This window comes from Cellulosimicrobium sp. TH-20, from assembly GCF_002105775.1.
GTDB classification, from domain to species: Bacteria; Actinomycetota; Actinomycetes; order Actinomycetales; family Cellulomonadaceae; genus Cellulosimicrobium; species Cellulosimicrobium funkei.
This window is the reverse complement of the sequence record NZ_CP020857.1, coordinates 628,352-683,702: the sequence shown is the minus strand read 5'-3', so window position 1 is coordinate 683,702 and position 55,351 is coordinate 628,352. Positions and strand designations below refer to the sequence as shown.

At 75.4% G+C, this 55,351-nt stretch carries 58 protein-coding genes (2 of these 58 cut by a window edge); 23 read left to right on the top strand and 35 right to left on the bottom strand.

Going from position 1 to position 55,351, the window contains the following annotated elements:
* On the top strand, window positions 1-372 hold the end of the coding sequence (locus B8281_RS03050) for a DNA sulfur modification protein DndB (RefSeq protein WP_085386869.1). Its footprint begins 750 nt before the window's first position; 372 of the gene's 1,122 nt are visible here — the last part of the coding sequence; its start codon lies off the left edge, out of view; the stop codon is at window positions 370-372.
* A gap of 501 nt (window positions 373-873) precedes the next feature.
* Here B8281_RS03050 and B8281_RS03045 read toward each other — a convergent pair.
* Window positions 874-1,629, bottom strand: coding sequence for a trans-aconitate 2-methyltransferase (locus B8281_RS03045; RefSeq protein WP_085386868.1), 756 nt, complete (start codon window positions 1,627-1,629; stop codon window positions 874-876).
* 67 nt (window positions 1,630-1,696) lie between these two features.
* Complete coding sequence (locus B8281_RS03040; protein ID WP_085386867.1) at window positions 1,697-2,212, bottom strand: DUF664 domain-containing protein; 516 nt, start codon at window positions 2,210-2,212, stop codon at window positions 1,697-1,699.
* Between the two features lie 232 nt (window positions 2,213-2,444).
* Between B8281_RS03040 and B8281_RS03035 the strand changes: the two genes are divergently transcribed.
* Genes B8281_RS03035 through B8281_RS03010 form a run of 6 tightly spaced genes read left to right on the top strand, consistent with a single transcriptional unit; the run spans window position 2,445 to window position 9,272 of the window.
* Window positions 2,445-3,683, top strand: coding sequence for a PP2C family protein-serine/threonine phosphatase (locus tag B8281_RS03035; RefSeq protein WP_157446534.1), 1,239 nt, complete (start codon window positions 2,445-2,447; stop codon window positions 3,681-3,683).
* Window positions 3,680-5,695, top strand: a complete 2,016-nt coding sequence (locus tag B8281_RS03030; protein WP_085386865.1) for a glycosyltransferase family 2 protein — start codon at window positions 3,680-3,682, stop codon at window positions 5,693-5,695. Before B8281_RS03035 ends, B8281_RS03030 begins: the two co-directional genes overlap by 4 nt.
* Complete coding sequence (locus B8281_RS03025) at window positions 5,692-6,027, top strand: STAS domain-containing protein (RefSeq protein ID WP_051028350.1); 336 nt, start codon at window positions 5,692-5,694, stop codon at window positions 6,025-6,027. Before B8281_RS03030 ends, B8281_RS03025 begins: the two co-directional genes overlap by 4 nt.
* Window positions 6,028-6,034: 7 nt before the next feature.
* Complete coding sequence (locus B8281_RS03020; RefSeq protein WP_085386864.1) at window positions 6,035-6,559, top strand: ATP-binding protein; 525 nt, start codon at window positions 6,035-6,037, stop codon at window positions 6,557-6,559.
* Window positions 6,538-8,409, top strand: a complete 1,872-nt coding sequence (locus tag B8281_RS03015) for a sodium:proton antiporter (protein WP_085386863.1) — start codon at window positions 6,538-6,540, stop codon at window positions 8,407-8,409. Before B8281_RS03020 ends, B8281_RS03015 begins: the two co-directional genes overlap by 22 nt.
* A 47-nt stretch (window positions 8,410-8,456) precedes the next feature.
* Window positions 8,457-9,272 (top strand): MerR family transcriptional regulator, encoded by an 816-nt coding sequence (locus B8281_RS03010; RefSeq protein WP_061268408.1) that lies wholly within the window; start codon window positions 8,457-8,459, stop codon window positions 9,270-9,272.
* A 2-nt stretch (window positions 9,273-9,274) separates the two neighbouring features.
* Here the strand turns inward: B8281_RS03010 and B8281_RS19080 are convergent, their stop codons facing one another.
* From B8281_RS19080 to B8281_RS19665, 5 genes are all read right to left on the bottom strand, one after another.
* On the bottom strand, window positions 9,275-9,445 hold the full coding sequence (locus B8281_RS19080) for a hypothetical protein (RefSeq protein ID WP_156186415.1): 171 nt from the start codon (window positions 9,443-9,445) through the stop codon (window positions 9,275-9,277).
* Between the two features lie 91 nt (window positions 9,446-9,536).
* Window positions 9,537-10,655: a glycosyltransferase gene (locus B8281_RS03005; protein WP_051028347.1), complete on the bottom strand. Its 1,119-nt coding sequence runs from the start codon at window positions 10,653-10,655 to the stop codon at window positions 9,537-9,539.
* 173 nt (window positions 10,656-10,828) lie between these two features.
* Window positions 10,829-11,548, bottom strand: coding sequence for an anti-sigma factor (locus B8281_RS03000; RefSeq protein WP_085386862.1), 720 nt, complete (start codon window positions 11,546-11,548; stop codon window positions 10,829-10,831).
* Window positions 11,545-12,051 (bottom strand): sigma-70 family RNA polymerase sigma factor, encoded by a 507-nt coding sequence (locus tag B8281_RS19670; RefSeq protein WP_269467723.1) that lies wholly within the window; start codon window positions 12,049-12,051, stop codon window positions 11,545-11,547. Before B8281_RS19670 ends, B8281_RS03000 begins: the two co-directional genes overlap by 4 nt.
* Before the next feature lie 20 nt (window positions 12,052-12,071).
* Window positions 12,072-12,758 carry a YceI family protein gene (locus B8281_RS19665; protein WP_232322654.1) on the bottom strand — a complete coding sequence of 229 codons (687 nt, stop codon included), beginning with the start codon at window positions 12,756-12,758 and terminating at the stop codon, window positions 12,072-12,074.
* A gap of 326 nt (window positions 12,759-13,084) precedes the next feature.
* Here B8281_RS19665 and B8281_RS02990 point away from each other — a divergent pair, with 326 nt between their 5' ends.
* Window positions 13,085-13,555 (top strand): hypothetical protein, encoded by a 471-nt coding sequence (locus tag B8281_RS02990; protein WP_232322653.1) that lies wholly within the window; start codon window positions 13,085-13,087, stop codon window positions 13,553-13,555.
* A gap of 76 nt (window positions 13,556-13,631) precedes the next feature.
* Here the strand turns inward: B8281_RS02990 and B8281_RS02985 are convergent, their stop codons facing one another.
* The 5 genes from B8281_RS02985 to B8281_RS02965 form a co-directional block, all read right to left on the bottom strand.
* Entirely contained in the window at window positions 13,632-14,045 is a 414-nt protein-coding gene (locus B8281_RS02985) for a VOC family protein (protein ID WP_198163132.1), read from the bottom strand.
* Between the two features lie 3 nt (window positions 14,046-14,048).
* Window positions 14,049-14,831, bottom strand: a complete 783-nt coding sequence (locus B8281_RS02980; protein ID WP_043658576.1) for a deoxyribonuclease IV — start codon at window positions 14,829-14,831, stop codon at window positions 14,049-14,051.
* A 43-nt stretch (window positions 14,832-14,874) separates the two neighbouring features.
* Entirely contained in the window at window positions 14,875-15,123 is a 249-nt protein-coding gene (locus B8281_RS02975; protein WP_034650959.1) for a hypothetical protein, read from the bottom strand.
* 229 nt (window positions 15,124-15,352) lie between these two features.
* Complete coding sequence (locus tag B8281_RS02970; RefSeq protein ID WP_198163131.1) at window positions 15,353-16,492, bottom strand: RDD family protein; 1,140 nt, start codon at window positions 16,490-16,492, stop codon at window positions 15,353-15,355.
* A 132-nt stretch (window positions 16,493-16,624) separates the two neighbouring features.
* The gene (locus B8281_RS02965; protein ID WP_085386860.1) at window positions 16,625-17,875 is read right to left on the bottom strand and encodes an MFS transporter; all 1,251 of its coding nucleotides are present in this window, start codon (window positions 17,873-17,875) and stop codon (window positions 16,625-16,627) included.
* Window positions 17,876-17,941: 66 nt separating this feature from the next.
* Here B8281_RS02965 and B8281_RS02960 point away from each other — a divergent pair, with 66 nt between their 5' ends.
* Window positions 17,942-18,373, top strand: a complete 432-nt coding sequence (locus B8281_RS02960) for a MerR family transcriptional regulator (protein ID WP_021483088.1) — start codon at window positions 17,942-17,944, stop codon at window positions 18,371-18,373.
* A 44-nt stretch (window positions 18,374-18,417) separates the two neighbouring features.
* On the opposite strand, the gene B8281_RS02955 is transcribed toward B8281_RS02960, so the two are convergent.
* The 4 genes from B8281_RS02955 to B8281_RS02935 all read right to left on the bottom strand — a co-directional run bounded on the left by B8281_RS02955 (window position 18,418) and on the right by B8281_RS02935 (window position 22,212).
* Window positions 18,418-18,753 (bottom strand): YnfA family protein, encoded by a 336-nt coding sequence (locus tag B8281_RS02955; protein WP_085386859.1) that lies wholly within the window; start codon window positions 18,751-18,753, stop codon window positions 18,418-18,420.
* Between the two features lie 386 nt (window positions 18,754-19,139).
* Window positions 19,140-19,775 (bottom strand): sugar O-acetyltransferase, encoded by a 636-nt coding sequence (locus B8281_RS02945; RefSeq protein WP_085386857.1) that lies wholly within the window; start codon window positions 19,773-19,775, stop codon window positions 19,140-19,142.
* A 134-nt stretch (window positions 19,776-19,909) separates the two neighbouring features.
* A complete protein-coding gene (locus tag B8281_RS02940; RefSeq protein ID WP_085388578.1) occupies window positions 19,910-20,635 on the bottom strand; it encodes a HEAT repeat domain-containing protein in 726 nt (241 codons plus the stop codon).
* Between the two features lie 140 nt (window positions 20,636-20,775).
* Window positions 20,776-22,212 carry an FAD-binding oxidoreductase gene (locus B8281_RS02935; protein ID WP_051876444.1) on the bottom strand — a complete coding sequence of 479 codons (1,437 nt, stop codon included), beginning with the start codon at window positions 22,210-22,212 and terminating at the stop codon, window positions 20,776-20,778.
* A gap of 191 nt (window positions 22,213-22,403) precedes the next feature.
* On the opposite strand from B8281_RS02935, the gene B8281_RS02930 reads away from it, so the two are divergent.
* The gene (locus B8281_RS02930; protein ID WP_232322652.1) at window positions 22,404-22,865 is read left to right on the top strand and encodes an Lrp/AsnC family transcriptional regulator; all 462 of its coding nucleotides are present in this window, start codon (window positions 22,404-22,406) and stop codon (window positions 22,863-22,865) included.
* Between the two features lie 12 nt (window positions 22,866-22,877).
* Here the strand turns inward: B8281_RS02930 and B8281_RS02925 are convergent, their stop codons facing one another.
* Window positions 22,878-24,443 carry a class I adenylate-forming enzyme family protein gene (locus tag B8281_RS02925; RefSeq protein ID WP_085386855.1) on the bottom strand — a complete coding sequence of 522 codons (1,566 nt, stop codon included), beginning with the start codon at window positions 24,441-24,443 and terminating at the stop codon, window positions 22,878-22,880.
* A 139-nt stretch (window positions 24,444-24,582) separates the two neighbouring features.
* On the opposite strand from B8281_RS02925, the gene B8281_RS02920 reads away from it, so the two are divergent.
* A complete protein-coding gene (locus B8281_RS02920; RefSeq protein ID WP_085386854.1) occupies window positions 24,583-25,263 on the top strand; it encodes a TetR/AcrR family transcriptional regulator in 681 nt (226 codons plus the stop codon).
* A gap of 232 nt (window positions 25,264-25,495) precedes the next feature.
* The gene (locus B8281_RS02915; protein WP_198163202.1) at window positions 25,496-27,133 is read left to right on the top strand and encodes an acyl-CoA dehydrogenase family protein; all 1,638 of its coding nucleotides are present in this window, start codon (window positions 25,496-25,498) and stop codon (window positions 27,131-27,133) included.
* Between the two features lie 11 nt (window positions 27,134-27,144).
* Here the strand turns inward: B8281_RS02915 and B8281_RS02910 are convergent, their stop codons facing one another.
* The gene (locus tag B8281_RS02910; protein ID WP_157446533.1) at window positions 27,145-27,708 is read right to left on the bottom strand and encodes a hypothetical protein; all 564 of its coding nucleotides are present in this window, start codon (window positions 27,706-27,708) and stop codon (window positions 27,145-27,147) included.
* Between the two features lie 62 nt (window positions 27,709-27,770).
* Here B8281_RS02910 and B8281_RS02905 point away from each other — a divergent pair, with 62 nt between their 5' ends.
* On the top strand, window positions 27,771-28,346 hold the full coding sequence (locus tag B8281_RS02905) for a DUF4240 domain-containing protein (RefSeq protein WP_085386852.1): 576 nt from the start codon (window positions 27,771-27,773) through the stop codon (window positions 28,344-28,346).
* A gap of 37 nt (window positions 28,347-28,383) precedes the next feature.
* On the opposite strand, the gene B8281_RS02900 is transcribed toward B8281_RS02905, so the two are convergent.
* The 3 genes from B8281_RS02900 to B8281_RS02890 all read right to left on the bottom strand — a co-directional run bounded on the left by B8281_RS02900 (window position 28,384) and on the right by B8281_RS02890 (window position 31,783).
* Window positions 28,384-29,769 carry an FAD-binding oxidoreductase gene (locus tag B8281_RS02900; RefSeq protein ID WP_085386851.1) on the bottom strand — a complete coding sequence of 462 codons (1,386 nt, stop codon included), beginning with the start codon at window positions 29,767-29,769 and terminating at the stop codon, window positions 28,384-28,386.
* Between the two features lie 118 nt (window positions 29,770-29,887).
* Window positions 29,888-30,685, bottom strand: a complete 798-nt coding sequence (locus tag B8281_RS02895; RefSeq protein WP_021482104.1) for an alpha/beta hydrolase family protein — start codon at window positions 30,683-30,685, stop codon at window positions 29,888-29,890.
* 84 nt (window positions 30,686-30,769) lie between these two features.
* On the bottom strand, window positions 30,770-31,783 hold the full coding sequence (locus B8281_RS02890; RefSeq protein ID WP_085386850.1) for a 5'-3' exonuclease: 1,014 nt from the start codon (window positions 31,781-31,783) through the stop codon (window positions 30,770-30,772).
* Window positions 31,784-31,901: 118 nt separating this feature from the next.
* Here B8281_RS02890 and B8281_RS02885 point away from each other — a divergent pair, with 118 nt between their 5' ends.
* Complete coding sequence (locus tag B8281_RS02885; protein ID WP_034656008.1) at window positions 31,902-32,195, top strand: hypothetical protein; 294 nt, start codon at window positions 31,902-31,904, stop codon at window positions 32,193-32,195.
* 97 nt (window positions 32,196-32,292) lie between these two features.
* Here B8281_RS02885 and B8281_RS02880 read toward each other — a convergent pair whose 3' ends face one another.
* A complete protein-coding gene (locus B8281_RS02880) occupies window positions 32,293-32,658 on the bottom strand; it encodes a metalloregulator ArsR/SmtB family transcription factor (RefSeq protein WP_085386849.1) in 366 nt (121 codons plus the stop codon).
* 83 nt (window positions 32,659-32,741) lie between these two features.
* Between B8281_RS02880 and B8281_RS02875 the strand changes: the two genes are divergently transcribed.
* On the top strand, window positions 32,742-34,160 hold the full coding sequence (locus B8281_RS02875; protein WP_085388576.1) for an FAD-dependent oxidoreductase: 1,419 nt from the start codon (window positions 32,742-32,744) through the stop codon (window positions 34,158-34,160).
* Between the two features lie 50 nt (window positions 34,161-34,210).
* Here B8281_RS02875 and B8281_RS02870 read toward each other — a convergent pair whose 3' ends face one another.
* Genes B8281_RS02870 through arsB form a run of 3 tightly spaced genes read right to left on the bottom strand, consistent with a single transcriptional unit; the run spans window position 34,211 to window position 36,781 of the window.
* Window positions 34,211-34,645, bottom strand: coding sequence for an arsenate reductase ArsC (locus tag B8281_RS02870; RefSeq protein WP_043656420.1), 435 nt, complete (start codon window positions 34,643-34,645; stop codon window positions 34,211-34,213).
* Between the two features lie 16 nt (window positions 34,646-34,661).
* Window positions 34,662-35,678 (bottom strand): metalloregulator ArsR/SmtB family transcription factor, encoded by a 1,017-nt coding sequence (locus B8281_RS02865; protein WP_043656424.1) that lies wholly within the window; start codon window positions 35,676-35,678, stop codon window positions 34,662-34,664.
* Window positions 35,675-36,781 (bottom strand): ACR3 family arsenite efflux transporter, encoded by a 1,107-nt coding sequence (gene arsB / locus B8281_RS02860; protein WP_085386848.1) that lies wholly within the window; start codon window positions 36,779-36,781, stop codon window positions 35,675-35,677. Before arsB ends, B8281_RS02865 begins: the two co-directional genes overlap by 4 nt.
* Window positions 36,782-36,946: 165 nt before the next feature.
* Between arsB and B8281_RS02855 the strand changes: the two genes are divergently transcribed.
* On the top strand, window positions 36,947-37,390 hold the full coding sequence (locus B8281_RS02855) for an acetyltransferase (protein WP_232322651.1): 444 nt from the start codon (window positions 36,947-36,949) through the stop codon (window positions 37,388-37,390).
* Between the two features lie 88 nt (window positions 37,391-37,478).
* Complete coding sequence (locus B8281_RS02850) at window positions 37,479-37,856, top strand: VOC family protein (protein ID WP_085386846.1); 378 nt, start codon at window positions 37,479-37,481, stop codon at window positions 37,854-37,856.
* A gap of 8 nt (window positions 37,857-37,864) precedes the next feature.
* Here B8281_RS02850 and B8281_RS02845 read toward each other — a convergent pair whose 3' ends face one another.
* The 3 genes from B8281_RS02845 to B8281_RS02835 all read right to left on the bottom strand — a co-directional run bounded on the left by B8281_RS02845 (window position 37,865) and on the right by B8281_RS02835 (window position 41,402).
* A complete protein-coding gene (locus B8281_RS02845; protein ID WP_085386845.1) occupies window positions 37,865-38,533 on the bottom strand; it encodes a response regulator transcription factor in 669 nt (222 codons plus the stop codon).
* Window positions 38,530-40,536 (bottom strand): histidine kinase, encoded by a 2,007-nt coding sequence (locus B8281_RS02840; RefSeq protein WP_232322650.1) that lies wholly within the window; start codon window positions 40,534-40,536, stop codon window positions 38,530-38,532. The genes B8281_RS02845 and B8281_RS02840 overlap by 4 nt, the downstream gene beginning before the upstream one ends.
* Before the next feature lie 170 nt (window positions 40,537-40,706).
* Window positions 40,707-41,402, bottom strand: a complete 696-nt coding sequence (locus B8281_RS02835; protein WP_085386844.1) for a hypothetical protein — start codon at window positions 41,400-41,402, stop codon at window positions 40,707-40,709.
* 196 nt (window positions 41,403-41,598) lie between these two features.
* Here B8281_RS02835 and B8281_RS02830 point away from each other — a divergent pair, with 196 nt between their 5' ends.
* Entirely contained in the window at window positions 41,599-42,018 is a 420-nt protein-coding gene (locus B8281_RS02830) for a phage holin family protein (RefSeq protein ID WP_085386843.1), read from the top strand.
* A 15-nt stretch (window positions 42,019-42,033) separates the two neighbouring features.
* On the opposite strand, the gene B8281_RS02825 is transcribed toward B8281_RS02830, so the two are convergent.
* A complete protein-coding gene (locus tag B8281_RS02825; protein ID WP_198163130.1) occupies window positions 42,034-43,365 on the bottom strand; it encodes an ion channel protein in 1,332 nt (443 codons plus the stop codon).
* Between the two features lie 177 nt (window positions 43,366-43,542).
* On the opposite strand from B8281_RS02825, the gene B8281_RS02820 reads away from it, so the two are divergent.
* Entirely contained in the window at window positions 43,543-44,040 is a 498-nt protein-coding gene (locus tag B8281_RS02820) for a DUF1269 domain-containing protein (protein WP_043656289.1), read from the top strand.
* Window positions 44,041-44,094: 54 nt separating this feature from the next.
* On the opposite strand, the gene B8281_RS02815 is transcribed toward B8281_RS02820, so the two are convergent.
* Complete coding sequence (locus tag B8281_RS02815; RefSeq protein WP_232322649.1) at window positions 44,095-45,384, bottom strand: AI-2E family transporter; 1,290 nt, start codon at window positions 45,382-45,384, stop codon at window positions 44,095-44,097.
* 136 nt (window positions 45,385-45,520) lie between these two features.
* Here B8281_RS02815 and B8281_RS02810 point away from each other — a divergent pair, with 136 nt between their 5' ends.
* Both B8281_RS02810 and B8281_RS02805 read left to right on the top strand, forming a co-directional pair.
* On the top strand, window positions 45,521-45,928 hold the full coding sequence (locus B8281_RS02810) for a hypothetical protein (protein ID WP_051028277.1): 408 nt from the start codon (window positions 45,521-45,523) through the stop codon (window positions 45,926-45,928).
* A 51-nt stretch (window positions 45,929-45,979) separates the two neighbouring features.
* Window positions 45,980-46,462, top strand: coding sequence for a DUF1269 domain-containing protein (locus tag B8281_RS02805; RefSeq protein ID WP_021479816.1), 483 nt, complete (start codon window positions 45,980-45,982; stop codon window positions 46,460-46,462).
* An 11-nt stretch (window positions 46,463-46,473) separates the two neighbouring features.
* On the opposite strand, the gene B8281_RS02800 is transcribed toward B8281_RS02805, so the two are convergent.
* Window positions 46,474-47,571 (bottom strand): sigma-70 family RNA polymerase sigma factor, encoded by a 1,098-nt coding sequence (locus B8281_RS02800; RefSeq protein WP_085386842.1) that lies wholly within the window; start codon window positions 47,569-47,571, stop codon window positions 46,474-46,476.
* Window positions 47,572-47,713: 142 nt separating this feature from the next.
* Entirely contained in the window at window positions 47,714-49,888 is a 2,175-nt protein-coding gene (locus B8281_RS02795) for a SpoIIE family protein phosphatase (protein WP_085386841.1), read from the bottom strand.
* A gap of 165 nt (window positions 49,889-50,053) precedes the next feature.
* On the opposite strand from B8281_RS02795, the gene B8281_RS02790 reads away from it, so the two are divergent.
* Together B8281_RS02790 and B8281_RS02785 are read left to right on the top strand one after the other, a co-directional pair.
* Window positions 50,054-50,737 (top strand): SigE family RNA polymerase sigma factor, encoded by a 684-nt coding sequence (locus B8281_RS02790; protein ID WP_232322648.1) that lies wholly within the window; start codon window positions 50,054-50,056, stop codon window positions 50,735-50,737.
* Window positions 50,734-51,930, top strand: coding sequence for a hypothetical protein (locus B8281_RS02785; RefSeq protein ID WP_034655959.1), 1,197 nt, complete (start codon window positions 50,734-50,736; stop codon window positions 51,928-51,930). Before B8281_RS02790 ends, B8281_RS02785 begins: the two co-directional genes overlap by 4 nt.
* Window positions 51,931-51,987: 57 nt before the next feature.
* Here B8281_RS02785 and B8281_RS02780 read toward each other — a convergent pair whose 3' ends face one another.
* The 3 genes in view from B8281_RS02780 to B8281_RS19660 are tightly spaced (at most 3 nt apart) and all read right to left on the bottom strand, a layout consistent with a single transcriptional unit that may run on beyond the window.
* Window positions 51,988-52,779 carry a 2,3-bisphosphoglycerate-dependent phosphoglycerate mutase gene (locus B8281_RS02780; RefSeq protein WP_043656292.1) on the bottom strand — a complete coding sequence of 264 codons (792 nt, stop codon included), beginning with the start codon at window positions 52,777-52,779 and terminating at the stop codon, window positions 51,988-51,990.
* A 3-nt stretch (window positions 52,780-52,782) separates the two neighbouring features.
* Window positions 52,783-52,929, bottom strand: a complete 147-nt coding sequence (locus tag B8281_RS19075) for a LuxR C-terminal-related transcriptional regulator (protein WP_304441671.1) — start codon at window positions 52,927-52,929, stop codon at window positions 52,783-52,785.
* Window positions 52,926-55,351, bottom strand: partial view of an AAA family ATPase gene (locus tag B8281_RS19660; protein ID WP_232322647.1) — the 3' portion only. It continues 376 nt past the right edge of the window; only the last 2,426 of its 2,802 coding nucleotides appear in the window; its start codon lies off the right edge, out of view — the gene reads right to left on this strand; the stop codon is at window positions 52,926-52,928. Before B8281_RS19660 ends, B8281_RS19075 begins: the two co-directional genes overlap by 4 nt.

Here is a 55,351-nt window from a genome sequence, read left to right as displayed (position 1 = left end):
GGGAACACCCTGTTCGACACCATCGACGCGGCGTTCCCGGAGTTTGAGGAGATCAAGCAGAAGCTCGCTGCCACGGAGGACGCCAAGGAGAAGGCCGACATCATGAAGGGCGCTCGTCGGCGCACGATCCTGTTCTCCACCACCACGCTGCGCGTCATCGCAGGAGCGCTGCACGAGGCCATGAAGGCCGACGAGGAGTCTGACGTCAGCAAGTACGTCACCCCTCTGTCGAAGATCGACTTCGCGCCCACGTCCAAGCTCTTCACCCACGAGGACGTCGGCTTCGTCAGCGGCACCGGCACGCCGTCCGCCCGCAACCAGGAGGTCTTCGCGGCCACCCGCGCGCTGAAGGACGCCATCCGCCTGCACTGACAGAACGACTGGTGCGGCCCTCGGGAGATATCCCGGGGGTCGCACCGGCGTTGGAGAGCTCTCCCTTCATCGAAGGCCTAGGGCGTGTCTTCCAAGACGCGCCGCCACGACGTTGCAGAGTTTGTGGTCGTGGAGCGTGGTCGGGAGTTGTCAGACGAGCAGTGGGCAGCGCCCTAATCCAAGCCAGCGAAGACCGGTAAGGGTACGGACTTCCTCAGTGATGGTCGTGAGCCCATGCCCAATATCTCCGTTACATCGCGGTTGCGGTATCCAGGTCTTCGTCTCCGACCTCGAGGCCCTTATCGAGGACGAACTCGACCATCGGGCAGAGGGCTGAGAACCCCTTCTGACCAGCACAAACGCGGCGCCGATAAGGTACCTTATGTCATGCGCCGCTGTTCAACGGCTCTCCGAGAATCTCTTCGCACCCCTCACTCGATCAGCCGTAGCAGCTCTCGAACACCACGGCGGGTCGGGCCAGGCTCTCGACGGCATGCCGAGCTACTGGCGACTGGCTCCGGGGACCGGTGCACAGACGATCAACCAGGACGTGTAGTGCTCGACGACGCGCCCTCCGAGGTCCGCGACGGCCGCCGCGACCTCGTCGACCTCGTCCCGGCTCCAGTCGCTGAACGTGCTGAAGAGCCCGTGAATCTGGTCGGCGTCGAGCTCGATGCTCCAGCGGTACTCACCGATGTCCTCGACGGCGAACAGCCCGGAGGCAGTCAGCCGTGCTGCGGTCGACCTGACGTCCTCGGGGCTCCCGGCGCGCGGCGGCCTGCTCCGCCGCGCGACGATCCGCGCGACCCGGTCACGGAACGCGGTCGGTTCCGCCGCGGGGTCACCGAAGACGTGCCGCCAGACGAGGAACCGCCCGGCTGGCACCAGGGCGCGATGGAGCCGGGGCAGGAGCGCGTCGAGGTCCATCCAGTGGATCGAGGTCGCGGCGACCGCCAGGTCGAACGCGGCTCGTCCGAGCTCGGCGTCCTCGGCCCGTGCGACGACCACCTCCGCCGTCGGGTGACGGGCCGCGAGCACGGCGGCCAGCTGCGTGCCCGGTTCGACGGCGACCACGTCGACTCCCTCAGCGAGCAGCGGTCCGGTCGCCTCACCGGTGCCCGCGCCGAGGTCGACCGCTCGCCGGCCCGGCGCGACCAGGCCCGTGCGACGCACCCGCTCCCACAGCTCGGCCGGGTACGGCGGACGAGCGGACCCGTAGGAGTCCGCGAGCGCGTCGAAGTGCGTCGGATTCCCCATCGTCCGACCCTACGACCGCAGATCCTTGCGCTCGGCGGTCGCGCCCCGCTCGTCGATCCGGCCTGCGTCAGGCGCGGCCGGTGCGCTCGAGCACGCCTCGCAGGTAGGCGGCCTGGCCCGCGTGCTCGAGGGCGTCCACCGCGACGCTCACGAGCCGGACGCCCAGCGTCACGGGCGGGTCCCACGCCTCGTCGACGACCCGGTCGAGGTCGCCGGCGGTGAGGGACGCGAGGACGTCGCGGGACTCGACCTGGACCGCGTGGACGTAGCCGAGCAGCAGGTCGTCGCGCGCGCGGACGCGCGCGACGTCGTCTGCCGACTGCCCGTAGCCGGTCGCGCCGTCGTCGAACGGCAGGTCGAACCGGCGGGCCCACCCGTCGCGCGTCCACACCTGGTCCCGCCCGACGGCGCCCGCGACCTGGGCGTCCTGCCCGCGCGCGAGGTGCCACGCGAGCCACGCGATCGTGTTGGCGCCCGGGTCGACGCGCGCGGTGAGCGCGTCCTCGCCGAGGCCGTCGACCGCGCGCGTCGCGGTCGGCCCGATCCTCCCGAACAGGTCCTCCAGCACGGTGATCGCGTCCACGGTCCTCCCTCTCCTCGGGTGCCCGGCGGTTCGTCGCCTCTGGCAGCGTCTCCGGACCGCGGGCCGCTCGCGACCGGAGCGGCCCCACCCCGAGACGCACCGCGGCAGGCACGGGCGAAGGTCCAGGTCCGGGACGTGCGGACCGTCTCCTGCCCCTGCGACGCGCAGCACTCCGTGATAGATGTCGGGAGGTCGCGTCACGACGGAGAGGCACGAGCAGGGGGAAGAGACTTTGACGACGACCGACGCGCTCCAGGACGAGCGCACGCGGGTCCTGGCGCTCCAGCGGCTCGGGGTGCTGGACAGCTCGCCCGAGGAACGGTTCGACCGCGTGACGCGGCTCGCGCAGCGCCTGTTCGGCGTCCCGACGGTGAGCATCACGCTCGTGGACGCGGACCGGCAGTGGCGCAAGGCGTTCGTCGGCCTCGACGGCCCGGTCGCGCAGCGCGAGGGCGCGTTCTGCGACGTGACGATCCGTGCGGACCGCACGCTCGTCGTCGAGGACGCGGCGCAGGACGCCACGTTCGCCGACAACCCCTTCGTGGTCGGCGACCCCCACCTGCGGTTCTACGCCGGGCACCCCATCGCGGCGCCGGGCGGCGAGCTGGTCGGCACGCTGTGCGTCATCGACACCCGGCCGCGCCGGTTCGACGACGCCGACCGCTCCCTGCTGCGTGACCTCGCGCTGTGGGTCCAGGGGGAACTCCAGCACGACGTCGAGCTCGACCGGGCGGGCGCGGTGCAGCGCGGGCTCCTCCCGCGCCGCGCCCCGGAGCTCGAGGGGTACCGGGTGGCGGCACGGTGCCTGCCGGCCCGCGGCGTCGGGGGCGACTTCTACGACTGGACGACGACGGCCGACGGCGCGGGGTTCGTCGTCGCGGACGTCATGGGCAAGGGCATGCCTGCCGCGATCGTGGCGGCGTCGGCGCGCGCCGCGCTGCGGCCCGCGCTCCGGTCGCCGTCGCTCGCGGCGGGCGTCGAGACGGCCGACGACCTGCTCGCCCCGGACCTGGAGGAGGTCGGGTCGTTCGTCACGGCCTGGTGCGCCACGGTCGAGCGGGACAGCGGCCGGCTGGCGTACGTCGACGCGGGCCACGGCCTGGCGAGCGTGCTGCGCCCCGACGGCGGCATCCACCGCCTGGAGGCGGACGGCCTGCCGCTCGGCGTCGCGCCGGGCACCGCGCGGGTCGTCCACCACGTGACCCTCGACCCGGGCGACCGGCTCGTCGTCGTGAGCGACGGGCTCGTCGACCTGCTCGCCGACCTCGGGGTCCCGGGCGGGAACCCGCGCCTCCTCGACCCGGACGTCCCGCTGCCCGTCCCGGACGGGCCAGCCCTCGCGCGTGCCGCGCGCGAGGTCCGGCAGGCCGGGGACGCCGCGGCGACGCTCGACGTGCTGGTCGGGCTCGCGGAGGGGCGGTACGTCGGGGACGACCTCACGGTCCTCGTGGTCGAGCGGGTCGCGGCATGAGGGGCTCCGCGCGGCGGCTCGCGCTGATCCGCGTGCTCGTCGTGCTGGCGCTGGTCACGGGCGTCAACTACGTCGCGTGGCGGTGGCTCGACTCCGTGGCGTGGTCGCACTGGTGGATCGCCGTCCCGCTCGTGCTGGCCGAGACGTACAGCCTCGTGGACACCGCCCTCTTCGGCGTGACGATGTGGCGCCTGCGCGAGCGGGGCGAGCCGCCGCCCGCCCCGGAGGGCGTCACCGTCGACGTCTTCGTCACGACGTACGACGAGCCCGAGGAGCTCGTCCTCGCGACCGCCCGCGCGGCCCGGGCCGTCCGGTACCCGCACCGCACGTGGATCCTCGACGACGGCGCCCGCGAGAGCATGCGGGCCGCCGCCGCGGAGGCGGGCGTCGGGTACCTCACGCGCAGCGCGAGCTGGGCGGGCAAGCCGCGGCACGCGAAGGCGGGCAACCTCAACAACGCGCTGTTCCAGACGGACGGCGAGCTGCTGCTCGTGCTCGACGCCGACCAGGCGCCCGACCCGGCGATCCTCGACCGCACTGTCGGGTACTTCACCGCGGACGAGCGCGTCGCGATCGTGCAGACCCCGCAGTGGTTCGTCAACGTCGACGACGCCGACCCCCTCGGGAGCCAGGCGCCCCTCTTCTACGGGCCGATCCAGCAGGGGAAGGACGGGTGGAACGCCGCGTTCTTCTGCGGCTCCAACGCCGTGCTGCGGCGCGAGGCGCTCATGCAGCTCGGCGTCGTCGGGTACGTGCAGGGCGTGACGGTCGGCGTGCGGCGCGCACTGCGCACCGCGGGCTCGGTGCTCGCCCGGGCGGCGCGCTCGCCGGAGGCGGCCGACCCGGCGGTGCGGACCGCCGTCGAGCGGCTCCGCGCGGAGGCCGACGAGGCCCGCCGCGCTCTCGCGGCGGGGGAGCCCGCCGCCGACGTCACCTACCGGTTCCAGCGCCGCGTCGACGAGGCGTCGCGCAGCGTCGTCGCCGGCCAGGTGGAGGCGCTGCGGGCGGAGCTGGCGACGGTGGAGCCCGAGCTCGTGTCCGGCGGCCCGCTCCAGGTCGACGAGGAGATCGGCCAGCTCGTCGTCGACGAGGAGGCGCTCGACCGGCTCGCGCGGCGCGACCTCTCGCCCCTCGTCGCGGTCGAGGCGGTGCGCCGCCTCGCGGACGCGGTCGACGTCGGGCGCAGCGACGAGGCGCAGGCCGTGATGCCGATGGCGACGATCTCCGTCACCGAGGACATGGCCACCGCGATGCGGCTGCACGCGCTCGGCTGGCGGTCGGTCTACCACCACGAGGTCCTGGCCCACGGGCTCGCCCCCGAGGACATGCCGACGATGCTCCAGCAGCGCCTGCGCTGGGCGCAGGGCACGGTGCAGGTGATGCTCCGGGAGAACCCGCTCACGCTGCGCGGGCTGCGCGTGGGGCAGCGGCTCATGTACTTCGCGACGATGTGGAGCTACCTCGCGGGCTTCGCCGCCCTCGCGTACCTCGCGGCGCCCATGGTGTACCTGTGCTTCGGCATCCTCCCGGTCCAGGCGTTCGGGACGGACTTCTTCGTGCGCTTCGTGCCGTACTTCGTGCTCAACCAGCTCTTGTTCCTCGTCGTGGCGCGCGGGGTGCGGACCTGGCGGGGGCAGCAGTACTCGCTCGCGCTCTTCCCGGTGTGGATCCGGGCCTGCTGGACGGCGTTCGCGAACGTCGTCCTCGGCCGCCCGCTCGGGTTCGTCGTGACGCCCAAGACGCGGACCGGCGAGCACCGGCCGGCCTGGCGCACCATCTGGCCCCAGCTCACGGCCATGGTGCTGCTCGTGGTCTCGGCCGTCGTCGGGACGGTGCGCCTCGTCGCGTTCGACGCCGACCTCGGCGCGACCCTCGTCACCCTCGCCTGGGTGGCGTACGACCTCGCGGTGCTCGGGGTGCTCGTCCCCGCCGCGCGGTACTCCGGCCCGCGCCCGCCGCGCGAGCCCGTGCCGGAGACGACGATGACCGGACGACGGACGGAGGACCAGTGAAGCTCGACGTGACACCGCTCGAGGAGACGGGGGCGGTGATCGTGCCGCGGGGGCGGCTCACGCTCACGACGGCGCCCCAGCTGCGCGACGCGGTCACCGACCTCGTCGAGGCGGGCCGGACCCGGCTCGTCGTCGACCTCGGGAGCCTCGAGTTCGTCGACTCCTCCGGCCTCGGCGCCCTCGTCGGCGGGCTGCGCACGACGCGCGCAGCCGGGGGAGACCTGCGGCTCGCGAACGCCGCGCCCTCCGTGGCGACGGTTCTGCGGCTCACCAACCTCGACCGCGTGCTGCGCGTGCACGACGACGCGGCGAGCGCGTTCGCCGACGGGTGACCCCCGCGTGACCCCGCCGGACGACGCCCCGCTCGTCGTGCTGAGCGCGACCGCGTCCCCGCCGTGGCTCGACGCCCTCCCGGACGCGTTCGCCGCGCTCTGGGGCCAGGCGCCGTGGGTGCCCACCGACGACCGGCTCGCCGTCGAGCTCGCCACGACGGAGATTGCCGCGAACATCGTGCGGCACTCGCCCGCACCCGAGACGGTCGAGGTCCGGGCCGAGCTCGACGCCGGGGCGGGACGCGTCGTCGTCGTGCTGCGCGACACCGCACCCGCCGCCGACGTCGACCTCGACCGCACCATGCCGCCCCCGAGGCCGAGTCCGGGCGGGGGCTCGCGCTCGCGCGGGCGTGCGTCGACCGGCTCGAGCACCGCTGGGTCGCGGGGACCTCGGGCAACGAGTGGCGCCTCGAACGCCGCGTGCGCACCGCCGGAGACGGCCCCGGCGGCTAGCGTGGGGGCGTCCCGCGCGCGCCGACCCGGGCGCGGCGCCGGTAGCCGGAGGTGCAGATGGAGTTCCCGTTCAGCCTGACCGAGGAGCAGATCCTCTCCCTCATCGTCGTCGGGACGCTCGCGGTCGTCGCGATCGTCGGGGTCAACGCCCTGGCGCCGAAGGCGGGTGTGGCCGCGCCCCTCGTGCTCGTCGCGGTCGGCGTCGTCGTGAGCTTCGTGCCCGCCGTCCCCGAGATCGAGTTCGAGCCCGAGTGGATCCTCGCCGGGATCCTGCCACCGCTGCTCTACTCGGCGGCCGTCGGCCTGCCCACCATGGACTTCCGGCGGGACTTCACCGCGATCAGCGGGCTCTCCGTCGTCCTCGTCCTGCTCAGCACCGCGCTCCTCGGCTACCTCTTCACGTGGCTCATCCCCGGCATCCCGCTCGCGGCGGGCTTCGCGCTCGGCGCCATCGTCAGCCCGACCGACGCCGTCGCGACGTCCATCGTCAAACGGCTCGGCGCGTCACCCCGCGTCGTCACGCTGCTCGAGGGCGAGAGCCTGCTCAACGACGCGTCCGCCCTCGTCCTCCTGCGCTCCGCCATCGCCGGGATCGGGATCGCCGTCGCGACCGGCGGGTCCGCCACCCGCGTGTCGCTGTGGTCGGTCGCGGGCGACTTCGTGTTCGCCGTCGTCGTGGCCGTGCTCGTCGGGTTCCTCGTCGGGTTCCTCGGCCTCTTCGTCCGGCGCCGCCTCGCCAACCCCGCGCTGAGCACCGCGGTGTCCTTCGTCGTGCCGTTCCTCGCCTACCTGCCGTCGGAGGAGCTCGGCGCGTCGGGCCTCGTCGCCGTCGTCACCGCGGGCCTCGTCACCGGCAACGGCGCCGCGAAGTACCTGCGGCCGCAGCACCGGCTCGCCGAGGAGTCGAACTGGCGGACCGTCGAGCTGCTGCTCGAGGGCACCGTCTTCCTCCTCATGGGGCTCGAGCTGTTCGCGCTCGTCACCGACGTGCAGGAGGCCCACGGCAGCCTGTGGCGCGCGGTCGGCATAGCGGCGCTCGCGGCCGTCGTCATCCTCGTCGTGCGCTCCGCGTACGTCGCGACGCTCCTGCGGTCCCTCGCGCGGCGCGCACGGCGGGGGGAGTCGATGCGCGGCGTCATCGCGGGCATGCAGGAGAAGCTCGACGCGCGCTTCGCGGCCGACGGCACGCCCGTCGCGCCGACCGTGCCCGCCGCGGCCAAGCCGGCGCCCGGGACGCCGGAGCGTCGCGGCGCCGAGATGGTCGCGAAGGCGCCCCCGGAGCGGGTGGGCCGGCTGCGGTCGTCGCTGCGTCGTCGTGCGGCCGACATCGACTACCTGACGGCCGAGCGGCTCGGGTGGCGCGAGGGCACGCTCCTCGTGTGGGCGGGCATGCGCGGCGTCGTGACGCTCGCCGCGGCGCAGACCCTCCCGCTCGACACGCCGCAGCGCTCGTTCCTCGTGCTCGTCGCGTTCGGGGTCGCGGCCGGGACGCTCGTCGTGCAGGGCGGCACGCTCCCGTGGGTCGTGCGCCGGCTCGGCCTCTCGGGCGGGTCCACGCGCGCCGACGAGGACCGCGGCGCCGTGCGCGCCGAGCTCGACGGCGCGGCCGTGGCCGTCATCGACGCGCCCGACCTCCGCCGCGCCGACGGCACCACCTACGACGGTGCCGTCGTCGCCCGCGTGCGCCGCGACGTCGTGCGCGAGCTGGAGAACCGCGACACCGACGCCGCGACGTCGGCCGACCTGTTCGCGCAGTACAAGGAGCTGCGGCTCCGGGCGATCGCGGCGCAGCGCGTCGCGCTGCTCGACGCGCGCACGTCGGGCGCGTACAGCTCGCAGGCGCTGCGGCACGCGCTCGACCTGCTGGACGCCGAGCAGATCGACCTCGAGCTCCGCCGCGGGCCCTACGTGCCCGGCGACGACGACTGAGCCGACCCCTTGCGGCTGCCCCAGGGGAAGGCCCTAGCGTCGCGGGCATGGACGAGTACACGACGGGTCAGGTGGCGCGCGCGACGGGGCTGAGCGAGAAGGCCGTCCGGATGTACGTCGACCGCGGGCTCCTCGACGCGCGCCGCACCTCCGCGGACGGCCCACGGCTGCTCGACGGCGGCCAGGTGGAGCGCGCCCGCCTCGTCCGGCTCCTGCGGGGCGTCGGGCTGTCGCTCGCCGAGGTGGGCGACGTGCTCGCCGCCCCCGACCCGGTCCCCGCGTTCGACGCCGTGTGGAGCGACCGCCGCTCGGCGCTCGCGGCGTCGCTGACGGCGGCGGAGTACGTCCGGTCCGCGCTCGTCGGCGCGCCACGGCTGGACGTCGTGGTGCACCGACGGCACGTGCCGGAGCGGCTCGTGCTCGGGACGGAGCGCCGCGCGACGCTCGCCGAGCTGCCGTCCGTGCTGCCCGAGGCGACCGGAGCGGTCTTCGCCGTGCTGCGCGCCGCCGACGTGCCCCTCGCCGGCCACCCCTACGTCGAGCTCCACGAGCGCGCGACCGAGGGGTACGCCGCCCGCCTCACGCTCCGGGTTCCCGTCCCCGCGCCCGTGCGGCCGCCGTCGGGCTTCGCCCTCACGACGGACGACGCGCACGAGGAGGCGTACGTCGCGCTCACGGCCGCGGAGGCCCGCGACCAGGAACGTCTGGTCCTCGTGCACGACTACCTGGCGTCCGGGCGGGCGCTCGCGGGCGGTGCGCCCGCGGGGGACGACCGGGAGGTCTACCTGCCGACCTGGGAAGCAGGCGGTCCCGGCCCGGTGATGGAGGTCGCCGTGCCGGTCGCGCCCGCCCCCGGTCCCTGAGGTCAGGCCTGCTCAGCGCGGCGGGCGGCGGCCCGACGGCGCAGGACGCGCGCCGTCGTGACGAGCGCGAGGCCGGCGACGAGGAGCGTCCAGGCCGCGACGACGTGGAACGCGGTCGCGACGCCGGTGACGGCGAGGACGGGGGCGGTCTGGGCGAGGGTCGAGTTGTACATGGCTGCTGTCCTTCCGGGACGGGTGAGGGCATGCCGAGGACGTCCCGGTCGCGTGCGCGACGGGGCGGGTCGGCGAGGGGAGGGGTGAGGGTCAGGCGGTGGCGGCGACGTGGTTCCACGTCGTCTGGCGCCGCGTGACGAACAGCGCTGCGGCGTGCAGGAACGCGCGCTGCAGGGCGAGGTCGTAGAGGAGCTCCGGCAGCACGAGCGCGGCCAGCAGCCGTGCGCGCCGCCCGGCACCCCAGACGGTGACGAGGCGCTCCGCGACGAAGACGAGCCCGACGGCCGCCCACAGCGGGGACAGCGTGAAGGTCCCCGTCACGAGGGTGACGACCGTGAGGAGCAGGTAGGCCGCCATCATGAGCGTGCCGACGGCGAGCATCACCTGTTGGCCGACGTAGCGCCACGTGGTGCGCGTGAGCCCGTACTCGGCGAGGTTGTCGAGCATCCCCTTGTACCAGCGGACGCGCTGCCGGTGCAGGTCTCCGGCCGTCGGCATGAGCTCGGTCGTGCAGCTCATGGTGACGGGGGAGCGCAGCTCGTGGCCGAGCGTGCGCAGCGCGAGGGTGAGCTCGGAGTCCTCGGTGATCGCGTGCCGGTCGTACACGTCGCCGCGCTCGCCGGGGAGGACCGAGCCGCGGGCGTCGGCGACCTCCTGGAGCGCGGTGCGGCGCACGAGGGCGGCGGTCCCGGTGAGCACGGCCGTGCGGCCGGTGAGGTCCACCTGCACGCCGTAGCGCGTGTACTCGTTGGCCTGGCAGTGCTGCAGGTAGCCCTGCGGCGGCCGACCGCGGAACACGCCGCCGACCGCGGCGACCTCGGGCGCCGAGGCGAGCACGGCGAGCCCTTCCTCGACGAACGTCGGGGCGATCGTCGTGTCCGCGTCGAGGACCATGACGACGTCCTCCGTCGTGGTCGCGATCGCCTGGTTGAGCGCGCCCGCCTTGCGGGCCGTGTTGCCCACGGTCTCCATGACGTCCGCACCGGCGGCGCGGGCGACCGCGACGGTCGCGTCCGTGCTGTTGTCCGAGACGACGAGCACCCGGTCGGGGCGGCGCGTCTGGGCCGCGAGCGAGGCGACGGTGGCGGGGAGCGCCTGCTCCTCGTCGTGGGCGGGGATGACGACGACGACGCGCACGGCGGGCCCGTCCGCGGGACGGGCGGCCGCCTCGGCGCGGTGGCGGGGGGTGTGCGGGGCAGTGGTGTTCACCGGAGGCTCCAGGTCGACGAGTGCTGTCGACAAGGAGCCTCCGGCGGTCGCCTCAGCGTTCCCGCGGGGGCGGCGCGGGGGTCCGCGAGGTCTGGCTCAGCGTTGCGGAAGTCCGATTGAGCGTTCAACCAGAGGCATTCCTGAGGGTTGTGCCCTCGGGAGGCGGGCCGGGATCAGACGTCGGCGGCCGCGAGCGCGCCGTCGACCCCCACGACCCCGAGCTCGAGCCGCGCGATCCCGTCCACCGGCACCGCCGACGACGCACCCAGGCCCGACGAGCTCCCCGCCTCCGTCGAGGACCACGTCGCCACGACCGAGCGCGTGCCGTCGTCGTCCACGAGCACGAGCTCGTACGTCGCGCCGTCCTCCCAGACCCCGGCCGGGTACGAGCACGACCAGTCGAGGCGCGTGCCCCACGAGGCGGGGGTCAGCGTGAGCTCGGCGCGCACGTCCGCGCCGCCGACCGGCTCGAGCGCGACCTGGGTCGTGCCGGACGTCGCGGGGGGCGGGACGTCGTCGGACCGCGTCACCGCCGCGCCGCCCGCGGCGCCCGCGACGACCAGGCCCACCGCCGCCACGGACAGGAGCGACCGCCGTCGCGTGCGGCGGCGCCGGGCGCTCGCGGCCACCACCGCGAGGGGCACGACGGCGCCCCCCGCCCCGCCGGACTCCTCGGCCGGGACGTCGGTGCGGGCGTCGTCCACGAGCGCGTCCGCGTGCTCGGCCGTGAGCATGCCGAGGATGCCCGGCATGCCCGCGAGCTCCGCGACGGCCTCGCGGCACGCCGCGCACGTCGCGAGGTGCTGCTCGAACGCGCGCCGGTCGCGCGGGCTGAGCGAGCCCAGCACGTAGGCGGCGTCCCACTCGCGGTACGGGTCCGGGGTGGCGGTCATGACGAGACTCCCTTCTCCTGCAGCGCGAGCCTCAGCGCGCGGAGCGCGTAGTGCATGCGGGACTTCACCGTCCCGGGCGGGACGCCGTGCGCCGACGCCATCTCGGCCACGGAGCGCCCGTGGTAGTACGCGTCGACGACGACCGCCCGGTGCTCGGGCGAGAGCGAGACCAGCGCGTCCGCGACGAGCCACGCGTCGAGCACGGCCTGGGTCGCGTCGGCCTCGCCGCGGTCGGGCACGTCGGCGCTCGCGAGCTCGCGGCGGTGGTGCGCGCTGCGCAGCTCGTCCACGACGAGGTTGCGCGCCACCGTGAAGAGCCACGCGCGCACCGACCCCTCCGGCCGCTCCAGCACCTCGGGGTGGCGCCACGCGCGCAGCAGCGTCTCCTGCACCACGTCCTGCGCCTGCGCCGGGTCGTCGGTGAGGCGCGCGACGTAGCGCTCCAGCGCCGGCCCGTGCGCGGCGTGGACCGCCCGCAGCAGGTCGTCGGCGTCGGCGCGCACGCGCGGCACCTCCCCGTCGGTCACGACCCGGCCGACCGCACGAGGTCGAGGCCGAACTCGACGCTGCCCGCGTCGTCGACCGTGACGAACCCGAGGCTCGGCGCCTCCACGTCGAAGTCGGAGAACGTGATCGGCACGCTCCCGACGACCTGGACGCCGTCGGTGGTCGGGCCGACCTGCGCCTCGACCGTGACGGCCTGCGTCACGCCGTGGATCGTCAGGTCGCCCGCGAGCTCGACGTCGCCCGACCCGGTCGGCAGGTCCACGGGGCTCGTCAGCTCGAACGTCGCGGTCGGGTACGTCCCGACCTCGAGCGCGTCGCCCCGGAAGTACGCGTCGCGCGGCGGCTCGTCGGTCGCGACGCTCGCCATGTCGACCTCGATCGTCGCCGCGGTGAGCGCGCCGTCCGCGACGGTGACCGACCCCGTGACCTCGTCGGTCCGGCCGGTCACCGTGACGTCCTCGCCCTGCAGCACCTCGTGCACGCGGTACCCCGCGTACGAGCCGTCCCCGACCGTCCACGCACCGGCCAGGTCCGCCGGGTCGAGCGTGGCGCCGTCGCCCGACGACGCGTCGAGCGTCGGCTCCTCGGCCGCCGCGCGGTTGGACCAGTCCGCGTACAGGCCCGGGCCGAACGCGACGGCCGCACCGCCGAGCACCACGACACCGACCCCGACCCCCACGAGCACCTTCGTCCTCCTGCGCACGTCTGCCCCTTCCGATCATCCTCTGCGACTCCGTCACCTGGGAGACGAGGCAGCGTCCTGATCGGTTCACCCGGGCCGTCGACGGTGCGCGGCCGGGCGGTGGGCCCGACGGTCGGACGGGCCGTCGGACGGGCGTGCGGTGTGCGGGCCGACGCGCGGGCGGGCCGGTGAACCTCGCGGCGCGCCGCGCCGTCGTGAGAGTAGGGGCCGTGCTCGCGACCCCGACCGTCCTTCCGAGGAGTCGACATGCGACGCACCCTGACCACCGGTGTCCCGGCCGCCACCACCTGGGCCGTCACCGCCCTGCTCGCCGCCACCCTCGCCGGGTGCTCCGGCGGGGAGGCGGCCTGTACGGGGGCGGTGGCTCCAGCCCGTCGGAATCGACCTCCGACGGCTCGACGGGCGGCGGCTCGTCGGACGTCGCGCTCGGCACGGCGGACTCCTCGCTCGCGACCGTCGTGGTCGACGGCCAGGGCATGACCGTCTACTACTACGACAAGGACACGAAGGGCTCGGGCACGAGCGCGTGCGAGGGCGAGTGCGCCGCCGCGTGGCCCGCCGTCCACGCGGCGAGCGCGGACCCCGAGGTCGACGGCGTGACGGGCGAGGTCGGCACCATCACCGGGGTCGACGGCGAGCTCCAGGTCACCGTCGACGGCCGCCCGGTCTACACGTACGCGGCCGACACCGGCCCCGGCGACGTCACGGGCCAGGGCGTGAACGGCGTCTGGCACGTCGTGGCTCCCGACGGGACCGAGGTCATGGACGCGGCTCCCGCCGCCGGGTCGGGCTACTGACCGGTGCGCCGACCGGTCGCGCGCGGGCTGGTCCTGCGGGAACCGGCCTCGCGCCGGGCAGCCCTGCACCGGCCGCTCACGGGTGGTCGAGCGGCGGCGAGCTCAGGCAGAACGGGTGGCCCTCCGGGTCCGCGTAGACGCGGAACAGGTCGTCGGGGTGGCCCTCGTCCTCCGGCGTGCCCGTGAGCGGGCGCGCGCCGCACGCGAGCGCGTGCTCGTGCGCCGCGTCGAGGTCGGGGACGTCGAGGTCGACGTGCACGCGCGCCCCGCCGGGCCAGGGTCGAACCTCGGCGTCGGACCGCTGGAACGCGAGGCGCGATGCGCCGGCCGGGACCTGGAGCGAGAGCCAGTCGTCGCCCGCCGGGTCGGCGACCTCGTGGCCCGGCGTGTACGCCCAGCCGGTCAGGCGCCGGTAGAACTCCGCGAGCGCGCGCGGGTCGCGTGCGTCGACGGTGACGTTGCGGAGCCGCAGCGGGCGCGGGTCTCCCACGGCTCAGCCGACCTGCTCGCGCAGCCACGCGACGTCGGCCGGGACGTCGGCGTGCGTCTCGCAGACGACCGACGTGCCCGCCGCGCGCACGACCCCGAGCAGGAGCTCCGGGTCGATCGTCCCGGCCGTGAGGCCGGCGTGGCGGTCGGCGCCGGAGCCCGCGGTGTCGCGGCTGTTGTTGAGGTGGACGAGGTCGACGCGGCCGGTGATCGCGCGCACGTCGTCGACCGCCGTCGTGAGGTCGATGCCGCCCGCCCACGCGTGGCACGTGTCGAGGCAGAACCCGACGTTCTCGGCGCCGTCGGCCTGCTGCACGGCCGCCCACAGGCCCTCGATGCGGTCGAGGCGGCGGGCCATCGAGAAGTCGCCGCCAGCGGTGTTCTCGATGTACACGGTGACGTCCGTCTGGAGCGCGTCGATCGCCTTGCGCCAGTTGTCGAAGCCCATCGCCGGGTCCTCCTTCGCGGTGACGTGCCCGCCGTGGACCACGACGCCCGTCGCGCCGACCGCCGCCGCGCCGTCCACGATCTGCTGGAGCAGCTTGCGGCTCGGGATGCGGATGCGGTTGTTGGGGCTCGCGACGTTGATGACGTACGGCGCGTGCACGACGAGCTCGAGGTCCGCCGCCGCGGCGGCGTCCTTCAGGGCCTCCGCGCCACCCGGGAACGTGAACTCCGGACCCTTCCACGACTGGGGGTCGCCGAGAAAGATCTGGGCGACGTCCGCGCCGATGCTCGCTGCCTGCGCGATGACGTCCGACTGGTCGAGGTGGGCTCCGATCCGCATGGGGACCAACCTACGCGGCGCCGCCCACGCGCGCGGCCGCTCGTCACCAGCCGGTCGAGCTCCTCCGGATGACGTCACGGCGCAGGTCGAGCAGTGCCGCGCGGGCGCGCCGACGGCGGTCGGTCGGGTCGACCGTGAGCTCGTCGCCGGGGTTCGCCCGACGCCGCGGCTCGCCGTGGACGTTGAGGTCGGGCGCGGCGCCGTGGTCGGCCGCGCGGTGCGCCGTCGTGGTCGCCGGGCCGGCCGACGTCGGAGCGGACGGTGCGGAGAAGAGCGGGCGGTTGTCCGGCACGGGAGCCTCCTCGGGGACTCCGTCGCGCGGGGCGGCGGAGGGTCGGGACGATGCTGGTGCGCCGGGCTCGCCGCCCGGCGCCCCCTCATCGTGCGACCGCGACGTTTCCCCCGGTCGTCCTCAACGTTTCGGCCATGTTGCGGCCCCACCCGGCCGCCGAGCACGGGGTTCCCGACCGCCCGAGACCGATCCCGGTCGCCGACCCCGTGCTCGACGGCGGCCGGTCAGGTCAGGCGGGGCCGCGGGCTCCGCACGTGGCGATCGTCTGCGAGCCTTCCTCGCCGTCGACAACCACCGAGGCCTCCCAGCGCCAGGCCTCCGGCAGAAGATCGACCGTCCCCGCCGGGACGTGGACCGTGCCGAGACCGGAGCCCGGCGTCGTGGGCTCGACCGACTCCCACTCTGGCCCGCCGTCCGGCGTCTGCTCCACGCGGAAGGACGACCGGTACTCGCCCAGCTCGTCGCCCTGCCACGTCGTGAGGCGCACGACGAGCGCGCCGTCCAGCGGCCCGTCGAGCGTCACCCCCGGGGCGACGTCGACGGTGAACGCCGCCTCGAGGCCCGCCTCCTCGCCGGCCCACGCGGGGAGCGGGTCCGTGCGGGTCACGCCCCAGCGGGTCATGGTGCCCGCCTCCGACCAGCCGGAGACGTGGATGTCGCTGACCGTCAGCGGGGACCCGGCCGCCACCTCGGGCGTGCACGACTGCATCTCCGGGTCGCCGGTGGTGGACGTGGCAGGGCCGAGCATGAAGACGGCGCTGCCCACAGCGAGGACCGTCGCCGCGCCGGTCACGACGCGCGACTGCGTCGGGCCGCCGAGGCCGGTGCCCGGGCCGAGGAACGGGACGGGCGGTCGCACGCGCCGGAGCACGACGGTGCTGCACAGCGAGTCGGCGAACGTGCGGCGCTGCGCGTTCCACAGGGGGCGGAGGAAGCCGATGTAGAGCAGCGCGTCGAGGATGTGCGCCACGCTCCGCAGGACGGTGCGCACGAGACCCGCGGGGCGACCCGTGGTGTCGTGCACGACGACGATCCCCACCGTCCGCTTGCCGGGGGTCGCGCCCGTCCAGGCCTGGAGGGCGAGGAGCGCGGCCACGGTGCCGAAGGCCCACCAGCCCCCGCCGGGCACCGGTGCCTCCGTGCTCACGCCGAAGCTGATCGTCGGGATCCAGGCGACCTCGTAGGCCGGCCCGACGGCGAGGAACAGCACCGTCGCGGCGATCGCGGTGTCGAGCAGCGACGCGACGACCCGGCGCGACCAGCTCGCGTAGGGGCCGTGCGCGGGTTCGAGCTCCGGCAGCGTGTCGTCGAGGTCTCCGGCTCCGACGGCGTGCGTCGGCCCCCTGCCGGTCGGGGCGTCGATGGCCACGCGCGCATCCTGGCACAGCGCGCCCCCGCTGACCACACCCTCCCGCCGAGCACGACGTTCCCGGCGCTCTCGTGCCGGGAACGCCGGGAACCTCGTGCTCGACGCGGAGCGACCTCGTGCTCGGCGGCCGTCTCAGCGGAAGGAGTGCCGCCGACCCCGGGCGACGGTCGCGAGCACCGGGACCATGAGCGCGAGGGAGACCCACGGGAGGCCGCCCGGTCCCGCGACGGCGAGCGCCGCGCCTCCGACGGCACCGCCGAGCGCGACGGACGTGTTCCACACGGTGACGAGCGCGGACTGCGCGACGTCGGCGCCGTCGCCCGCGGCCCGGGCGGCGGCGGTCGTGTAGAGCGTCCCGGCGCCGCCGAACGCCGCACCCCAGGCGGCGACGGCGAGCACGACGACGACGGTCGACGTCGGGGCGAGGCCGAGCACGAGCATCGCGAGGGCGAAGACGACGACCGACCCGAGGGTGAGGGCGCGCAGGCGGCGGTCGATGAGCGCTCCGACGAGCACGAGCGCCCCTGCGGAGGCGGCGCCGAGGACGAGGAGCAGCGCGCTCGTGCGCGAGCCCTGGCCGAGGTGCGCGAGGTGGACCGCGACGTACGTGTAGAGCGACGTGTTGGCGAGCACGTTGAGCCCGGTGACGAGCAGCACCGGCCGCAGGCCGGGACGGGGGAGGACGGCGCGGATCGCGAGCTGCGCGCCGCGCGGGGTGCCCGCCGCGCCGGGGACGCCGAGCCGGATCCAGGCGAGCAGCACGACCCCGACGACGGAGAGGACGCCGAACGTCCAGCGCCACCCGACGGCGGCGCCCAGCACGGCCCCGGCGGGGACGCCGAGCGTCAGGGCGAGCGGACCCCCGGCCATGGCGATCGTCATCGCGCGGCCGACGCGGTCCGCGGGCACGATCCGGCGCACGTACCCGGGCAGGAGCGCCCACGTCAGCCCGGCGACGAGCCCCGCGGCGAAGCGCGCGACGAGCGTCAGCGCGAACGACGACGACACCGCGGTGACGGTGTTCGCGACGACGAACCCCGCGACCGCCACGAGGAGCAGCGTGCGGCGGTCCCACCGCGCGGTGGCGCGCGTGAGCGGGATCGCGGCGACGATCGCCCCGACGGCGAACGCGGTGACGGTCTGCCCGGCCGCTCCGGCCCCGACGCCGAGGTCGGCGGCCATGGCGGGCAGCACGCCCGCGGGGAGGATCTCGGTGAGCAGCGTGAGGAACCCCGCCGCCGCGAGCGCGAGGAGCGCGCCGACGGGCAGGACGCCGGGGCTGTGGGTCGCCGGGGTCGTCGGGGGCGCCGGAGTGCCGGCCGAGGTCGGGCCCGGGACGGCGGCGGCCGTAGGACCGGTGGTGGGTGTGCTCGTCGTGGACATGGGGTTAGCATCGATGTCTGACATTGATGTGAAGGTCAAGCGGCACGACCCGGAGAGGTGGATCACGTGCGGATCGGCGAGCTGTCCCGGCGCACCGGGACCCCGACGCGCCTCCTGCGGTACTACGAGGAGCAAGGCCTGTTCACGCCCGAGCGGGCCGAGAACGGTTACCGCGAGTACGGCGAGCACCTCGTCGACCGCGTGCTCCAGATCCGCGGGCTCCTCGAGGTGGGCTTCACGACGAAGATCATCAAGGAGTTCCTGCCGTGCCTCGGCAACGCGCCGGAGATCCACCTGCACAACGCCTACCCGGACAAGATCGCGCTCCTCGAGACCGAGCTCGCGCGCCTGGAGGACCGCATCCGCATCCTCGAGAAGAACCGCGAGGCGATCGCCGACTACCTCGACCGCATCCGCCCGTTCGCCCAGCGCCCGGAGGACCGCGTCGCCGGGAGCGCCTCGTCGAGCACGACGTTGCTGTCGTCATCCGCCGGATAGCGACGGCAACGTCGTGCTCGGCGGGGGAGGGGCAGGGGGCTCGGTCACTCGGGGCGTGGGGCGTACATGATGACGGCGACGCCGGCGAGGCACAGCAGCGCACCGGTCACGTCCCAGCGGTCCGGGCGGAAGCCGTCCACGACCATGCCCCACGCGAGCGAGCCGGCGACGAACACGCCGCCGTACGCGGCGAGGATGCGCCCGAAGTTCGCGTCCGGCTGGAGCGTCGCGACGACGCCGTAGAGCCCGAGCGCGACGACGCCCGCCCCGATCCACAGCCAGCCCCGGTGCTCGCGGAGCCCCTGCCACACGAGCCACGCCCCGCCGATCTCCAGCAGCGCGGCGAGCACGAACAGCGGGATCGAGCGCGCGAGGTCCATGCGCGCGAGCGTAGGCGAGCGCGCACAGCCCGGGGTCCCGTGTCCGGGGCGCGACCGGTGCGCGCCGTCGGGGGTGCTACTGCCAGACCTGCTCCAGCGGCTCCGCCAGGCGGGTGCACTCGCTGCACCGCAGGCGTCGTGCCGTCCGCACGACGGGGTTCCCCACGGAGGTGGCGGGGATCCGGATCCTCACCTCGTGGGTGTGCTCGGCGCACGTGGCCGCGCCGCACTCGCTGCACACGGCCGTTGCGACCCGGCCGTCGCGGGAGGTGGTCCCGCACTCTGCACACTGCATGGCTCCTGCTCTCCGCCGGCGCCGGGCGCCGGCTGGTCGGTGACTGCGTCGTCGTGCGCGCCGGGCCACGTCGCCCGGGCGCGGGTGCCGTTCAGCGGGCGGTGGTGTCCGCGGGGTCCGTCGTGATCGCGCGGACGGGTCGGCACGGGTTGCCCACCGCGACGACGCCCGCGGGGATGTCCCGCGTGACCACGGACCCCGCCCCGATGATGCTGTCGTCGCCGATCGTCACGCCGGGCGTGATGGTGACCGAGCCGCCGATCCACACGTTGCTCCCGATCGTGACGGGCTCGGGGCGCTCCCATCCCTCGCGGCGGCGGACGACGTCCTCGGCGTGGTTCGGCGTGTAGATCGAGCAGCGCGGGCCGATGAGGCAGTCCGGGCCGATGGTGACGAGGCCGCCGCCGATGACCATGAAGTCGGCGTTGATGAAGGTCCGCGCGCCGATCAGCAGGCGGTCGCCGTAGTCGATCGTCAGCGGCGGGCGGAAGTCGATCCCGTCCTCGGCGCCGGGGACGAGGCGGTGGAAGAGGCGGCGCGCCTCGTCGACGTCCTCGTCGTACACGCGCCCGATCCGGGCGCACGTCGCGTGCGCGTCGCGGGTCAGCTCCTGCAGCGCGGGCGACGTGCGGTAGCGCAGCCACCCGCCGGAGAGCAGGCTGCGGAGGTCCTCGTCCGTGGCGGCCAGCTCGGCCATCCTCGTGGTCGGCTCGGTCGTGCTGCTCATCGGACTCCCTCGTCGTTATTAGTATTTCGGTTAAACATATCGGCGCGCGCGAAGAGACGCAAGACTCCTCGGGCTCGACTTTTCTGGGCCGCCGTCGCCGGGGTGCCGTCATCGGGGCGGCTCCCGGCGCCCGGTCAGGACGCGGGGTCGAGCACGCGGCGCAGGCGCGCCTTCTTCTCGTTCTCGCGCACGACCCACGCCACGTCCGGGTCCGACGACCCGCGCAGCGCCGCGAACCGCGGCACACCGGCGGCCGGGTCGCCGACGACGGCGACGCTCCAGCAGTAGCCGAGGGCTTGGCGCAGCGTGCGCACGTCGGGGTCGCGGCGCACGTCGGCGGGGAGCGCGCCGATCGAGGCGGTCGCGGCCGCGCACGCGTCGAACGCGGCGGTCGCGGTCGCCGGGTCCCGGAGGAGCCGCGGCTCGCAGATCCCGGCGACCGCGGCGCGGCGGACCAGCGGGTCGGCGTCGGCGACCCACGACGCGACGAGAGCGCGGAGCGAAGCGGGCTCGGCGTCGCCGATCCGTTGGAGCGCCATCGCGACGGCCTCACGGACGCGCCACGACCCGTCCGACGCGCGGGCGCGCAGCCGGTCGGTCGGCTCCGCGCGCGCGTCGGCGGGGGCCTCGACGACGACCCGGCCCAGCCCGCACGTCCCGCAGCACCGGAGGTACTCGTCGGGGTCGTCGGCCAGGGCGCGCACGAGGTCAGCGGGCGCGACGTCGGCGAACGCGTTCAGGAGCTCGAGGTTCGCACGCGGGCCCGGCAGCCCCGACCCCGCGGTGAGGTGCGCGCGCACCGCCGCCGGGTCGCCGTCGAGCGCGCGCAGCGCGGCCCGGTGCTCCTCTCGCACGGTCATGCCGACCACGCTAGGACGCGGCGCCTCCGTCCGACAGGGTCTTTCGGCCGGGCTCGGCCGGGCTCGGCCAGCCGCGAGCCGCGAGCCGGGGGCCGGGGACCGGGGGCCGGGAGCCGTCCGAGGGCGCCCGGCCGCCGGGCTCAGCGCAGCGGGTCGAAAGCCCGGATCTCCTCGGGGGTCTCGCCGGTCGTCACGAGGTGGGCGAGCGCCCGGCCGGTCGCGGGCCCGAGCACCATGCCCCACATGCCGTGGCCGCCCGCGACGTAGACGCCGCGCGTGCGCGTCGCGCCGACGAGCGGCAGGCCGTCGGGCGTGACGGGGCGCGAGCCGACCCACTCGTCGTGCCGGTCGTCGAGGTCGACGCCCTGGAACAGGTGCCGTACGGACGCGAGGATCGCGTCGATCCGCCGAGGCTGGAGCGGCTCGTCCGGGCCGCGGAACTCCATGGTCCCCGCGATGCGGAACCGGCCCTGGTAGGGCGTGCACGCGACGCGGCGCGCGGGCAGGTAGATCGGCGTCTCGACGGGCTCGTCGGTCTTCACGGTGAACGAGTAGCCGCGTCCGGCCTGCACGCGCGTGCGCACGCCGAGCGGCGCCGCGAGCGAGGGCAGCCACGCGCCGGTCGCGAGCACGACGGCGTCGCCGCGCAGCACGACGCCCTCCTCGCGGTCGGCGGGGGAGCCGGCCCGGCGCGGCGCCCCGGCGTCCGGTCCGATGCCGTCGGTCACCCCGGACCCGTCGCCCGCCCCGGCGCCCACGAGGGTGGGGTGCCGGGCGGCGTCGGGGTGCACGGCGCGTGCGAAGACGCACGCGCCGAGGCGGCCGGGTTCGACGTCGAGCACGTCGAGGCCGGTGAGGATGGTGCCGCCGCGGGCGCGCACGGAGTCGGCGAGCGCGTGGACGTACGGTCCGGGCTCGAGGAAGCGCTGGCCCTCGAGGGCGTAGACGGTGGAGACGCGGTCGGTGAGCTGGTGGGCGCGCTCCCCGGCCTCGACGCGCCGGACGGGGACGGTCTGCCCGGCGGCGGCGACGTGCTCGAGCTCGCGCAGGAAGGGCCGGGCCTCGCGCACGTGCTCGAACGCGACGGTGAACGGGCCGGGCGTCGTGCCGGCCTCGACGCCGTGGCCGAGGCTGCCGCCCGCGGCCAGCTCGTCGAACGCGTCGAGCGCGACGCGGTCGATCGGGGTGAGGGCCGCCATCGCGCGGTCCCAGCGGGCCTGCGTCGCGTGCGCCATGAAGCGCGCGAAGAACGTCCACAGGCGCGGGTCGAACCGCAGCGGGACGTGCAGGGGAGCGGCCGGGTCGAGGAGGGCGCGCGGCCCGTACGTCCACAGGGACGGGTCGGCGAGCGGCATCGCCATGCCGGGGGTGAGCCACCCGGCGTTGCCCCACGAGGAGCCCGCGGCGACGCCCTCGCGGTCGACGACGGTCACCTCGACGCCTTGCTCCTGGAGATGCCACGCGGTCGCGAGCCCCACCATGCCGGCGCCGACGACGACGGCCGTGCGAGGGGCGCGGCCGGGGGGTGCCGACCGGGCGTCGCGGGAACGGGGACGGGGACGAGAGGTCGTGCTCACGCCGGGCTCCTTCGACCGACGCCCGCCCCGCGGGTGGCGAGGCGGGCGCGTGGCTGGTGTGCGGCGGGATGGTGCCGCACGACTCACAGCGTGGTGGATCCTTCGGCGTGCGGCAAGATGTGCCGAAGGATCATCGTCCCGGGCTGCTGCCGCCGCCGCGACGTTCGCCCGCTGACCAGGGGAGGCCCACCGTGCCGAAGGATCTTCGACCGTCCGCGCTGGACGACGTCGACCGCCGCATCCTCGACGTCCTCGCGACCGACGCGCGCGCCACGAACGCGGCGGTCGCTGCCCGCGTCGGCATCGCCGCCTCGACGTGCCACGCGCGCGTCCGGGCCCTCGTGGACCGCGGCGTGATCCGAGGCTTCCGGGCCGACGTCGACCCCTCGGCGCTCGGCCGGGGGCTCGAGGCGCTCATCGCGATCCGCCTCCAGGCCGGGGCGCGCAAGGGCCTGGAGGCGTTCCGCGACTACCTGCTGACGCTGCCCGACGTCGAGGGCGTCTTCTTCGTCACGGGCGACCGCGACTTCCTGCTGCACGTCGCGGTCGCCGACTCGGACGCGCTGCGCGACCTGGTGTCCCGGACGCTCAGCGTGCGCCCCGAGGTGGCCGGGACGAGCACGACGGTGATCTTCGAGCACGCGCGCCCCTGAGGCTCCCCGGACTCACGCCACCGTCGTCCCCTCCCGCGCGCGCGACCGCAGGACGTGCTTGGTGAGCTTGCCGGAGGGGTTCCGGGGGAGCTCGGTCACGAGCGCGACGTCGCGCGGCACCTTGTAGCGCGCGAGCCGGTCGGCGAGGAAGGCGCGCAGCGAGTCGAGCGTCGGCTCGGCGCCGGGCGCGGGGACGACGAACGCGACGACCGTCTCGCCCCAGTCGGCGTGCGGCCGCCCGACGACGGCGACGTCCGCGACCTCCGGGGAACCGCGCAGCGCCTCCTCGACCTCCTGGGAGTAGACGTTCTCGCCGCCCGTGATGATGACGTCCTTGAGCCGGTCGACGATGAACAGGTACCCGTCCTCGTCGACGCGCACGACGTCGCCGGTGCGGTACCAGTCGCCGACCAGCACGGCCTCGGTCGCCTCCGGGTCGTCGAGGTAGCCGACCATCCGGGTGTCCGACCGCAGCCAGATCTCCCCGGTCCCGCCCGGGCCGACGTCGTCCCCGTCGAGGTCCACGACCCGCACGTCGACGCCGGGCATGCCCGCGTGCCCGATCGAGCCCGCCTTGCGCTCCTGGTCGGCCGGGCCGAGCGCGGTGCCGACCGGCCCCATCTCGCTCATGCCGTAGACCTGGTGCAGCTCGCCCGGGTAGGCGGCGCGGATCGCCCGCACGGTGTCGGCGCCGACGGGCGCGCCGCCGGCGAGCCACAGCCGCGCGCTCGACAGGTCGAACGTCGACAGGTCGATGCCCTGCGCGGCGGCGACCTGGAGCGGCGCGACGTACGCGATGGGCGCGCCGAAGAACGCGGTCGTGCGCTCGGCCTCGACCGTCCGCAGCATCTCGATCGGGTGGTACTCGCGCAGCAGCACGGTCGTCCCGCCGAGGAACACCATCGACAGGAACCAGTTGTTGAGCGGCGAGGCGTGCCAGATCGGCATCGCGAGGAGGAAGCGGTCGTCCGCGCGCAGCCCGACGGCTGCCGTCGTGTAGGCCGCGACCGAGCTCAGCCCGCGGTGGGTGTGCTCGCAGCCCTTGGGGGCCGCCGTCGTGCCGGACGTGTAGAGCACCTGGGCGATGGTGTCCTGGTCGGGCGGCACGCCGTCCCACGGCTCGGCGGCCGCGACGAGCGCGTCGAAGTCGTCGTGCCCCGGCGTCCTCTCCGCACCTCCCGCGTCCTGCCCGACGGCGTCCGCCTCCGTCCACAGCCAGCGCACCGCGGGCGCGGCGGCGGTCGCGACGGGGGCCAGGCTCGCGTCCGCGACGCCCAGCACGGCGCCGCTGTGGGCGACGAGCCGCGCGACCTCGGGCGCCTGGAGCTTGTGGTTGACGGGGACGAGCACGGCGCCCGCGCGCCACAGGCCGAACGCCGCGACGACGAACCCCGGCGTGTTGTAGGTCATGACCGTGACGCGGTCGCCGGGGCGCACGCCGGCGTCCCGGAAGACGGCCGCGGCGCGGCGCGCGGCCGCGTCGAGCTCGGCGTACGTGAGCCGGCGCTCGCCCAGCACGAGCGCCTCCTTGGTCGGGACCTTGCGTGCCGTGCTCTCGAGCATGCTGCCCAGGTGCATGTCGTCCTCCTCGACGTCGTGCGCGGCGTCGTCCTCGACGCCTCCGGCCCGGCGGCCGGTACCGCGATGAATTGAAGCATGCTTCAATTCTTCGTGGAAGCCGCCCCGAGGCGGTTCACCCGACGACGACGGAGGACCCGTGCCCTACCGCGAGACCCCGGCGACGCGCGCCGCCCGCGAGCGCAAGCGCGACGCCCTGCTCGACGCAGCGCGGACGATCGTCGCCGAGCACGGGTTCGCCGGCGCGAGCGTGCAGGCGCTCGCGGCGCGCGCCGGGGTGAGCACCGGCGGCGTCTACTCCTACTTCCCGACGAAAGCCGACCTGCTCGTCGCGGTGTTCCGCCAGGCGGCCGACGTCGAGCTCGACGCGGTGCGCGCGGCCGCCGCCTCGCGCCCGGACGACCCGCCCGGCGGCGGCACCGCGGAGCGCCTCGGCCGCGCCGTCGATACGTTCGCGCGGCGCGCGCTGCGCGGCCCGACGCTCGCGTGGGCGCTCCTGCTCGAGCCCGTCGACCCGGCCGTCGACGCCGCGCGCCTCGAGTACCGCCGCGCGTACGCGACGACGTTCGCGGACGTCGTGCGCGACGGCGTCGCGGCGGGCGAGATCCCCGACCAGGACGTCGCGGTCGTCGCGACCGCGCTCGTCGGGGCGATCGGCGAGTCGCTCACCGGCCCGCTGTCGCCGCTCGCCGCGGTCCGCGACGGCGGGTCCACGGGCCCGGCGCCGACCCCCGGCGAGCGGGACGCCGTCGTCGCCACGATCCAGCGCTTCTGCCTGGGTGCCGTCGGCGCGCGGGCGGTGGCGCCTGCCCCCGCCTGACCATCCCGCCCGGACCACGCACCCGAACCACCCGCCCGACCCGCCCGTCCGGGCCGCACCCGAGCACCGCCGCACCGACCCCGAGCCACCCGCAGAGCCGCAGGAGGACACCGTGACCCCGACCGACACCCGCAGCGACACCCCCACCTGGACCGCCGGCACCACCGGGACCGCAGGCGTCACCGACGCCGCGACCGCCGTCGCGCACCCGGTACCCCGCACGACCCACCGCGTGACCAACCAGCCGCCGGAGCGCGAGGGGGTCAACGAGTACCTCGACCACCCCGTGCTGCGCGAGGCGGTGCACGCGTACGGCGGGGCGTGGGGCGAGGACCGGCTCGTCGAGGTCGGCGCGCTCGTCGGGACGGGGGACTTCCAGCGCGCGGCCGAGCTCGCGAACGTCCACGAGCCCGTGCTGCGCACGCACGACCGCCGGGGCCACCGCATCGACGAGGTGGAGTACCACCCGGCGTACCACGAGGTGATCGGGGCGGCCGTCGCGCACGGCGCGCACACGAGCGCGTGGGCGGAGCCAGGGCCGGGCGCGAACGTGGTGCGGGGCGCAGTGTTCTCGCTGTTCGCGCAGGTCGAGCCGGGCCACGCGTGCCCGGTCTCCATGACGCACGCGGCCGTGCCCTCGCTGCGGCACGCGCCGTCGCTCGCCGCGGCGTGGGAGCCGCGCCTGCTCTCCCGCGGGTACGACGGCGCCCTCGCGGCCCCGGGCAGCAAGCCCGGCGTGCTCGTCGGCATGGCGATGACGGAGAAGCAGGGCGGCTCGGACGTGCGCGCGAACGCGACGACGGCCGTGCCCGCCGGGGCCGACGGCGCCTACCTGCTGACCGGGCACAAGTGGTTCTGCTCGGCGCCGATGTCCGACGCGTTCCTCGTGCTCGCGCAGGTGCCGGGCGCACCCGGTGAGGGGGCGCCGTCGTGCTTCCTCGTGCCGCGCGTGCTGGAGGACGGCACGCGCAACGTCTTTCGCATCCAGCGCCTCAAGGAGAAGCTGGGCAACCGGTCGAACGCGTCGTCGGAGATCGAGCTCGACGGCACTGTCGGGTTCCTCGTCGGGGAGCCCGGGCGCGGCGTGCGGACGATCATCGAGATGGTGTCGCGCACGCGGCTCGACTGCGTGCACGGCTCGGCCGCGGGCATGCGCCAGGCGGTCACCGAGGCGCTGTGGCACGCGCGGCACCGCAGCGCGTTCGGCGCGGCGCTCGTGGACCAGCCCGCGATGACCGCGGTGCTCGCCGACCTCGCGCTCGAGTCCGAGGCCGCGACGCTCACGTCGGTGCGCCTCGCCGCCGCGCACGACGGCGAGTCCGAGCACGACCGCGCGTTCCGCCGCCTCGCGACGGCCGTGAGCAAGTACTGGGTGTGCAAGCGCGGGCCGCACCACGCGTACGAGGCGATGGAGTGCCTGGGCGGCAACGGGTACACGGAGGCGTTCCCGCTCGCCCGTCGCTACCGCGAGCAGCCGGTCATGGCGATCTGGGAGGGGTCGGGCAACGTCATCGCGCTCGACGTGCTCCGCGCCATGGGCCGCGAGCCCGCGTCCGTCGCGGCGTTCGAGGCGGAGCTCGCCACGACGGCGGGCGCGCACCCCGTCCTCGACGCGCACGTCGCGCGCACGCGCCGTCTGCTCGCGGAGGTCGCGGGGGCCGACGCCGGGGCGCAGCAGGCGCAGGCGCGTCGCGTCGTGGAGTCGCTCGCCCTAGCCCTCCAGGCGTCGCTCGTGGTGCGGCACGCGCCGTCGGGCACGGCCGACGCGTTCGTCGCCGCGCGGCTCGGCGAGGACCGCGGCCACGGGTACGGCGTCCTGCCCCGCGGCACCGACGCGCACGCGATCCTCGCGCGGCACGCCGGGACGTGAGCTGGAGGGGGTCAGTCGCGCGTCACGTCGACGGTGAAGTGCACGCCGACCGTGAACCCGTGACCGTCCCCGCCGTCGAGGACGATCTCGTGCCGCCCGGGCGCGAGCGGGGAGATCTCCGCCCACACGCCCCACACGGACAGGGGGACGGTACGTCGCGTCCGGGTGACCGGGTTGAGCAAGACGCCCCGGACGTCGAAGGGTGACGGCGTCCCGGTGGGCGTCGTGGGACGGGCCTCACCGTCCACGGTCACGGTGCCGTAGGCGTCCGGCAGGTCGTCCCGGCCCAGCACGTCGCTCGACCACAGGCAGAACGCCGGCCCGAAGAGAGGCGTCCGCGCGGGCACGGTGATGTGGCGGCGCTCCTCGCCGCCCGTCGTCCCCGCGAGGAACCAGACGTCGGCCGGTTGGTTCCGGGCAGCGTCCTCGCCGGTCGGATCGGCGAGGGGAGTTCGCCAAGGCCCCGCCGCCGCGGCCCACCGCACCCAGCGTGCGGCCATGCCCTCGGTCGACGTCGGAGGGAACGGGAGGGGAAGGTCCGCGCCTCGACCCGACCCTGAGGTGCTCGTCGTCATGAGCCGAGGGTAGGGGATGGGCCGGGACGGGCCTGTGGGTGCCTCGCCGTACCGTCCGCGCCATGGACCGAGAGACCTTCTGGGGCATCGTCGAGACGGCACGCGAGCGGGCGGGCGCGGGTGCCGACGACCGCGGTGCCGAGGACGACCCGCTGCCCGGCGCCCTCACCGACCTCCTCGTGGAGCGGCTGACCGCCGACGAGATGCTGGCGTTCGTCGACGTGGCGGGAGCCGTGGCGAACGACGCCTACGCCTGGCCGGTGTGGGGTGCGGCCTACCTCGTCGAGGGCGGGTGCAGCGACGACGGGTTCAGGGACTTCCGCGACGGGCTCGTCCTCGCCGGCCGGGCGGTGCTCGAGCGCACCCTGGCCGACCCGGACACGCTCGCCGACCACCCCGTCGTCGCCGCGATGGCCGACGGCGGGTCGCCCTGGTTCGGGTTCGAGTCGCTGGACTCGCTCGTGGGGGACGCGTGGTCCCGCGCGAGCGGCGAGGACGACGAGGCGTACTACGCGGCGCGCGAGCGGACGTCGTCGGTGCGGGCGCGCAACGAGCCCGCCGGCGAGCAGTGGGACTTCGACGACGACGAGGAGAACGCGCGCCGCCTCCCGCGGCTCACCGCCCTGTTCGCCGTGTGAGGGCGGTCCGCCCCCGGGGAACCGGGGGCGGACCGGGTCACACGCGCCAGGCGAACAGGCCCGTCGGGTCGTACGCCGCGCGCACCGACGCGAGGCGCGCGGAGGTCTCGGGCGACCACGCCCGGGCGAGCGCGTCGTCCGTCCAGGGCCCGGGCAGGAAGTTGATGTTCGTCTCCGTCGCGGCCCACGGCTGCGACCACTGCGCGAGAGAGGCCGCGGCGGCGACCATGTCCGGCAGCCGCGGCGGGTTGACGCCCACGAGGCTCAGCAGGAACCCGGCGGTGCGGCCGCCCGCGGCGGACCCGCCCTCGACGTCACGTGCCCCGGCGCCACCGACGTGCCGCAGCTCGGCCGCGACGAACGGCGACCCGCTGCCCGGCCCGAGCTCGGCGAGGAACCGGTCGAGGAAATCCCCGTCGACCTCCCGCAGGCCCGCGCCGTAGACCCATGACGGCCCGGCGTCCTCCGGGTCCGCGTGGATCGTCGCGACGGCCGTCACGGGCAGCTCGCCCACCGTGTCGGCGAGGGCGGGCGCGAGCGCCCGCAGCGGCGCGGCGAGGCGCTCGCCCTCCGCGGGGTCGCCCGGGTAGGCGAAGCGCAGGGCGAGCACCGTGCGGCCGCGCAGGTGCTCCGGGACGAACGGCAGGTCCGGGAGGGCGAGCACCGCGACCGAGGTCGTGACGTCGTCGGGCGCGGTCGCGGTCCATGCCGCCCAGCCGCGCAGGACGTCCTCGACGTGCGGGGCGTCGAACGTGAGCGACCCCGCGTACAGCGTGCGCAGCGGCACGAGCTCGAGGTCGAGCCGCGTCACGACACCGAGCCCGCCCTTGCCGCCGCGCAGCGCCCAGAACAGGTCCGGCTCGCTGTCCGGGCCCGCCTCGACGACCGACCCGTCGGCGAGCACGACCCGGAAGCCGCGCACCCGGTCCGACGTCAGGCCGTGGCTGCGCGTCAGGGGCCCGTACCCACCGCCGAGCGTGTACCCGACGACCCCGACGGACGTCGACGAGCCGGTGACGGGCGCGAGCCCGTGCTCCGCCGCCGCGTCGACGACCGCGCTCCAGCGCGTCCCGGCACCGATGTGCGCGACGCGCGACGCCGGGTCGACCTCGACGCCCGCGAGGCCGCTCGTCCCGAGGACGACGCCGTCCGTGATCGGCGACGACTGGCCGTGGCCCGTCGCGTGCGACCGCACGCGCAGCCCGTGGTGGGCCGCGAACCGTACGGCCTCCACGACGTCGGCCTCCGTCTCCGCGAGCACCGCGACGTCGGGGTCGTGCGCGACGAGCGTGCTGTGCGCGGCGACGGCCTCCGCGGCGGTCGGGCCGCCGTCGGGCAGGTCGCCCCGCGCGAGGACGCGACCCGTGACGCGGTCCCGCAGCGCGGCGACGTCGGTGGGCGAGAGCGTGGTGGAGGCGGTCATGGTGCTGGTCCCCTTCGTCGGTGTGCGCGCTGCACGGCCGGAGGTGCGGTCAGGTCACCTGGACGACGACGCGCGGGCACGGTCTGTGACATGCCCGAGGGGTAGGGAGGGCGCCGCGTCAGGTTCGTGGCGTCCCGGCCAGCGGCAGCCAGTCGAGGACGTCCTGGATGGTGCGGTCCCAGAAGCCCCACTCGTGCGTCCCGGGCGAGAACTCCGACCGCAGCGCCACGCCGGACTCATCGGCCACCCGCTCGAACGCCCGGTTGCCGTCGACGAGGAAGTCCTCCGTCCCGCACGCGAGGAACAGCTCGGGGAGGTCGGCCGTGCGGCCCTCGGCCGCGGCGCGCCGCAGCAGGGCGAGCAGGTCGTCGTCCGACCCGGCGATCTCGCGGTCGCCGAACACGCGCTCGATGTCCGGCAGACGCCGCTCGCGGTACGACTCGTCGGCGAGGTCGAGCACCCCGGACAGGCTCGCCGCCGCCGCGAACCGCTCGGGGTGCCGCAGGGCCCAGCGGAACGCGCCGTACCCGCCCATCGACAGCCCCGCGACGAACGTGTCCTCGCGGCGCGTCGACACGCGGAAGAACTGGTCGACGAGGCTCGGCAGCTCCTCGGACAGGAACGTCCAGTAGCGGTGCCCGTGCACCTCGTCGGCGTAGAAGCTGCGCTCCACGCGCGGCATGACGACGGCCAGCCCGCGGTCGGCGACGTACCGCTCGATCGACGTCCGGCGCGTCCAGATCGTCTCGTCGTCGCTCATGCCGTGGAGCAGGTAGAGCACCGGGGCGCCCTCGGCGCGGGCGCTCGCCGACCCGGCCATGCCGATCTGGGTCGTCGTGGCCTGGGGGAGCACGACGGTCATCGACGTGCTCACCTCGAGCACGTCGGAGTAGAAGCTGCAGCGGACGAGAGCCACGGGTCGCCTCCCGGCGGGGTCGGACGGGCCGCCGGCGGTCCGCGGCGGCGGACCCAGTCTGCCCTCCGGACGGGCAGCGGCCGCTCAGCCGCGCAGCGCGTCCAGGAGGCGCTGCACGGACGACCCCAGACCCCAGCGCTCGCCGAGCTCGGCGAGCGCGTCCGGGTCGGCCGGGGCCGTGGGCAGCGCGTCGTCGACGTCGTCGAGCGGGGCGTCCGGCGCGACGCGCACGACGAGCGGGGCGACCTCCAGGTACGGGGCCGCCTCGGTCAGCCGACGGCGCTGGGTCGCCGTCAGTCCCGCGTCGCCCGCGTCGCGCGCCGCGAGCACGCCCGCGAGGTCGCCGTACCTCTCGAGGAGCGCGACCGCCGTCTTCTCACCGATGCCGGGAACGCCCGGCAGGCCGTCGCTCGGGTCGCCGCGCAGCACCGCCATGTCCGCGTAGGCCGCGCCCGTCGCGACGCCGTACCGCTCGCGCAGGCGCGCCTGGTCGACGACGTCGAGGTTCTTCACGCCCTTCGTCGGGTAGAGCACGCGCACGCCCGCGGCGTCGTCCACGAGCTGGAACAGGTCGCGGTCGCCCGTGACGACCTCGACCGCCGCCCGCCCCGAAGGGTCCGGCGCGGCGCCCGCCGCCGCGCGGCGTGCGACCTCGCGCGCGGTGAGCGTGCCGATGACGTCGTCCGCCTCGTAGCCCGCCGCCCCGACGCGCGCGATCCCCAGCGCCGCGAGCACGTCGACGATCACCGGCACCTGGGCGACGAGCTTCTCGGGGACCTCCTCCACGCCCGTCGTGCCCGGGACGAGCTCCGCGACGCGGTGCGCCTTGTACGACGGGATGGCCTCGACCCGGAAGGCCGGCCGCCAGTCCTCGTCCCAGCACGCGACGAGGCGCGTCGGACGACGGTCGGTGACGAGCGTCGCGATCATGTCGAGGAGGCCGCGCACCGCGTTGACGGGCGTGCCGTCCGGCGCCTTGATCGAGTCCGGCACCCCGAAGAACGCCCGGAAGTACAGGCTCGCGGTGTCGAGGAGCAGGAGCTCCCCGCCCGGCGCGGTGCTGGTCGAGGGGGCGTCGTCGTCCGTGCTCGGGCTCATGGCCTCATCCTGCCGCACCCCACCGACGCGCCGCCCGTGGGCGCGGTGCGGCACGCCGCCGACCCTGCTGTCGCCGTCCCTCCCCGTGCGCGGTTCACTGGTGCCGGAGGTGAGCGTCATGTCCACGACGACACGACGGGGTGCCGGTGCGGTCCTGGCTCTCGCGGTGCTCCTGCTCCTGGGAGCCTGCGCGGCCGGGCCGAACCTGGAGGCGAACCCCGGCGGCTACGGCTTCTGGTGGGGTCTGTGGCAGGGGACGATCCTGCCGGTCACGTTCATCGTGTCCCTCTTCACGGACACGGTGAGCATCTACGAGGTCGACAACAACGGGAACTGGTACGACGTCGGGTTCGTCCTGGGCATCGCGCTCTTCTCGGGGCCCGTCGTCGCGCTGCGCGGGCGACGGTCCTGACGGGTGGCGGTCAGCCCTCGACCGGCTGCGGGCCGACGTCCTCACGCCGCCAGCGCACGGTCCGCAGGACGACGGGAGTGCGCGGCGAGAGCGGCGCTCAGCTCCCCGCGGTCTCCGTGAGCGACCGTGCGACGCGGGCGAGGGCGCCCGGGACGAGCGAGTAGTACGCCCAGCGGCCGCGCTGCTCGCGGGTCAGCAGGCCGGCGTCGACCAGGATCTTGAGGTGGTGGCTGACGGTCGGCTGGGAGAGCCCGACCGGCCCGGTGAGGTCGCACACGCACGCCTCTTGCCCCTCCTGGGCAGCGACGATCGCGAGGAGCTGGACCCGCGTCGGGTCCGCCAGGGCCTTGAAGGTGCGCGCGAGCTCGCGCGCAGCATCGGGGTCTGCCGCCCCGGTGGCGGCCGGGCCGCAGCAGCCGGGTGCGCCGCGCGGGGGCGCCGGGGGCAGCGTGGCCGTCGTCATGCGGCCATCCTGCCACACATTGACACTCATCGATGGGTGGTCCACGATGCTCGCATCGATAACCTTCAATACGAGGAGTGCTCATGGTCGAGGTGGGGCGGGACGAGCTCCCGGTCGTGGTGATCGGTGCAGGTCCGGTGGGTCTGGCCGCGGCGGCGCACCTGCTGGAGCGCGGGCTGGAGACGATCGTGCTCGAGGCCGGCGACGGGCCGGGTGCGGCCGTGGCGTCGTGGGGCCACGTGCGGTTGTTCTCGCCGTGGCGCTACGACGTCGACGCCGCCGCGCGGCGCCTGCTGGAGGCGACGGGGTGGGTGGAGCCGGATCCGGACGCGCTGCCCACCGGCGGGGAGCTCGTGGGGCGCTACCTGGCTCCGCTGGCCGCGACGCCGCAGATCGCGCCCCGACTGCGTACCGGCACGCGAGTGGTGTCGGTCGCCCGCGACGGTGCGGACAAGACACGCTCCCTCGGCCGGGAGCGGCGCGGGTACCGGGTGCGGACGGTGGACGTCGGCGGCACGGTGACCGACGTGCTGGCCCGCGCGGTGATCGACGCGTCGGGGACGTTCTCGACGTCGAACCCGCTGGGGGTCTCGGGTCTTCCGGCCGTGGGCGAGCAGGAGTCGGCGGCGTTCGTCACCGGACCTCTCCCGGACGTGCTCGGCACCCGGCGCGACCGGTTCGCGGGCAGGGACACCCTCGTCGTCGGGATGGGCCACTCCGCGGCGAACACGCTCCTGAACCTCGTCGAGCTCTCCGAGTCCGAGCCGGGCACCACGATCACGTGGGCGATCCGCGGTGGTTCCGCGCGTCGCCTCTTCGGCGGTGGAGCCGACGACGAGCTCCCCGCGCGAGGCCTGCTCGGCACGCGCCTGCGGGCCGCCGTGGAGGCTGGGCGGCTGACGCTGCTCACGCGCGTCTCGATCGAGCGGCTCGTCCCCGGTGCCGGAACCGTCCAGGTGCTGGGGACCGTGCGCGACGGGGCGCTGAGCCTCGAGGTGCACCAGATCGTCGACGCGACCGGCTTCCGGCCGGACCTGGACATGCTGCGCGAGGTGCGCCTCGACCTGGACCCGGTCGTGGAGGCACCTGCGGCGCTCGCTCCGCTCATCGACCCGAACCAGCACTCCTGCGGCACCGTGCCGCCGCACGGCGAGCAGGTGCTGTCCCACCCGGACGACGGGTTCTACCTCGCAGGCATGAAGTCCTACGGGCGTGCGCCGACGTTCCTGCTCGCCACGGGCTACGAGCAGGTGCGCTCGATCGCGGCGGCGCTGGCAGGGGACCGGGCTGCGGCCGACGCGGTCGAGCTGGCCCTTCCCGCGACCGGGGTCTGCTCGACCGACCTCGCTCTGGAGGCGGACGGCGCGGGGGCGAGCGGGTCGTGCTGCGGCACCGCGCCGGCGGCGCCGCAGCCGGTCACCCTCGGGGTCGGGGCACCGGCCGGGGTCGGGTTCGCGACCGGCGTCGTGCACGGCCGCTCGGGCGACGCAGACCACCCGTGAGCGACAGGCCTCGCGTCGCTCCTGTGCGGGACCGGCGCTCGGCCGACCCCTCAGCTCTGCGAGAGGCGGACCGGGGCGACACCGAGCTCGTCGAGCAGGGTCAGCACGCGCCTGCGGATCTCGTCGCGGATCGGGCGCACGGACTCGATGTTCTGCCCGGCGGGGTCGGCCAGGGCCCAGTCCTCGTAGCGCTTGCCGGGGAAGATCGGGCACGCGTCGCCGCAGCCCATGGTGATCACGACGTCGGACGCCTGGACCGCGTCCGTCGTGAGGACCTTGGGCTGCTCGGCGCGGAGGTCGATGCCCTCCTCGAGCATGGCCTCGACGGCGACGGGGTTGACCTGGTCGGCCGGGGCGGACCCGGCAGAGCGGACCTCCACGGCGCCGCCGGACAGGGCGCGCAGGTACCCGGCGGCCATCTGGGAGCGGCCGGCGTTGTGGACGCAGACGAACAGGGCGGACGGCTTCGAAGCGGTGTCGGTCATGGTGGTCTCCGGTGGCTCAGGGTGCGGGCAGGTCGAGGTCGGGCAGGAGCTCGGCGAGCAGTGCGCGCACGCGGGTGTCGAGCTCGTCGCGGATCGCGGCGACCCCGGCCGGGGAGGCCAGGGCCGGGTCGCCCACGAGCCAGTCCTCGTACCGGGTGTTGGGCAGGACCGGGCACACGTCGCCGCAGCCCATCGTGATCACGACGTCGGCTGCGCGGACCGCGTCGTCGGTCAACGGCTTGGGGTAGGCCTCGCCCTCGGTGGTGCCGAACGCGGCGAGCTCGGGTCGCACGGCGGGGTGCACGTCCGATGCCGGCGTCGAGCCGGCCGAGCGCACGACGACCCGGTCGCCGGCGTAGCGGCGGACCAGGGCGGCGGCGAGCTGGGAGCGCCCGGCGTTGGCGACGCAGACGAACAGCACCTGCGGGCGTGCGCCGGCCTCGCGGGTGAGGTCGGCCAGGCGCTGGCGGGCGAACCGGTCGGTCAGGGTGAGCAGGTGCGCGGACACCGTGGCCGAGCGGGCCAGCGCCGTGTAGGACTCGCGCACGGTGGCCAGCACCACGCCCGCCGCGAGGTCGGGGTGGCGGGCGGTGAGGTCGGTCGCGAGGTGGTCGAGGGCGGCATCGACGTCCTGCAGGCCCGTGAGCTCGTGCGGGGCGACGAGCGCCTCGAGCGCGGCCGGGGCGAACGACTCCAGCAGGGTGGACACCGCGGCCTTGTACCCGGGCGTGATGCGGTACCAGACCCAGGTGCCGCGCCGCTCCGAGGCCAGCACGCCGACGTCGCGCAGCACCTTCAGGTGGTGCGACACGGTCGGCTGGGACACGTCCGTCAGGGCGGCGAGGTCGCACACGCACGCCTCCCCGGTCGGCGAGGTCGCCACGAACGACAGCATCCGCAGCCGCAGCGGCTCGGCGAGGGCCTTGAGCGCGACCGCGACCGCGCCCGCGACCTCGGCCCCGATCGCGTGCGCGTCGACCTGCGGCGTGCAGTCGGGGTCACGGACGGTCAAGGGCAGGCTGCGAGCGGTCATGACCGCACCTCTTCCGGCTCGGGTGCCCGATCCGCCGCGGCGTAGGGGTCGACGGCGAACCAGCGGCGCGCGACCCACAGCGAGACGTAGACGAGACCGACCAGGACGGGGACCTCGATGAGCGGGCCGACGACGCCCGCCAGGGCCTGTCCCGAGGTGGCGCCGAAGGTGCCGATCGCGACGGCGATCGCGAGCTCGAAGTTGTTGCCCGCCGCGGTGAACGCCAGCGTCGTGGTGCGCGCGTACCCCAGGCGCAGGGCCTTGCCGGTCACGACCCCGATGCCCCACATGACGGCGAAGTACACCAGGAGCGGCAGCGCGATGCGGGCGACGTCGAGCGGGTGGGAGGTGACGGCCTCGCCCTGCAGGGCGAACAGCAGCACGATCGTGAACAGCAGCCCGTACAACGCCCAGGGTCCGATCACCGGGAGGAACCGGTCCTCGTACCAGGCGCGGCCCTGGGCGCGCTCCCCGACCAGACGCGAGGCGAACCCGGCGGCCAGCGGGACGCCGAGGAACACGAGCACGTTGAGCGCGATCTGCCCCACCGACACGTCCAGGCCCTGGGTGTCCAGGCCCAGCCACGCGGGCAGCACCGTGAGGTAGAAGTAGCCGAGCAACGAGAAGGCGACGACCTGGAACACGGAGTTGATCGCGACCAGCACCGCCGCGGCCTCCCGGTCCCCGCACGCCAGGTCGTTCCAGATCACGACCATGGCGATGCACCGGGCCAGACCGACGACGATCAGCCCGGTGCGGTACTCGGGCAGGTCCGGCAGGAAGGCCCACGCCAGGGCGAACATCAGCGCCGGCCCGATCAACCAGTTCAGGACCAGCGAGGACGCCAGGAGCCGCTTGTCACCGGTGACCGCACCCACCCGCTCGTAGCGGACCTTGGCCAGCACCGGGTACATCATCACCAGCAGGCCGACGGCGATCGGGAGGGAGATCCCGCCGACCTCCAGCGCGGCGAGCGCGTCGGACACGGCGGGGACGAACCTGCCGAGGGCCAGGCCGACGAGCATCGCCAGCCCGATCCACAGCGGCAGCCACCGGTCGAGCGCCGACAGCCGCGCCCGCGGTGCCGTGCCGGGGGTGCTCACGGGAGTGCCGGACCGTCGGGGGCAGCGATCCGGAGGCACCGTGGTTGCATCGACATGCTTCTATATTGACAGGTCTCGATGCAGGTGCCAAGCGTCCCTCCTGCGCGGGAGCGGCTCGCTCAGTTCTCGGAGCACCCTGCGCCGTGGCACTGGCATGCTCGTGCCGTGACCGACCACGTCCTCCGCCCCGCCCGCCCCGACGACACGGACGCGCTGGTCGGCGTCTGGCGGCGCGCCGTCGAGGCGACCCACGACTTCCTCGGACCCGACGACGTGCGCGAGCTCGAGACCGCGGTGCGGGACGAGTACCTGGGCGCCGTCGACCTGACGGTCGCGGAGGTCGACGGCCGGGTGGTCGGGTTCGTCGGGACCGTCGGGCACCGGGTCGAGATGCTGTTCGTGGACCCCGCGCTGCACGGGCGCGGGACCGGCCGCGCGCTGCTCGATGCGGTCGGGCGCGGCCTCCCGGTCGTCGAGCTCGACGTCAACGAGCAGAACCCGGGCGCGCTGGCCTTCTACCGGGCGCTCGGGTTCGAGGTCACCGGGAGGTCCGAGACGGACGACCAGGGGCGCCCGTTCCCGCTGCTGCACCTGCGTCGCGAGGCCTGACGCCGTCGCGCGACCGATGAGCCCGCGGGCCGCGGACGGTCGACCCTGGGGAGAGCGGGCACCGGCCCGCGCGACCCCAGGAGGAGACATGCTCGACACGGCGTTCAGCGGGTTCTCGGTCGACGACGTCGACGCGGCGCGGCGGTTCTACGCCGACGACCTCGGCCTCACCGTCAGCGGGGACGACATGCTCTGGCTCGAGATCGGCGGCGGTGCGCGCGTGCTCGTCTACCCGAAGGGCGACGCCCACACCCCGGCGTCGTTCACGGTGCTGAACTTCCCGGTCGCCGACGTGCCGGGCACGGTCGCCGCGCTCCGCGAGCGCGGCGTGCCGTTCGAGCGCTACGCGGGCACGCCCGTCGAGACGGACGACGACTTCGTCTTCCGCGGCGGCGGCCCGCTCATCGCGTGGTTCACCGACCCGGCGGGCAACGTGCTGTCGGTCATCCAGGACGACGAGGCCTGACCTCAGCGTCAGCCGCCGCCCAGCCCCTCCTCGCGTGCCCGCACGATCGCGGCGGCGCGGTCCCGGACGGCGAGTTTGGCGAGGACGTTCGCGACGTGGTTGCGCACGGTCTTGGGACTGAGCACGAGCCGCCGGGAGATCGACGCGTTGTCGAGCCCGGCGGCGACGAGGTCGAGCACCTCGCGCTCGCGGTCGGTGAGCTGCGGGAACGGCGCGCGCACGGCCGAGCGCCCGCCCACGACGTACGCCATCGCCCGGTCCGCGACGGAGGGGGAGAGGATCATCGCGCCGTCGGCCACCGCGCGGACGGCTCGCTCGACCTCCGCCGGGCTCGCGGACTTCACGAGGAACCCGCGCGCCCCGGCGCGCACGGCCGCGACGACGGCGTCCTCGTCCTCGTGCATCGTCACGACGAGCACGCGCGCGGCGGGGTCCGCGCGCACGAGGTCGCGCGTCACGTCCACGCCCGACCCGTCGCCGAGGTCGAGGTCCAGGAGCACGACGTCGGCCCGCGCGCCGGCGCCCCCGGTGCCACCGGGGCCGAGACCGAGCAGCGCGCGCGCCTCCGTCGCCGACGCCGCGCTCCCGACGACGCGCACGCCGTCGAACGAGTCCAGCAGCGCGGCCATGCCGAGCCGGAACACCGGGTGGTCGTCGACGACCGCGACCCGGATCACGACGCCGCCCCGCGCGCGAGCGCCCCGGCCGGGACCAGCGGGAGCGTGGCGCGCACGCGCGTGCCCGGGCGCTCGCCGTCGGGCCGCACCGCGGCGACCTCGAGCCGGCCGCCGAGCTCGTCGGCCCGCTCGCGCAGCGACCGGGAGCCGACGCCGGCCACCGCGTCCGGCGCGACGCCCCGGCCGTCGTCCTCGCACGTGACGACGAGCGCGCCGTCCCCGAGCCGGACCGTCAGGCGGCACTCCTGCGCCCCGGAGTGCCGGGCGGCGTTGACGACGCTCTCGCTCGCGATCGCGTACGCGGCCGCGGCGACGCGCGGGTCGAGGCCCCCGCACGGGTCGCAGCGCACGTCCACGACGAACCCGCCGAGCGCCTGCCGCCCCGCGAGCTCGCCGAGCGCGACCTCGAGACCGTGCTCGTCGAGCGACGGCGGCAGGAGGCTGCGGGACAGCGCCCGCACGTCCTCGACGCGCTGCGCCACCTCGACCCCCAGGGCGTCCAGCACCGCGGCCGCGGCCTCGGGGTCGGTCCGCAGCGTGTTCCGCGCGCCCTGGAGCCCGAGGCGCAGGCCCACGAGCCACGGCCCGACGCCGTCGTGCAGCTCCCGGCGGATCACGCGCCGCTCGGCGAGGCGCGCGCGGGTCGTGGCGTCGCGCGCCTCCTCGAGCTCGTGCGCGCCCCGCGCGAGCGCGAGACCGGCGCCGAGCACGGGCAGGAGCTGCTCGAGCGCGTCGCGCGTCCGGGCGTCGAGCCGCTCGCCGGCCCGCGCGACGACGTAGACCCGGCCGAGCACCCGACCGCCGTGCTCGACGGGGAGCGTGACGGCGTCCCCCGCCGGGTGGCCGTCCGGGCCCGCCCAGGGCGCCGGGCCCGCGGGGCTGCCGGACGCCGTCGGGCCGGGTGCGGACCGCTCGATCGTCACGTTCTCCAGGCGCAGCGCCTCGCGCACGCCGACGGCGAGGCTCACGACGAGGTCGTCGGCCGTCGACGCGGACGACAGGTGGCGGCCGACGCTCAGCGCCGCCCGGCCCGGGTCGTTCCCCTCCCCGTAGACGAGCGTGCGCACGCGGTGCCGCAGCCACGTGTGCAGGGGCTGCACCGCGAGCGCGACCCCGACGGCCGCGACGACCTGCGCGGCGGGGCCGTCGACGACGGTCGTCGCGAGCACGACCACCACCGCGTAGACGACGGCGAGACCGACCGCGAGCATCGCGGCGACGGTCGCGCGCGACAGCACGAGGTCGATGCCCCACAGCCGGTTGCGCAGCACGCACACGAGGATCGCGGCGGGGAACAGCGCCTGGCACGCGAGGTGCGTGAGGGGGAGCGCGAGGAGCACGTCCGGGTCGGCCCACGTGCCGAGCAGCGGGAGGAACGACAGCGCCATGAGCGCGGTCCCGAGCGCGAGGAGGCCCAGCCCGCGGCGCTCCTCCGCCGGCCCGCGGAATCGGCGCCACGCCGTCGCGCCCGCGGTGACGAGCCCCATGACGACGACGCCGCCGATCGCGGGGCGCGGATCGTCGGACGGGGCGAGGAGGAAGAACGCGACGGCCGCGACGCCGCCCGCGACCCCGCACCACGCGCCCGCGCCGAGCCGCCGGCCGCGCACGAACCACGGCACGAGGACGAAGAGCCCGACCGTCCCCGGCACCCACGCCCACCCGTAGGCGTCCGCGAGCGGCGTGAGCGGGGGCAGGCCGGGGTGGGTCGACGCGTAGCTGCGCCACCCGCCGCCCAGGGCCGCGACCCCGCCGCCGATCGCGGCCAGCGCCACGAGCCACCCGACGACGTGCGGCCGCCGCACGAGGACCACCGCAGCCACCGTGCCGTAGACGAGCGCGACCGTCGCGTCCACGACGACGAACAGCAGGTCGCCCAGCAGGAGCGGCACGCCGGACGTGAGCTGGAGCGCGAGTGCGGACACGCCGAGCACCCAGGCGAGGACGCCGATCGTCCAGCCCGTGCGGGGCATCCCGGCGCGGCCGGGCCCGGGCTCGGCCACGGGCCCACGGTAGGGCCGCGGCACGCGCGGCGAGAAGGGGCCGGGCGGGAGATCACCCGGCCGCGGATGACGGCGAGATCGGCGGTCCCGTGCCGGATCGGCGGTCCAGACCGCCGATCCCGACCGGACCCGCCGATCTCGTCGCGCGTCGCCGATCTCGCGCGTCGCGCTCAGCGCCGGTCCCCGAGGGCGAAGCCGAGCGCGGTGACGAGGAGCCAGATCGGGCCGACGAACCCCGCCATGTACTGCAGCGGCGACACGCCCGTGAAGAGCGCGAGTCCGCCGAGCACGAACCCGACGACGCCGAGCCAGCGCGGTGCGGCCGCGTGCCGCAGCGCCGCGACGCCGAGCGCGACGCCCGCGACGCCCGCGCCGACCCACAGCCACGGGATCGTCGCGACCCAGTCGCTGTAGAACGCGCCCGACTCCGGGACGATGAGCGCCGTGTCGCCGAGGCCGAAGAGGAACTGCGTGTCGAGGCCCGAGCCCAGCAGCCCGGCGACGGAGACGAGCACGAGGCCCCAGCCCGCGACCGTCGGGAGGATCGACCCGGCGGGCGCCTGCCCGTCGAGCCGCCGCTTGAGCCCGGCGGCGAAGACGAGCACGAGCAGCGCGCACGCGATCGTCGCGGTGTGGAACACGATCTGCGTGCCCGTGCGGCCGGAGAGGTCGGCGACGATCGCCTCCGCGTCGCCCGCGGTCTCCTCCCAGCTGACGCCGAGCGCCATCGAGGACTGGATCGAGACGAGGCCGAGGACGCCGGCGACGACCCCGGTCCAGGCCCACGCGCGGGGCGTCGTGCCGCGGGTGCGGCGGGGCGTGCCGTCGGCGACCGCCGACGGCGTGGTGAGCGAGCTGTCCTGCATGGGACGACCTTCCGTTCGGGGCCGCGTCCCGCGGCCGGGGTCCGTCGCGCGGGGCGACGGCTCCCGCAGCGTCGGCCGGGCGATGTCCCGGGCCCCAGGGGCAGGTGTCCCGAGCTCTCGGGCAGGTCGCCCGGGGCGGGCCTCCCGCGCCGCACCAGCGGTTGCGGAACCTCTCGCGCGGCGGGACGGTTGCGGCATGATCCGGTTCCTGCTGAGCTTCGCGATCAACGTGGTCCTCGCCGCCGTGGGCCTCCTCGTCGCCGCGAACGTCTTCGACGGCGTCACGGTGCACGCCTCCGGGTTCACGGTCGCCGTCCTCGTGTTCGCGGTGGCCCAGGGGGTGCTCGCGCCCTTCGTGTTCAACGTCGCGCGCAAGTACGCGTCCGCGGTGCTCGGCGGCATCGGTCTCGTGTCGACGTTCCTCGCGCTCTGGATCGCGACGCTCGTGGGCGACGGCCTGGAGATCTCCGGCGTCTCCACGTGGATCGGGGTGACGGTCGTCGTCTGGCTGATCAGCGCGCTCGGCGGCTGGCTCCTCGGGTGGCTCGTCCTCACCCGCTGGTGGGACCGCCGCCAGGAGGACAAGCGGATCCGCGAGGCGACGACCCGCGGCTGACGACGCCGGCGGCGGTCACCGCGCCCTGCGGTCGCCGTCCCCGGTCGTCGTCGGGTCGGCCGCCGGGGCGAGCGCGGGGAACTCGGGGGTGCCCGGGGGGACCTCCACACGCAGGGGCCGCATCGAGCGGGCGACGAGCCACAGCGGCAGGACGGCCACGCAGAGCACCGGGAGCAGGTGGACGTCGCCGACCGTCACGGCCGCCATGAAGAGCGCGAGCCAGCCGTCGCGCGCCACGACGAGGACGGCGCCCAGCACGCCGGCGGAGACGGCGATCGCGGGCGGGACGGCGGGCACGAGGGACGACGCCGAGAGGCCCAGCGCGACGCCGATGAACACCGCCGGGAAGATGCGGCCGCCGCGGAACCCGGCGGCCGCCGCGACGACGAGGGCCGCGACCTTGACGACGGCCATGAGCAGGATCGTGGACCAGGCGAACGTGTCGGCCTGCTGCGCGAGCTCCTTCATCTCGTCGAGGCCCTTGAACAGCGTGAGCGGCCCGCCGAGGACCCCGAGGAGCCCGAGGGCGAGCCCGCCGGCGCCGAGCGCCAGCACGGGGCTGCGCAGGCGGTGGAACAGCGCGTGCACGACCGGGAGGGCGACCACCGCGAGCGCCGTGACGAGGGCGGCGGCGGCGCCGATCAGGACGCTGCTCGCGACGTCGCCGAGGGCCGGACCGGGGTAGTCGGGCAGGTCGACGGAGAACGTCGGGGCCCCGACCGCCGTCATGGTGACGGCGCCTGCCCCGGCCGCGGCCAGCGGCGCGAACAGCCGGTCGAAGAGGGGACCGCTCTGCCCGCCGCGCTCCGCGAAGCTCTCCGTGAGGACGAGCGCGGCGGCGACGGGGGTGGCGAACATCGCGCCGATGGTCCCGGCCAGCGCCAGACCGACGGCACCCGCGACGGGCACGCCGAACCGCGGGCGGCAGAGGAACCACGCGGCGAGCGCGACGTTGAGGGCGATGATCGGGTTCTCGGGCCCGAGGCTCACCCCGCCGGCGAGGCCGAGGACGAGGGCGAGCGCGAGACCGGGCAGGGCGCGCAGGGGGAGCGGCTCGGAGACGAGCTCCGTCGTCGCCGGGTCGATGCCGGCGTGCCCCGGGGCCCACCGGACCGTGACGCCCACGAGCAGCCCGGTGACGGTGAGCACGAGGACGGTCCACCACGTGCGTGTGCTCGCGATCCCCCACGCCTCCGGCAGCCGGTCCCACACGAGGTGCTGGATCCACGTCGCGAGCTCGGAGAGCGCGAGCAGCGTCAGGGCGCTGACGACCCCGACGACGAGGGCCGGCACCACGGACCGCAGGAGGCGACCCGACGTCGTGGCGGCTGCCGGCGCGTCGGACACACGGGAAGAGAACCACGCACCCGACCGCACCGCATCCGGAGCCGCGGCGCCGCGCCCCGGCCCCCGTGGGGTCCTCGCGCTCGCCGCGCGCGACCCGGGAGGCGGGGATACGTTCGACGTGTCACGGGGCGCGACGGCGCGCCCCCGCCGAACGAACGATCCGGATCGAGGTCTGACGTGGCAACGCTCACCGTGTGGAAGTTCGACACCCCCGAGGGCGCCCAGCGCGCCGAGGACGCGCTCCTCGCCCTCCAGAAGCAGGAGCTCATCCAGGTGCAGGACGCGGCCACCGTGTCCTGGGAGGAGGGCAAGAAGAAGCCGAAGACCCGCCAGGGGAACAACACGACCGCCGTCGGGGCGCTCGGCGGCACGTTCTGGGGCCTGCTGTTCGGGCTCCTGTTCTTCGTCCCGCTCCTCGGCGCGGCGATCGGCGCGGCGTCCGGAGCCATCGCCGGCGCGCTGACGGACGTCGGCATCGACGACGACTTCATCGACTCCGTGCGCAGCAAGGTCACCCCGGGCACGTCCGCGCTGTTCGTCCTCACGTCGGGCGCTGTCGTCGACCGCGTGCACGAGGCGCTGCAGGCCGAGGGGATCCACGGCGAGCTCGTGCAGACGAACCTCTCCGCCGACGAGGAGGCCAAGCTCCGCGCGGCCTTCGACGAGAACGCCTGAGCGCTCCCCGGCCCGCGAGCCCGCGCCGTTCCCCCCGGGAGCGGAGCGCCGCGCTCAGTCGATGCCCTCGGCGCGCCGCTCGTCGACCGTGCGCTCGGCCTCGAGGTTCGCCTCGCGGTTGCGGCGTCGGCGGCGGGCGGTGCGACCCTCGTCGTCCTTGCCCTTCCCGTCTCCCCTCCCGCTGCCCTTGCCCTTGCCTGGCGTGTGGCCCTCGGAGTCCGGGTCGTGGAGCATGTGCGACTCGATGAGCTCGTGCCGCTGGAGGTAGGTGTTCCCGACAGCCTGGATCGTCGCGGCGATGGGCAGGGCGAGGAACGCGCCCAGCGCGCCGAACACCGCACCGAACGCGAGCACGACGACGAAGCTCACCGCCGGGTTCATCTCCAGCGCCCGGGCGGAGACCTTGGGGGAGAAGTACAGGTTCTCGAGCTGCTGGTAGCCGATGATGAACGCGAGCACGCCCAGGGCCTGCGGCAGCCCTTGCGACGTGAGCGCGACGGCGACGGGCAGCGCGCCGCCGATGTAGGTCCCGATCGTGGGCACGAACTGCGAGACGACGCCCGTGAACACCGCGAGCGGCAGGGCGTACGGCGTCTGGAGGATCAGCAGGAAGACGAACGTGAACACGCTCGACAGCGCGGCGAGCACGATGCGCGAGTTGATGAAGTCCGACACCTTGACCTGGGTGATCTCCCAGAGGCGCAGCACCTCCTCCTGCCGGTTCGGCGTGAGCCAGCGGCACACGGCCGCGCGGAACCGCGGTCCCGCCGCGAGGAGGTAGTAGGTGACGAGGAGGATCGTCAGGCTCGCGAAGACGCCGCCGACGATCGTCGTCGTCACGACGATGGCGCCGGACGCGACGTCGTCGCCGAAGTCGTTGATGACCTGCTTGAGGAGGTCGTCGGAGTCCGGGATGACGACGTCGAAGCGGTCCGCGACGAAGTCCTGGACGCTCGCGTACAGGGCGGGGATCGACTGGACGAGCTGCCCGAGCTGCTGGACGAACAGGTTCCCGAACAGGGCGAGCACGACGAGGATCCCGACGAGCGACCCCAGGAGCGCGACGGCGGCGGCCGCGCCGCGCCGCCAGCCGTGCCGCACGAGCCAAACGACGATCGGTTCGAGCGCGAGCGCGACGAAGAACGCGATGAGGATGTTGACGCCCAACGCCTTGAGCTGACCGAGGGCGTACCAGGCGAAGACGCCGACGAACACCGCGACGACGGCCATCGCGAGCGCGCGGGGCACCCAGCGCGGCGGCCGCCGCGAGTCGTGCTGGACCGGGCGCGTGCCGGCGTCCGGGACGCCCGACCACGGGTCGTCGGTGGAGGGCGGCGTCGTCATGGCCACGAACCTAGCGGCGCCGCCGGATCGCGGTCCCGGGACGCGCCGACCTTCCGGATGCCGAACCGGGCGGCCGGTGCCACGATCGATCCGCACGCTCGTCCGGTCGGGGCTCCACGGTTCTCAGGAGGATGGCATGGCACGCTCGTCACAGGTGACGGCATGGGTCGGCTGGGTGTGGTTCGCCGGCATCGTGCTCGTCACGATCGGCTTCTTCAACGCCATCAGCGGCCTGGTCGCCGTGTTCTCCCCGAACAGCCTCGTCGGCGTCTCCGACGCGGGCATCGTCGTCCTCGACGTGTCGACGTGGGGCTGGATCCACCTCGTCATCGGGGTGCTGCTCGTCCTCACCGGCTTCGCGCTGCTGTCCGGCAAGGGCTGGGCGCGCATGGTCGCGATCGTGCTCGTCGTCATCAACGCGATCGCACAGTTCACGACCCTGCAGGTCACGCCGTGGTGGTCGCTCGTCACCATCGTGCTCGACGTCTTCGTCCTGTGGGCGCTCGTCGTGCACGGCGACGAGGCCGAGCGCGCCGCACGCTGAACGTGCGGGGCGCGGGCCGGCGACCGATCGGCTGAGAGAACGGAGAGAGCGATGGCCACCTTCACCGTCTGGAAGTTCGACTCCCCCGAGGGCGCGGACGCGGCGTCCCGGATCCTGCACGACTCGGCGTCCGAGCACGCCGTCAAGATCGTCGACACCGCCGTCGTGTCATGGCCCGAGGGCGCGGCCAAGCCGACGACGCGCCACGGCCACCAGGACGAGTGGCGCGGCACGGGCTGGGGCGCCTTCTGGGGCCTGCTGCTCGGGTCGCTGTTCTTCGCGCCCGTGCTGGGCGCCGCGGCCGGGGCGGCGATCGGCGCGTCGACGAAGGCGATGGAGGCCGTGGGGATCGACAAGGACCAGCTCGACCGCATCCGCGAGGGCGTGACGCCGGGGACGTCGGCGCTGTTCGTCGTCACCGAGGACGGCGACCTCGACCGCGTCGGCGAGCGGTTCCACGGGGTCCACGGCACGCTCGTCGCGACGAACCTCACGGACGCCGAGCGGAGCACGCTCCTCGAGACGTTCGGCTGACCCGCGGCGCGTCAGTCGTCGAGGCGCTCCGGGAGCCCGAACAGCGGAAACCACGAGGCCGTGTCGAGGAACGCGTTGATGGCCGTGACGCGGCCACCCTCCGTCTCGACGACCTGGAGCGCCCACGGCTCGTGACCGCCGCCGGGCGCGCGGCGGTACTGGCCGAACCCGAACGTGCCGTTCACCGCGACCGGGACCATGCGCGAGCCCTCGCACTCGTGACCCGGGCCCGTCATCCACGTGACGATGTCCGCCGTGCCGCGCATCCACAGCGGGTACGGCGGCATCGACAGCGTCGCGTCCTCGTGCAGGAGCGCGACCAGCGCGTCCATGTCGTAGCGCTCGAACGCGTCGAGGTAGCGCTCGAGCAGGAGCTTCTCCTCGTCGCCGAGGTCCGCGTTCGCCGCGACCGGCGCGGCGGACCCGGTCTCGTCGCCCAGCCCCGAGCTGTCCCAGTGCGCGCGCGCCGCCAGCGTGGCGCGGGCGCGCTGCAGCGCGCTGTTCACCGACGCCACCGTCGTGTCGAGGAGCTCCGCGACCTCGCTCGCCTGCCAGCGCAGCACCTCGCGCAGCAGCAGCACCGCGCGCTGGCGCGGCGGCAGGAACTGGAGGGCGGCGACGAAGGCGAGGCGGATGGTCTCGCGCCCCACCGCGACCTGCGCCGGGTCGCCGTCGTGCGGGAGCACCCGGTCGTCGGGCACGGGCTCGACCCACGTCTCCTCCGGCAGCACCTGGCCCAGGTTCTCCAGCTCCGGGGCCTGCGGTCCGCCCAGGCCCATCGGGCGCTCGCGCCGCTTGCGCGCGCCGAGCGCGTCGAAGCACACGTTCGTCGCGATGCGGTAGAGCCACGAGCGCAGGGCCGAGCGGCCCTCGAAGCGGTCGTAGGACCGCCACGCGCGCAGGAACGTCTCCTGCACGGCGTCGTCGGCCTCGAACGACGACCCGAGCATGCGGTAGCAGTAGCCCGTGAGCTCGCGCCGGTGGCCGTCGAGGACGGCGTCCAGGTGCTCGCGGTCGGGCAGCGGGGCGGGGGCGGGCGTAGGGGCGGTGCCAGTGGCGGTCGCGGTGGCGTCGCCGCGCAGGGTCGCAGGGGTGGCGAGGTCGGTCATGGTGCTGCCTCTCAGGACTCGGTCGTCTCGACGTGCACGAGGGGTCACGGGATCGCGCGCGGTGCCCGGGGGGAGTGGCCCACCTCACACACGCTACCGCCGCCCTCCGACACCGCACAGGGGCACCGGACGACCGTCCGGCTCAGTCGTCGAGGTCGAGCTCGAACCACACGGTCTTGGCCGCGTGGCCGTCGGCCGCGCCGCCGTCGGCCGCGTCGTCGTGGAGGTCGACGCCCCAGCGCGACGCGCACCGCTCGAGGAACTGCACGCCCCGGCCGCCCGTCTCCTCCGGCCGCGGCGAGCGCAGCCTCGGCAGCGCGGTCGACCCGTCCTCGACGCCGACCCGCACCACCCGGTGCCCGACCTCGAGCACGGCCCGGACCGGAGCCGTCCCGTGCTGCACCGCGTTCGTGAGGATCTCGCTCGTCAGGAGCATCGCGACGCGGCGCACCGCGGGCGACACGTCGCAGCTCTCGAGCACGTCGTCGACCCACCGCCGCGCGGGGCCGATCGCCGCCGACGTGTGCTCGACCGGCCGCGTCAGCACGGACGGGCGCCCGGGCGCCGGTGCCCGCGAGACCGTGTGCCGCACGCGCAGGGCGAGGACCGCGACGTCGTCCCGCTGGTCGGCGACCAGGCGGCGGACGAGCGCGTCCGGGAGGGCCGACGTCGCGGTGCCCTCGTGCTCGCCGAGGACGGCCCGCAGGCCGGCGAGGCGCTCGGCGAAGGACGTGCCGCGGCGCTCGACGAGGCCGTCGGTGTAGAGGAGCAGCGTGTCGCCCGGCGCGAGGCGCGTGCGGTGGTCGTGCCGCGACGTGCTCGGCAGCACCCCCAGCATGAGGTCGGGCGCGGACTCGAGCGGGTCGACCGTCCCGTCGGCGCGCAGCACGAGCGGTGGGGGGTGCCCGGCGTTCGACCACGTGAGGTCGAACCCCTGCGGGGTGCGGTCGAGCCGCACGACGACGGCCGTCGCGCTGGAGTGCAGCGCGAGCCCGCGGTTCGCCCGGTCGAGCAGCCGCAGCAGCACGGCGGGCGGCTCGTCCTGGCACCAGGCGAACGTCCGCAGCATCGACCGGAGCTGTCCCATCTGCGCTGCGGCACGCATGTCGTGCCCGGTGACGTCGCCGATCATGAGCACGCACGCGTCGTCGTCGAGCACCACCGCGTCGTACCAGTCGCCGCCGACCTGGTCCGTGCGGGTCGCGGACGCGTACGTCGCCGCGAGCTCCGCACCCCGCACCGGCGGCAGCTCGGTGAGCATCGCGGCCTGGAGGGTCGCCGCGACGCGGTGGCGCTCCTCGAGCAGCCGGACGCGCTCGACCGCGTGCGCGACGTACGAGGCGATCGTCGTCTCCGTCTTTACGGCGTCGTCGTCGAACTCGCGGACCGTGTCCCACGCGAGCGCCACGACGCCCAGGAGGCGGTCGTCCGCGAGGACGGGCACGAACGAGCGCGCCTCGACCGTGTCGGGCGCGATGAGCGACGCGGCCTCGGGGAACCGCTCGCCGTACTGCACGTGGTCACGGAAGAACAAGGGCTCGCGCGTCCGTGCCGCGGTCGACGCGGCGCGGTCCGCGTCCACGCGCATGCGGCGGAACGACGCCGGGACCCCCGGCTCCAGGTGGTCCAGCGTCGTGAACTCGAGGCGGGTTCCGCCGCCGTCGAGCAGCGCGAGCCCGGCGTAGCGCGCGCCGATGGCCGCCCCGACAGCGGCCAGCCGCTCGGCGACGTCGCGGACGGACGTCGCGGCGGCGAACGACTCGGACAGCTCCAGGAGCAGGCGCGACCGCTTGTTCGCCGCGAGCGCGACACGCTGCATGCGCCTCGCGCGGGCCCGCGCCAGGCGCAGCCGGAGCTCGGACGTGCACGCGGACGCCAGGTCCGCGAGCGTCGCCAGCTCGTCGTCCGACCAGGTGCGGGGGCGCGGGTCGAACGCGCACAGCGACCCGACCGCACGGCCCTGCGGGTCGAAGATCGGGAAGCCCGCGTAGGCGACCACGCCGATGTCGTCGACGGCCCGCAGCGTGGCCAGGTGCGGGACGGTGCGCGCGTCCTCGACCACGAGCGGGCGCGCCTCGTTCGCCACGAACTGGCAGAACGTGTGGCTACGCGGGGTCCGGCGCGCCGACTGGTACGGCTCGGGCAGACCGTGCGCGCCGGGCAGCACCGCCTCGTCGTCGAGGACCAGCGTGACGAGCGCCGACGACACCCCGAGCTGCCGGTGCACGAGCCGCGCGAAGCGGTCGAACGACTCGTCCGACGCCGGCTCGGCGAGCCCCGCCTGGACGAGCTCGTGGATCGCCTGGGCGTCGGTCATGGTCCAGTATCACCGGGACGAGCCTGGTCAAACAGCGCAACCCGCCCCACCCGGCGCGGCGTCGGGGGTGAAATCGGACAGAAGGGAACGTCGCGTGCGGGTGCTGCGTGTTCCGCTCGTGAGACGACGACACGACGGCGGCCGCTCCCCGAGCGGGCCGGCACGGTGAGCGCGCGGGACCGCCCGAGGCGGTACGAGCTCGTGCTCGAGCAGGGGGACGGGGTGCGGGAGGACGAGGAGCGCGGGCCTGACGACGGGTGGCCGCCCGAGGTGCTGCTCGAGGTCGACGTGGTCGCCCGCCGCACGCGCGACGAGGAGTTCACCGCGTTCATGCGTGAGGCCCGCGACCCGCTGCACCGCATGGCGTACCTCCTGTGCGGGGACCGGCACCGCGCGGAGGAGCTCACGCAGCACGCCCTGGAGCGCACCTACCGCGCGTGGTCGCGCGCGGCGCAGCGCGACCCGCTCGCCTACGCGCGCCGCGTCCTGGCGAACCTGCGGATCGACACGTGGCGCCGCACCCGGCGCGAGGTGCTCGCCGGGCCGGACGAGCTCTCGTCCGCCGAGCGAGCGGCCCGTCCGGTGGCGCGCGACGGCGGAGCGGGCACGGCCGCGGTCGACGACCGGGACGCCGTCGTGCGCGCGCTGCTCGCGCTCCCGGTCCGGCAGCGGCGGGTCGTCGTGCTGCGCCACCTGCTCGACCTCAGCGAGAACGAGGTCGCGGCCGAGCTCGGCATGCCCGTCGGCACCGTGAAGTCGACGGCGTCGCGCGGCCTCGCCCGGCTCCGCACCCTCCTCGGCGCCCTCGACGAGAGCGCCCCGACGACCAGCGGAAGGACCGCCCGATGAGCCGCGAGACCGGTTCGACCCCCGCCCCGCCCGACGACGACTTCCTCGCGCGGCTGCGACGCACGGCCGACGACGCCGTCCCGCCCTCCACGCTCGACCTCGACGTGGTCCTGCGGTCGAGCCGGCGCGGTGCGCAGCGGCGTCGGTCCCTCGCGGGGGTCGCGGGCGTCGTCGCGCTGGGGCTCGTCGGGACGGGCGTCGTCACGGCGGGCGGCCCCGGCGGCGTGCGCGAGCTCGCGCGCGAAGTCGTCACCGGCTCCCCGGGCTACGAGGTGCTCGTCGCCGAGCCGACCACGGTCGACGTCGCGCCCGGCGTCGTCGCCGTCGCCGAGCCCGCGACGTACCTGCGCGACGACGGCACGTACGTCCTCGACCTCGGCCTCGGCGCGTGGCGCGACGGCGAGCGGTTCCTCGTCGAGTACGACCCGGTACCGGCGGCCAGCGAGAACCCGCGCGGCCGCCTGCGTGTTCTCGCGGGCGACGACGACGACCTCGCCGCCCTGCGCCGGGGCGACGACGCAGGGACCCTCGTGCACGACGGCTTCGAGCACCTGGTGCTGCTCCAGCGCGCCGGCGGGGAGGACGGGCTCGTGCTGAGCGTGCAGTCGTCCAGCACCTCGGCCGGGTCGGACCCGTCGTGGGAGCGCGACCGCCATCAGACGTGGGTAGCCGTGGCCGGGGAGGCACCGGGCGGCACCGGCCCGACGTTCCGGCTCCCCGACGCCTGGGCGGGCGGGCTGTTCCTCAACGCCGCGCTCCTCGGGCCGGAGGCGGGACGGGTGACGGACGTCCGCGGCGTCCTGTCCTCCACGACGTACTCGGACGGCAACAACTACACGCTGGTGACCTGCGGCGAGCCGCTGAGCGACCCGGACCGGGACCCGGGCTGCCGGTCCTCGTACGACCCGCGGACACGGGAGGTCGCGCCTGTCGAGACGCCGCCCTCCGTCCTCGACCGGTCGGTCCTCGACCGCCTCCTCCCGCTCGTGCCCGGGCCTCGGGACGAGCCAGAGACCGCGCTCCGCGCCTGTCTCGCCGCGCGGGAGGCCGAGCCGGACGTGCTGCCGAGCCACTGGGACATCGACCCGGGTGGCGTGGACGGGGACGCCTGGCGACAGTGCCACCTCGACGTGTCTCTGGTCTCGTCGGCGCGCTCCGCGGAGCAGGCCGCCGAGCGCGCGGCGGGACCGTGATCGGCGCGCGGGCGCGGGCACGCTCCCGGCCGGTGCGCCGCGGTGGACGTGGACCCGTCAGGTGCCTCCGCGGGCCCGGAGGTCCGTGACCGCGTGCTCGGCGCCCTGCGCGTCGAGGTAGGTGCCGCCGCGGACCTCGGGGACGAGCGCGGCGTCGGGCCCGGTCGTGAAGCGGTGGACGAGCGGGTGCCCGGTGGGCACGTCGAGGTCCTGGACCTCCTCGGGCGTGAGGTCGTCGACGAGCACGGACAGAGCGCGCAGCGAGTTGCCGTGCCCGACGACGAGCACCGTCTCGCCGTGCAGGAGCCGCGCGCGGGTGGCGGCCCAGAAGGGGCGCAGGCGCTCGACGACGTCCGCGAGGGACTCGGCGTCCGGCCGCAGGGTGGCGCGCGCGGCGTCGGGCAGGCGCAGGAGCGTGTCGTCGACGAGGGCGCGCGCCGGGTCGTCGTCGGCGAGCGGCGGCGGCCGGTGCAGGTACGACCGGCGGTAGCGCCAGTAGGCGGCCTCGCCGTAGTCGCGGCGGACGACGTCGCGCAGCTTGTCGGTGAACGCGCCGTAGTGACGCTCGACGAGCCGCCACTCGACCGCGAGCGGCGGCGGCCCGGGCAGGGCCTCGGCCACGACGGCGGCCGTCGCGGACGCGCGCACGAGCGGCGACGTCACGACGCGCCGCGGGGCGAGCGCGGGCTCGCGCGCGACGGCGTCCGCGAGGAGGCGCGACGCGCGTCGCGCCTCGGCGACCCCGAGGTCGGAGAGCGGCACGTCGAGCAGCCCCGTGAAGCGGTCGCCCGCGTTGAACGTGCTCTGCCCGTGCCGCACGAGCACGAGCGGCCCGGGCGACGGGTCCACGCGTCAGACCTCGAGCAGCCCGCGCTGGTGCGCGAGCGAGACGGCCTCGGCGCGCCCCGACGCCCCGAGCTTGGCGAGGACGTTCGACACGTGCACGCTCACCGTCTTCCCCGAGATGAACAGGCGCTCGCCGATCTGCCGGTTGGTCAGGCCCTGCGCGACGAGCAGCAGGACCTCCTCCTCGCGCTCGGTGAGGACGGCCGTCGTGGACCGGCGGACGCCGGGCAGGTCGAGGCGACCGCGCCGCCCGAGCGCGCGGACCGCCTCGGCGAGCGGCGCCGCGCCCATGGCCTCGGCCTCCTCGAGCGCCTGCGCCGCCTCGATCTCGGCGGCGTTGCGGTCGCCCGCCCCGAGCAGGGCCTGGGCCCACCGGAACCGGGACCGCGCGACCTCGTACCGGTAGCCGTAGTCGAAGAGGCGCGTCGTCTCCTCCCACAGCGCGGGGTCGTCCGTGCCGGTGAGGCGGGAGTGCTCCGCCGCCGCGCGCGCGAGCCACGCACGGCCCTCCGGCCCGAGCCGCCCCCGCGGGGGCGGCCGCGCTCGGCGGTCGTGCGGGCGGCGTCGAGCAGCTCGGCCCCGCGGGCGACGAGCTCGCGGACCGTGGCGGCCCCGGCCGCGCCCTGGAGGCGGGCGGCGTCCGCGGCGTCGGCGAGGGCTGCGAGCGCGAGGGCGGAGATCCAGATGCGGCCCAGGAAGTAGTCGCTCCACGTGCGGCCCAGGTGGTCGACGAGCTCGACGGCGAGCGCCACCGCCTCGTCGCGTCGCCCGGCCCACGTGAGGGCGTCGATCGAGCACCCGCCCGAGATGAGCGCGATCTGCCCGTCCCGGAACCAGTCGCGCCGCAGCGCCGTGCCCCGCGCGATCGCGTCCGCGTCGCCGCGCGCGACGGCGGCGTAGAGCTGGACGCACGAGAGCTGCGGCGCGGAGCCCTCGGGCATGGTCTCGCCCGCGGTGTCCGTGGGGGTGAGGTCGCCGAGCACGTACCGGACGAGGTCGCGGAACAGGCGCAGCTCGACGCCGTACGCGCTCCACCCGAGGCCGGTCGCCCGCGCGCGGTCGAGGCCGTCCTCCGTGACCTGGAGGGCCTCGTCGATGCGGCCCGCGTAGTAGCGGTTCGCGGCGATGTTGTACCAGCAGCGCAGCTCGGTGAGGATGTCGCCCGCCTCGACCGCGCGCTCGCGGGCCTGGGCCAGCAGCACCGCGGCGCGGTCGTCGTCCGCGACCTCGAGGATCGCCATCGTGGTCAGCACGTCGGCCTCCACGTCGGGCGCGTCGAGGCGGTGCGCGACGTCGATCGCCTCCGCCGCGACCTCGGCGGCGAGCTCGTCGAGGTCGGCGTTCATCGCGGCGCGCGCCCGCATGGCCAGCGTCCACGCGCGGTCGAGCGACGGCGGCTCGACGGGCAGGACGGCGAGCGCCGCCTCGGTGTGCGCGAGGGTCTCCTCGACCTCCTCCGTGCCGAGCAGGTACCGGGACAGCACGTGCCGCAGCGACGCCTGCCGCATCGGGTCGTCGGCGGTGCCCTCGACGACGCGTCGTGCGAGCGCGACGGCGCGGTCCGGCTCGCCCGCGCGGCTCGCGGCCCCGGCGGCGGCGAGCGCGACGGTGACGCGGTCTTCGCCGAGGAGGGTCGCGGCGTCGGGCACGGCCTGCCACAGCGCGAGCACCTGCTCGAGGTGCCGGAGCTCCTCCGCGGGCGCGAGCACGCGCGCCGCCTTGCGCGCCGCGGCGCGCGACGCGGTGAGCGCGGCCGGGAGGTCGTGCGCGGCGAGCGCGTGGTGGGCCCGCAGGGCGGGGGAGCCGAGCGCCGGGTCGTCGTCGAGCGCCGCGAGGTACGCGCGGTGCACGCCGACGCGCTCGCCCGGGAGCAGGTCGGACGCGACCGCCTCGGCGAGCAGCGCGTGCCGGAACACGACCGTGTCGCGCGCGCCGTCGCCCTCGACCGCGAGCACGTGGTGCGCGATGGCCTCGCGCAGCGCGGCGTCGAACGGACGCCCGGACGAGCGGTCCGCGGGCTCGCCCGCGTCGGTGTCCCGCGCCAGCGCGGCCCGCAGGAGCGGCTCGCTCACCTGACGTCCCGAGACCGACGCGACGCGCACGAGGTGCTGGACGGCCGGGTCGAGCCCCTCCAGACGGGCGCGCAGCACGTCCGCGAGCGACCACGGCAGCTCGTCGCCCAGGCCCGACTCGACGAGCTCCTCCGCGAAGTAGGCGTTCCCCTCGGAGCGCGTGCGCACGGACTCGAACGCGGCGGGCGGCAGCGGGCTGCCGGCGAGCGCCGTCGTGAACTCCCGCAGCTCGCGCTCGGTGAAGGGCGAGAGCTGCACGTGCTCGACGCGCGGGTGGCGCAGCAGCTCCGCGAGCACCGGGCGCAGGGGGTGGCGGCGGTGCAGGTCGTCCGCGCGGTAGCTCGCGACGACGAGGACGTGCTCCGCGCGCAGGCGTGCGACGACGAAGCGCAGGACGTCGCGGCTCGACGGGTCCGCCCAGTGCAGGTCCTCGACGACGAGCACGAGCGGCGCCTCGGGCGTCCCGGACGCCGCGATCGCGGCGGCGACGCTCTCGAAGAGCT

What these genes read in the sequence shown, in the direction of transcription:
- B8281_RS02925 (WP_085386855.1), bottom strand. Translation starts at nt 24,443, where the DNA reads ATGCACCTGGGCAGCATGCTCGAGAGCACGGCACGCAAGGTCCCGACC.
- B8281_RS02800 (WP_085386842.1), bottom strand. Translation starts at nt 47,571, where the DNA reads ATGACCGACCTCGCCACCCCTGCGACCCTGCGCGGCGACGCCACCGCG.
- B8281_RS02875 (WP_085388576.1), top strand. Translation starts at nt 32,742, where the DNA reads ATGGTCGAGGTGGGGCGGGACGAGCTCCCGGTCGTGGTGATCGGTGCA.
- B8281_RS02905 (WP_085386852.1), top strand. Translation starts at nt 27,771, where the DNA reads ATGGACCGAGAGACCTTCTGGGGCATCGTCGAGACGGCACGCGAGCGG.
- B8281_RS02900 (WP_085386851.1), bottom strand. Translation starts at nt 29,769, where the DNA reads ATGACCGCCTCCACCACGCTCTCGCCCACCGACGTCGCCGCGCTGCGG.
- B8281_RS02945 (WP_085386857.1), bottom strand. Translation starts at nt 19,775, where the DNA reads ATGAGCAGCACGACCGAGCCGACCACGAGGATGGCCGAGCTGGCCGCC.
- B8281_RS03010 (WP_061268408.1), top strand. Translation starts at nt 8,457, where the DNA reads ATGGACGAGTACACGACGGGTCAGGTGGCGCGCGCGACGGGGCTGAGC.
- B8281_RS02870 (WP_043656420.1), bottom strand. Translation starts at nt 34,645, where the DNA reads ATGACCGACACCGCTTCGAAGCCGTCCGCCCTGTTCGTCTGCGTCCAC.
- B8281_RS02835 (WP_085386844.1), bottom strand. Translation starts at nt 41,402, where the DNA reads ATGCAGGACAGCTCGCTCACCACGCCGTCGGCGGTCGCCGACGGCACG.
- B8281_RS02795 (WP_085386841.1), bottom strand. Translation starts at nt 49,888, where the DNA reads ATGACCGACGCCCAGGCGATCCACGAGCTCGTCCAGGCGGGGCTCGCC.
- B8281_RS02880 (WP_085386849.1), bottom strand. Translation starts at nt 32,658, where the DNA reads ATGACGACGGCCACGCTGCCCCCGGCGCCCCCGCGCGGCGCACCCGGC.
- B8281_RS02865 (WP_043656424.1), bottom strand. Translation starts at nt 35,678, where the DNA reads ATGACCGCTCGCAGCCTGCCCTTGACCGTCCGTGACCCCGACTGCACG.
- B8281_RS02980 (WP_043658576.1), bottom strand. Translation starts at nt 14,831, where the DNA reads ATGCGGATCGGAGCCCACCTCGACCAGTCGGACGTCATCGCGCAGGCA.
- B8281_RS03030 (WP_085386865.1), top strand. Translation starts at nt 3,680, where the DNA reads ATGAGGGGCTCCGCGCGGCGGCTCGCGCTGATCCGCGTGCTCGTCGTG.
- B8281_RS02965 (WP_085386860.1), bottom strand. Translation starts at nt 17,875, where the DNA reads ATGTCCACGACGAGCACACCCACCACCGGTCCTACGGCCGCCGCCGTC.
- B8281_RS02890 (WP_085386850.1), bottom strand. Translation starts at nt 31,783, where the DNA reads ATGAGCCCGAGCACGGACGACGACGCCCCCTCGACCAGCACCGCGCCG.
- B8281_RS02910 (WP_157446533.1), bottom strand. Translation starts at nt 27,708, where the DNA reads ATGACGACGAGCACCTCAGGGTCGGGTCGAGGCGCGGACCTTCCCCTC.
- B8281_RS02940 (WP_085388578.1), bottom strand. Translation starts at nt 20,635, where the DNA reads ATGACCGTGCGAGAGGAGCACCGGGCCGCGCTGCGCGCGCTCGACGGC.
- B8281_RS02830 (WP_085386843.1), top strand. Translation starts at nt 41,599, where the DNA reads ATGATCCGGTTCCTGCTGAGCTTCGCGATCAACGTGGTCCTCGCCGCC.
- B8281_RS02810 (WP_051028277.1), top strand. Translation starts at nt 45,521, where the DNA reads ATGGCACGCTCGTCACAGGTGACGGCATGGGTCGGCTGGGTGTGGTTC.
- B8281_RS02955 (WP_085386859.1), bottom strand. Translation starts at nt 18,753, where the DNA reads ATGGACCTCGCGCGCTCGATCCCGCTGTTCGTGCTCGCCGCGCTGCTG.
- B8281_RS03045 (WP_085386868.1), bottom strand. Translation starts at nt 1,629, where the DNA reads ATGGGGAATCCGACGCACTTCGACGCGCTCGCGGACTCCTACGGGTCC.
- B8281_RS03000 (WP_085386862.1), bottom strand. Translation starts at nt 11,548, where the DNA reads ATGACCGCCACCCCGGACCCGTACCGCGAGTGGGACGCCGCCTACGTG.
- B8281_RS02815 (WP_232322649.1), bottom strand. Translation starts at nt 45,384, where the DNA reads ATGACGACGCCGCCCTCCACCGACGACCCGTGGTCGGGCGTCCCGGAC.
- B8281_RS19080 (WP_156186415.1), bottom strand. Translation starts at nt 9,445, where the DNA reads ATGTACAACTCGACCCTCGCCCAGACCGCCCCCGTCCTCGCCGTCACC.
- B8281_RS03015 (WP_085386863.1), top strand. Translation starts at nt 6,538, where the DNA reads ATGGAGTTCCCGTTCAGCCTGACCGAGGAGCAGATCCTCTCCCTCATC.
- B8281_RS02885 (WP_034656008.1), top strand. Translation starts at nt 31,902, where the DNA reads ATGTCCACGACGACACGACGGGGTGCCGGTGCGGTCCTGGCTCTCGCG.
- B8281_RS02850 (WP_085386846.1), top strand. Translation starts at nt 37,479, where the DNA reads ATGCTCGACACGGCGTTCAGCGGGTTCTCGGTCGACGACGTCGACGCG.
- B8281_RS02785 (WP_034655959.1), top strand. Translation starts at nt 50,734, where the DNA reads ATGAGCCGCGAGACCGGTTCGACCCCCGCCCCGCCCGACGACGACTTC.
- B8281_RS02805 (WP_021479816.1), top strand. Translation starts at nt 45,980, where the DNA reads ATGGCCACCTTCACCGTCTGGAAGTTCGACTCCCCCGAGGGCGCGGAC.